Origin of the sequence: Synechococcus sp. Cruz-7E5, from assembly GCF_024345995.1 — a bacterium.
Taxonomy (GTDB): domain Bacteria; phylum Cyanobacteriota; class Cyanobacteriia; order PCC-6307; family Cyanobiaceae; genus Regnicoccus_A.
This window is the reverse complement of the sequence record NZ_JAGQCE010000007.1, coordinates 54,399-109,505: the sequence shown is the minus strand read 5'-3', so window position 1 is coordinate 109,505 and position 55,107 is coordinate 54,399. Positions and strand designations below refer to the sequence as shown.

Annotated in this window: 56 protein-coding genes and 1 pseudogene (1 of these 57 cut by a window edge); 35 read left to right on the top strand and 22 right to left on the bottom strand. The window is 64.2% G+C overall.

What is annotated here, in order from left to right; all coding sequences use genetic code 11:
• Together KBY77_RS09870 and KBY77_RS09865 are read left to right on the top strand one after the other, a co-directional pair.
• Positions 1-415, top strand: the 3' portion of a protein-coding gene (locus KBY77_RS09870) for a phosphoadenylyl-sulfate reductase (RefSeq protein WP_255103799.1). It extends 335 nt beyond the left edge of the window; the window shows 415 of its 750 coding nt (coding positions 336-750); its start codon lies beyond the left edge, outside the window; it ends in the stop codon at positions 413-415.
• A 3-nt stretch (positions 416-418) separates the two neighbouring features.
• The gene (locus KBY77_RS09865) at positions 419-1,219 is read left to right on the top strand and encodes a type III pantothenate kinase (protein WP_255103797.1); all 801 of its coding nucleotides are present in this window, start codon (positions 419-421) and stop codon (positions 1,217-1,219) included.
• Here KBY77_RS09865 and bcp read toward each other — a convergent pair.
• Complete coding sequence (bcp, locus tag KBY77_RS09860; protein WP_255103795.1) at positions 1,167-1,634, bottom strand: thioredoxin-dependent thiol peroxidase; 468 nt, start codon at positions 1,632-1,634, stop codon at positions 1,167-1,169. The two genes, KBY77_RS09865 and bcp, sit on opposite strands and share 53 nt — an antisense overlap.
• Before the next feature lie 64 nt (positions 1,635-1,698).
• Here bcp and KBY77_RS09855 point away from each other — a divergent pair, with 64 nt between their 5' ends.
• Positions 1,699-2,211 (top strand): hypothetical protein, encoded by a 513-nt coding sequence (locus tag KBY77_RS09855; RefSeq protein WP_255103793.1) that lies wholly within the window; start codon positions 1,699-1,701, stop codon positions 2,209-2,211.
• A gap of 84 nt (positions 2,212-2,295) precedes the next feature.
• A complete protein-coding gene (locus KBY77_RS09850; RefSeq protein WP_255103791.1) occupies positions 2,296-2,991 on the top strand; it encodes an alpha/beta hydrolase in 696 nt (231 codons plus the stop codon).
• 62 nt (positions 2,992-3,053) lie between these two features.
• Here the strand turns inward: KBY77_RS09850 and KBY77_RS09845 are convergent, their stop codons facing one another.
• Both KBY77_RS09845 and KBY77_RS09840 read right to left on the bottom strand, forming a co-directional pair.
• Positions 3,054-5,318, bottom strand: coding sequence for an AAA family ATPase (locus KBY77_RS09845; RefSeq protein ID WP_255103788.1), 2,265 nt, complete (start codon positions 5,316-5,318; stop codon positions 3,054-3,056).
• A 16-nt stretch (positions 5,319-5,334) separates the two neighbouring features.
• Entirely contained in the window at positions 5,335-5,964 is a 630-nt protein-coding gene (locus KBY77_RS09840; RefSeq protein ID WP_255103786.1) for an HdeD family acid-resistance protein, read from the bottom strand.
• A 145-nt stretch (positions 5,965-6,109) separates the two neighbouring features.
• On the opposite strand from KBY77_RS09840, the gene KBY77_RS09835 reads away from it, so the two are divergent.
• Entirely contained in the window at positions 6,110-6,280 is a 171-nt protein-coding gene (locus KBY77_RS09835) for a hypothetical protein (protein ID WP_255103783.1), read from the top strand.
• An 80-nt stretch (positions 6,281-6,360) separates the two neighbouring features.
• On the opposite strand, the gene gltS is transcribed toward KBY77_RS09835, so the two are convergent.
• Positions 6,361-7,554, bottom strand: coding sequence for a sodium/glutamate symporter (gene gltS, locus KBY77_RS09830; RefSeq protein WP_255103781.1), 1,194 nt, complete (start codon positions 7,552-7,554; stop codon positions 6,361-6,363).
• 534 nt (positions 7,555-8,088) lie between these two features.
• On the opposite strand from gltS, the gene KBY77_RS09825 reads away from it, so the two are divergent.
• From KBY77_RS09825 to KBY77_RS09795, 7 genes are read left to right on the top strand one after another with little or no spacing between them, the layout of a single operon-like run.
• A complete protein-coding gene (locus KBY77_RS09825; RefSeq protein ID WP_255103779.1) occupies positions 8,089-8,469 on the top strand; it encodes an NADH-quinone oxidoreductase subunit K in 381 nt (126 codons plus the stop codon).
• A gap of 10 nt (positions 8,470-8,479) precedes the next feature.
• Positions 8,480-10,000, top strand: coding sequence for a proton-conducting transporter membrane subunit (locus tag KBY77_RS09820; RefSeq protein WP_255103777.1), 1,521 nt, complete (start codon positions 8,480-8,482; stop codon positions 9,998-10,000).
• Positions 9,997-10,437 (top strand): sodium:proton antiporter, encoded by a 441-nt coding sequence (locus KBY77_RS09815; protein WP_255103775.1) that lies wholly within the window; start codon positions 9,997-9,999, stop codon positions 10,435-10,437. The genes KBY77_RS09820 and KBY77_RS09815 overlap by 4 nt, the downstream gene beginning before the upstream one ends.
• Complete coding sequence (locus KBY77_RS09810) at positions 10,434-10,682, top strand: hypothetical protein (RefSeq protein WP_255103773.1); 249 nt, start codon at positions 10,434-10,436, stop codon at positions 10,680-10,682. Before KBY77_RS09815 ends, KBY77_RS09810 begins: the two co-directional genes overlap by 4 nt.
• Before the next feature lie 35 nt (positions 10,683-10,717).
• On the top strand, positions 10,718-10,960 hold the full coding sequence (locus KBY77_RS09805; protein WP_399212638.1) for a monovalent cation/H(+) antiporter subunit G: 243 nt from the start codon (positions 10,718-10,720) through the stop codon (positions 10,958-10,960).
• Positions 10,957-11,487 (top strand): hydrogenase subunit MbhD domain-containing protein, encoded by a 531-nt coding sequence (locus KBY77_RS09800; RefSeq protein ID WP_255103767.1) that lies wholly within the window; start codon positions 10,957-10,959, stop codon positions 11,485-11,487. Before KBY77_RS09805 ends, KBY77_RS09800 begins: the two co-directional genes overlap by 4 nt.
• Positions 11,484-12,143 (top strand): Na(+)/H(+) antiporter subunit B, encoded by a 660-nt coding sequence (locus tag KBY77_RS09795; RefSeq protein ID WP_255103764.1) that lies wholly within the window; start codon positions 11,484-11,486, stop codon positions 12,141-12,143. Before KBY77_RS09800 ends, KBY77_RS09795 begins: the two co-directional genes overlap by 4 nt.
• A gap of 25 nt (positions 12,144-12,168) precedes the next feature.
• On the opposite strand, the gene KBY77_RS09790 is transcribed toward KBY77_RS09795, so the two are convergent.
• From KBY77_RS09790 to KBY77_RS16785, 4 genes and pseudogenes are all read right to left on the bottom strand, one after another.
• Complete coding sequence (locus KBY77_RS09790) at positions 12,169-14,964, bottom strand: HAD-IC family P-type ATPase (protein WP_255103761.1); 2,796 nt, start codon at positions 14,962-14,964, stop codon at positions 12,169-12,171.
• 415 nt (positions 14,965-15,379) lie between these two features.
• Complete coding sequence (locus tag KBY77_RS09785) at positions 15,380-15,886, bottom strand: inorganic phosphate transporter (protein WP_255103759.1); 507 nt, start codon at positions 15,884-15,886, stop codon at positions 15,380-15,382.
• Positions 15,859-16,179 carry a hypothetical protein gene (locus tag KBY77_RS09780; RefSeq protein WP_255103756.1) on the bottom strand — a complete coding sequence of 107 codons (321 nt, stop codon included), beginning with the start codon at positions 16,177-16,179 and terminating at the stop codon, positions 15,859-15,861. The genes KBY77_RS09785 and KBY77_RS09780 overlap by 28 nt, the downstream gene beginning before the upstream one ends.
• A gap of 35 nt (positions 16,180-16,214) precedes the next feature.
• Positions 16,215-16,405, bottom strand: a pseudogene (locus KBY77_RS16785) (hypothetical protein); the annotation flags it as partial.
• 98 nt (positions 16,406-16,503) lie between these two features.
• Here KBY77_RS16785 and KBY77_RS09775 point away from each other — a divergent pair.
• From KBY77_RS09775 to KBY77_RS09750, 6 genes are all read left to right on the top strand, one after another.
• Complete coding sequence (locus tag KBY77_RS09775) at positions 16,504-17,595, top strand: efflux RND transporter periplasmic adaptor subunit (RefSeq protein WP_255103754.1); 1,092 nt, start codon at positions 16,504-16,506, stop codon at positions 17,593-17,595.
• An 11-nt stretch (positions 17,596-17,606) separates the two neighbouring features.
• A complete protein-coding gene (locus KBY77_RS09770) occupies positions 17,607-20,921 on the top strand; it encodes an efflux RND transporter permease subunit (RefSeq protein WP_255103752.1) in 3,315 nt (1,104 codons plus the stop codon).
• Positions 20,921-21,202: a hypothetical protein gene (locus tag KBY77_RS09765; RefSeq protein ID WP_255103750.1), complete on the top strand. Its 282-nt coding sequence runs from the start codon at positions 20,921-20,923 to the stop codon at positions 21,200-21,202. Before KBY77_RS09770 ends, KBY77_RS09765 begins: the two co-directional genes overlap by 1 nt.
• Before the next feature lie 96 nt (positions 21,203-21,298).
• The gene (locus KBY77_RS09760) at positions 21,299-22,420 is read left to right on the top strand and encodes an efflux RND transporter periplasmic adaptor subunit (protein ID WP_255103748.1); all 1,122 of its coding nucleotides are present in this window, start codon (positions 21,299-21,301) and stop codon (positions 22,418-22,420) included.
• The gene (locus KBY77_RS09755) at positions 22,417-25,692 is read left to right on the top strand and encodes an efflux RND transporter permease subunit (RefSeq protein ID WP_255103745.1); all 3,276 of its coding nucleotides are present in this window, start codon (positions 22,417-22,419) and stop codon (positions 25,690-25,692) included. The genes KBY77_RS09760 and KBY77_RS09755 overlap by 4 nt, the downstream gene beginning before the upstream one ends.
• A gap of 1 nt (position 25,693) precedes the next feature.
• Positions 25,694-25,984: a hypothetical protein gene (locus tag KBY77_RS09750; protein WP_255103743.1), complete on the top strand. Its 291-nt coding sequence runs from the start codon at positions 25,694-25,696 to the stop codon at positions 25,982-25,984.
• 15 nt (positions 25,985-25,999) lie between these two features.
• On the opposite strand, the gene KBY77_RS09745 is transcribed toward KBY77_RS09750, so the two are convergent.
• Positions 26,000-27,655 (bottom strand): alpha-D-glucose phosphate-specific phosphoglucomutase, encoded by a 1,656-nt coding sequence (locus KBY77_RS09745; RefSeq protein ID WP_255103855.1) that lies wholly within the window; start codon positions 27,653-27,655, stop codon positions 26,000-26,002.
• A gap of 142 nt (positions 27,656-27,797) precedes the next feature.
• Between KBY77_RS09745 and KBY77_RS09740 the strand changes: the two genes are divergently transcribed.
• On the top strand, positions 27,798-28,172 hold the full coding sequence (locus tag KBY77_RS09740; RefSeq protein WP_255103739.1) for a hypothetical protein: 375 nt from the start codon (positions 27,798-27,800) through the stop codon (positions 28,170-28,172).
• Between the two features lie 32 nt (positions 28,173-28,204).
• On the opposite strand, the gene KBY77_RS09735 is transcribed toward KBY77_RS09740, so the two are convergent.
• From KBY77_RS09735 to KBY77_RS09705, 7 genes are all read right to left on the bottom strand, one after another.
• On the bottom strand, positions 28,205-28,690 hold the full coding sequence (locus KBY77_RS09735) for a hypothetical protein (RefSeq protein WP_255103738.1): 486 nt from the start codon (positions 28,688-28,690) through the stop codon (positions 28,205-28,207).
• A gap of 39 nt (positions 28,691-28,729) precedes the next feature.
• On the bottom strand, positions 28,730-29,947 hold the full coding sequence (locus KBY77_RS09730; protein ID WP_255103736.1) for an FAD-dependent oxidoreductase: 1,218 nt from the start codon (positions 29,945-29,947) through the stop codon (positions 28,730-28,732).
• Positions 29,944-31,395, bottom strand: coding sequence for a phosphatidylserine/phosphatidylglycerophosphate/cardiolipin synthase family protein (locus KBY77_RS09725; RefSeq protein ID WP_255103853.1), 1,452 nt, complete (start codon positions 31,393-31,395; stop codon positions 29,944-29,946). The genes KBY77_RS09730 and KBY77_RS09725 overlap by 4 nt, the downstream gene beginning before the upstream one ends.
• A 66-nt stretch (positions 31,396-31,461) precedes the next feature.
• Positions 31,462-31,635, bottom strand: coding sequence for a hypothetical protein (locus tag KBY77_RS09720; RefSeq protein WP_094556404.1), 174 nt, complete (start codon positions 31,633-31,635; stop codon positions 31,462-31,464).
• Positions 31,635-32,747, bottom strand: coding sequence for a DUF4912 domain-containing protein (locus tag KBY77_RS09715; protein ID WP_255103734.1), 1,113 nt, complete (start codon positions 32,745-32,747; stop codon positions 31,635-31,637). Before KBY77_RS09715 ends, KBY77_RS09720 begins: the two co-directional genes overlap by 1 nt.
• 200 nt (positions 32,748-32,947) lie before the next feature.
• Positions 32,948-33,709 carry a phycobilisome rod-core linker polypeptide gene (locus KBY77_RS09710; protein ID WP_255103732.1) on the bottom strand — a complete coding sequence of 254 codons (762 nt, stop codon included), beginning with the start codon at positions 33,707-33,709 and terminating at the stop codon, positions 32,948-32,950.
• Positions 33,710-33,823: 114 nt separating this feature from the next.
• A complete protein-coding gene (locus KBY77_RS09705) occupies positions 33,824-34,450 on the bottom strand; it encodes a phycobiliprotein lyase (protein ID WP_255103730.1) in 627 nt (208 codons plus the stop codon).
• 55 nt (positions 34,451-34,505) lie between these two features.
• Between KBY77_RS09705 and KBY77_RS09700 the strand changes: the two genes are divergently transcribed.
• The gene (locus tag KBY77_RS09700; RefSeq protein ID WP_255103729.1) at positions 34,506-35,405 is read left to right on the top strand and encodes a DMT family transporter; all 900 of its coding nucleotides are present in this window, start codon (positions 34,506-34,508) and stop codon (positions 35,403-35,405) included.
• Here the strand turns inward: KBY77_RS09700 and KBY77_RS09695 are convergent.
• Together KBY77_RS09695 and sufR are read right to left on the bottom strand one after the other, a co-directional pair.
• Positions 35,371-35,760, bottom strand: a complete 390-nt coding sequence (locus KBY77_RS09695; RefSeq protein ID WP_255103727.1) for a hypothetical protein — start codon at positions 35,758-35,760, stop codon at positions 35,371-35,373. The two genes, KBY77_RS09700 and KBY77_RS09695, sit on opposite strands and share 35 nt — an antisense overlap.
• The gene (gene sufR / locus KBY77_RS09690) at positions 35,753-36,421 is read right to left on the bottom strand and encodes an iron-sulfur cluster biosynthesis transcriptional regulator SufR (protein WP_255103725.1); all 669 of its coding nucleotides are present in this window, start codon (positions 36,419-36,421) and stop codon (positions 35,753-35,755) included. Before sufR ends, KBY77_RS09695 begins: the two co-directional genes overlap by 8 nt.
• A gap of 306 nt (positions 36,422-36,727) precedes the next feature.
• Between sufR and KBY77_RS09685 the strand changes: the two genes are divergently transcribed.
• From KBY77_RS09685 to KBY77_RS09660, 6 genes are all read left to right on the top strand, one after another.
• Entirely contained in the window at positions 36,728-37,099 is a 372-nt protein-coding gene (locus KBY77_RS09685) for a ferredoxin-thioredoxin reductase catalytic domain-containing protein (protein ID WP_255103722.1), read from the top strand.
• Positions 37,100-37,104: 5 nt separating this feature from the next.
• Complete coding sequence (gene sufB, locus KBY77_RS09680; RefSeq protein WP_255103720.1) at positions 37,105-38,547, top strand: Fe-S cluster assembly protein SufB; 1,443 nt, start codon at positions 37,105-37,107, stop codon at positions 38,545-38,547.
• 79 nt (positions 38,548-38,626) lie between these two features.
• On the top strand, positions 38,627-39,415 hold the full coding sequence (sufC, locus tag KBY77_RS09675; protein ID WP_255103851.1) for a Fe-S cluster assembly ATPase SufC: 789 nt from the start codon (positions 38,627-38,629) through the stop codon (positions 39,413-39,415).
• Between the two features lie 11 nt (positions 39,416-39,426).
• On the top strand, positions 39,427-40,668 hold the full coding sequence (locus KBY77_RS09670; RefSeq protein WP_255103718.1) for a SufD family Fe-S cluster assembly protein: 1,242 nt from the start codon (positions 39,427-39,429) through the stop codon (positions 40,666-40,668).
• Positions 40,669-40,736: 68 nt separating this feature from the next.
• Entirely contained in the window at positions 40,737-42,017 is a 1,281-nt protein-coding gene (locus KBY77_RS09665) for a SufS family cysteine desulfurase (protein ID WP_255103848.1), read from the top strand.
• Between the two features lie 15 nt (positions 42,018-42,032).
• Entirely contained in the window at positions 42,033-42,428 is a 396-nt protein-coding gene (locus tag KBY77_RS09660; RefSeq protein ID WP_255103716.1) for a L,D-transpeptidase, read from the top strand.
• A 6-nt stretch (positions 42,429-42,434) separates the two neighbouring features.
• Here the strand turns inward: KBY77_RS09660 and KBY77_RS09655 are convergent, their stop codons facing one another.
• A complete protein-coding gene (locus KBY77_RS09655; RefSeq protein ID WP_255103714.1) occupies positions 42,435-42,848 on the bottom strand; it encodes a hypothetical protein in 414 nt (137 codons plus the stop codon).
• Positions 42,849-42,865: 17 nt separating this feature from the next.
• The gene (locus KBY77_RS09650) at positions 42,866-43,576 is read right to left on the bottom strand and encodes a trans-aconitate 2-methyltransferase (protein ID WP_255103713.1); all 711 of its coding nucleotides are present in this window, start codon (positions 43,574-43,576) and stop codon (positions 42,866-42,868) included.
• Between KBY77_RS09650 and KBY77_RS09645 the strand changes: the two genes are divergently transcribed.
• The 4 genes from KBY77_RS09645 (at position 43,575) to KBY77_RS16780 (ending at position 46,058) form a co-directional block, all read left to right on the top strand.
• Positions 43,575-44,504, top strand: coding sequence for an integron integrase (locus tag KBY77_RS09645; RefSeq protein WP_255103711.1), 930 nt, complete (start codon positions 43,575-43,577; stop codon positions 44,502-44,504). The two genes, KBY77_RS09650 and KBY77_RS09645, sit on opposite strands and share 2 nt — an antisense overlap.
• A gap of 240 nt (positions 44,505-44,744) precedes the next feature.
• Entirely contained in the window at positions 44,745-45,446 is a 702-nt protein-coding gene (locus KBY77_RS09640) for an endonuclease NucS domain-containing protein (RefSeq protein ID WP_255103708.1), read from the top strand.
• A gap of 124 nt (positions 45,447-45,570) precedes the next feature.
• The gene (locus tag KBY77_RS09635; protein ID WP_255103706.1) at positions 45,571-45,837 is read left to right on the top strand and encodes a type II toxin-antitoxin system HicB family antitoxin; all 267 of its coding nucleotides are present in this window, start codon (positions 45,571-45,573) and stop codon (positions 45,835-45,837) included.
• Complete coding sequence (locus KBY77_RS16780) at positions 45,834-46,058, top strand: type II toxin-antitoxin system HicA family toxin (protein WP_399212613.1); 225 nt, start codon at positions 45,834-45,836, stop codon at positions 46,056-46,058. Before KBY77_RS09635 ends, KBY77_RS16780 begins: the two co-directional genes overlap by 4 nt.
• 505 nt (positions 46,059-46,563) lie before the next feature.
• Here the strand turns inward: KBY77_RS16780 and rppB are convergent.
• The gene (rppB, locus tag KBY77_RS09630) at positions 46,564-47,940 is read right to left on the bottom strand and encodes a two-component system sensor histidine kinase RppB (protein ID WP_255103704.1); all 1,377 of its coding nucleotides are present in this window, start codon (positions 47,938-47,940) and stop codon (positions 46,564-46,566) included.
• Positions 47,941-47,951: 11 nt separating this feature from the next.
• Positions 47,952-48,656, bottom strand: a complete 705-nt coding sequence (rppA, locus tag KBY77_RS09625) for a two-component system response regulator RppA (protein WP_255103702.1) — start codon at positions 48,654-48,656, stop codon at positions 47,952-47,954.
• 123 nt (positions 48,657-48,779) lie between these two features.
• On the opposite strand from rppA, the gene KBY77_RS09620 reads away from it, so the two are divergent.
• The 5 genes from KBY77_RS09620 to KBY77_RS09605 all read left to right on the top strand — a co-directional run bounded on the left by KBY77_RS09620 (position 48,780) and on the right by KBY77_RS09605 (position 55,077).
• The gene (locus KBY77_RS09620) at positions 48,780-49,373 is read left to right on the top strand and encodes a hypothetical protein (RefSeq protein ID WP_255103700.1); all 594 of its coding nucleotides are present in this window, start codon (positions 48,780-48,782) and stop codon (positions 49,371-49,373) included.
• A gap of 42 nt (positions 49,374-49,415) precedes the next feature.
• Positions 49,416-52,535, top strand: coding sequence for an efflux RND transporter permease subunit (locus KBY77_RS09615; RefSeq protein WP_255103698.1), 3,120 nt, complete (start codon positions 49,416-49,418; stop codon positions 52,533-52,535).
• A gap of 4 nt (positions 52,536-52,539) precedes the next feature.
• Complete coding sequence (locus KBY77_RS09610) at positions 52,540-53,658, top strand: DMT family transporter (RefSeq protein WP_255103696.1); 1,119 nt, start codon at positions 52,540-52,542, stop codon at positions 53,656-53,658.
• A gap of 665 nt (positions 53,659-54,323) precedes the next feature.
• Positions 54,324-54,587 carry a type II toxin-antitoxin system RelE/ParE family toxin gene (locus KBY77_RS16775; RefSeq protein ID WP_399212608.1) on the top strand — a complete coding sequence of 88 codons (264 nt, stop codon included), beginning with the start codon at positions 54,324-54,326 and terminating at the stop codon, positions 54,585-54,587.
• A gap of 121 nt (positions 54,588-54,708) precedes the next feature.
• On the top strand, positions 54,709-55,077 hold the full coding sequence (locus KBY77_RS09605) for a cupin domain-containing protein (RefSeq protein WP_255103694.1): 369 nt from the start codon (positions 54,709-54,711) through the stop codon (positions 55,075-55,077).
• The last annotated feature ends 30 nt before the right edge of the window (positions 55,078-55,107 follow it).

Below are 55,107 nucleotides of genomic sequence, written 5' to 3'. Positions count from 1 at the left end.
GGAGGCTCTCTACGGTCGCCTATGGGAAACCGGTCGGGTGGAGGACCTGCAGACCTACCACCGGTTACGCAAGGTGGAACCCCTTGATCGACTCTTCCAGGAGCTGGGGGTTCACTGCTGGGCCAGTGGGGTGCGCGGTGGCCAGACCGATCATCGCGGCGGCATGGCCCCGCTTGGTGAGGTGCGTGGGCGCTGGTCGCTTCGACCCTTGCTCTCCTGGGGCCCGCGCCAGGTCTTCTATTACATGGAGAACCATGCCTTGCCCCAGCACCCGCTGTTTGAGCAGGGTTACTCCAGCGTGGGCGACTGGCACTCCAGTCGCCCTGACGATGGTGACGGCCGCTCCAGCCGCTTCGGAGGGCTGAAGCAGGAATGCGGCATTCATCTGCCGGGAGTGATGGGGGAGGGCATCTGAGCGGTGGGTGCCGGCGATCTCTGGTTGTTGATCGGCAACAGCCGTTGGCACTGGGCTGAGGCCTTGGCCGAGACCGCCGCAGAACCTGGGACGGCTGCACTGCACTTCAGCCATGGCCCGCCCCCCCCTGATCTGGCCGTGGTGCCGTGGAACCGGCTGCGGGCCTGGGCAGCCGTCGGCCCACTGCCCATTCAGGGGCAGGAAGGCAGCCGTCGGCTCGAGCAACTGGAGAGCCGACGCCTGCGGCTCGAGCGGGTGCCCCTGCAGCAGATCCCTCCCTGGTTGGGCATCGATCGAGCTCTGGTGGGCTGGCAGGCCTGGCGGTGCCAGGTCCAGCGGGGGGGAGGGGCCGTGCTGGTGGCCGATGCGGGCACGGCCCTCAGCCTCACCCGGGTCGGGGCGACGGGCAACTTCGCGGGAGGGCGGCTTCAGCCTGGAGTGAGCACCCAGATCAGCTCTCTGGGGCGGACGACGGCGCTGCTGCCGCTGCTGGTACCAGGGCCTGACGGGTTGGGACCTCTCGTCGAGGTGATGGACCCCTGGCCGACCGAAACGGAGCAGGCGATGCGGGTGGGGTGCCTGCTGGGATTGGCGGCGGCTGTGGCCCAGGCCTGGCGCGACTTGCAGCGGCTGGAGCCCACCTCGCTCTGGCTCACCGGGGGGGACGCCCCGGGGCTCGCCCCGCTGCTGCGGCAGGAGCAGGTTCCTTTCGAGCTGGCACCGGAGCTGGCGATGAAGGCAATGGTGGCCCTCAGCTCAGACCCAGATCCGAGAGGATCTGTTGGGCCATCTCCTCTGCCTTGACCTTCCAATAGATGCGCTCCAGCTTCCCTTCAGGGTCGACCACGAAGGTGTGGCGCATCATCCCCATGAATTCGCGGCCCATGAACTTCTTGAGCCCGTAGCTGTCGTAGGCCGCGGCCACCTCACAGGGCTCTGGATCACTGAGCAGGGTGAAGGGCAGCTGATACTTGGCGATGAACTTGGTGTGGCTGCCGGCTGCGTCCTTGCTGATGCCCAGCACCTTGATGCCGTGCCGCTCGAAGCTGGCCCACTGGTCGCGAAAACCACAGGCTTCCTTGGTGCAGCCCGGTGTGTCGTCCTTTGGATAGAAGTAGAGAACCACCCGCTGTCCACGCAGGTCGGCCAGCGACACGGATGTGCCGTTCTGGTCGGGAAGGGTGAATGCGGGGGCCGAGTCTCCGATCTGCAGCGTCATGGGTCGACGATTTCGAGAATTGAACTTAGGTCGCCGGTAGGGTCGGACGATCTCCCGAAGCCCGATGGCCCTCGCTCTTCGCCTCGGCGTCTCCACCCTGCTGGCGCTGATTGGTGTCGCCGGTCTGGTCCAGCTGACCCTGCAGCCGCCCCTGGCCAGCCGCCCGGGGACATCAGCGTCCGTTGTGTTGGCCGATCTCGAGGCCCAGGAGGCCCTGCTGGATCAGCGTCAGCAGGCGGCCCTGCTGCTGAACCGCTTCGTTGGCGCCCAGATCACCCGTTACTTCTGGGGGGGCTTCAGCGGCTATCTCGATGTGCTGGGCCTTGAAGTCCCCCAGGATATGAAGGCCGATCTGAAGGTGGAGGACCAGAGCGCCCAGCTGAGGCTCACCCCGCGAACGGGCAAGGAGACCTATGTGGCGCGGGTGGAGGCCATCGAAAGCGTGCCGCGAGGGGTGGTCTGCCGCGGAGAGGGCAAGCCGGGAGCTTTTCCCTTTACTTCCGACCGTCTCGGTTGCCCGCCGGGATGGCGCCCGCTCGGCAGCCTCAGGCGCCTTCGCCCCACCCCTGAGGGGTAGGCAGGAGTGGGCCAGCCGAAGGTCTGTCTTCATTGGCACAGCAAGTTGTTGGCAAGTGCAACTCACCTGTCTAGGTTGATGGAGATGTGTCTTCGCTATCCCGTGCTGAAGCGTCTTGCCGCCGGTCTCCTTGCTGGAGCCGCTTTCTCAGCCACAGCTCTGCCCGCTTCGGCAGCTGTGGACAACGACCTTCCTGTGCGCTGGAACACCGGCGGTGCCGTGTGGTCCACCAACCTGGATGCGTTCAAAACGTTCATCGAAGACGGTGATGTGGTCGATCGCGGTCTCGCCGGCGGAATTTCCCGCTCTGGCTGGACGGCCAGCGAACTCCGCACCGGTCTTGCCAAGAGCTACAGCGTCGATGTGGTGGGTGTGACCCGCTTCCTGTACTCCGATGCTGGCGTCAAGTTCCTCAAGAACCAGACCCGCAGCTACTTCCCCTACTGGTCGATGTCGACCTACGCCGTTCAGGGCCTGCGTGGCGCGATCATCGCCGACGCCGCCGATGGCTCCATCTCCTCGGCCGGCATCATGGCTGCCCTGCCCACCGACTTCCGTCTGGCTGACACCTGCGGCACCTACGACGGCAAGCAGAACATCTGTGCCGAAGGCAAGTGCCAGGGTGAAGCCCAGTGCACCTCCCTGCTGTCCTGGTATGTCTTCCTGCCGGCCTGCATCCAGGCAAACCAGATGACGGATCCCGTGGCTCAGGTGCGCACCGCCCCCGCGCCTACCTTCACCCCCATCCCTGAGGCCGAGCCCATTCGCGGCCTCTGGTGACAATCACTTCCTGGTTCCGGCCAGGAATTGTTGATCTCAACCCCGGCAAAGCCGGGGTTTTTTCATGGGCTGGCCCTGGCTGGCCCCGTCCGCTGAGATTTCAAGCGGTGGGCGATCAGGCGTTGGTGGCCCAGTCGCTGGGGCAGCAACACCCTGATCTGACTTCGGAACCCAGCTTCCATCCTGGCGATTTCCGCACCGTTGATCACGGCCTCAAGCCGGCTTCGGTAGGCCGCACCCGGGCCGAACCACCTCTGGCAGGTGATCTCGCTCAGCTCCAGGGTCAGCGATTCCTGCCAGCTCTCGAGCTCCACCTGCCAGTTCAGCGCCTCCAGAGCTGCCGTCAACTCGGCTGAGCCTGGCACTGGCGTGAGCCAGGCTTCTTCTTCGCGGCTGACCCGCTGCAGCAGTTCAGGCAAGGTCGCGTCGGCCAGGGCAGCACCTGAGCCCCCAGGCCTGCTCAGCAGTTCCGCCAGCGCCCCGGCGGGACCAAGCAACGGCCAACTCAGCAGCAGGCGCCACTGCGCCCTGGGGCTGGCCAGCCGATCCAGCTCCTCCAGCCACTGATGCCAAACCGCAGGCGGCTGTCCCTGGAAGGGCGAACGCCCCACCAGCCACTCGAAGCGCTCGCCTGGTTCCATCACTTCGCTCAGGCTCTCTGGTCTTGTGGGCTCCAGCAGCAGCAGCCGGGGGCTGCGCAGGCTGTCGAGCAGCTGGCTCTGGGCCTGCAGGCGCTGTTGATCCGCTGCGGTATCAACGCTGATCAGCACGCCCCCCTCCGGACAGTTCTCCAGGGGATCCAGGGCCCAGAGCAGGGAGCGAGCCCCCAGGATCAGGGTTCGGTCCTGCCGCTTCCAGACGGCTCCCTGCCAGAAACGCTGGCGCAGCTGATCGAGCCGCTCCCCCTCCGCTGCTGCCTGGCGTTGCAGCCAGCGCTCCAGCTCCGCGTCGCCCGGGCCGCTGCTGAGCAGAGGGCCGGAGTCAACGGTGCTCTCGGCCGCGGCAGCCAGCTGGGCGGCACGGCGCCGCTGCAGCCGGCTCTGCAGGCCTCCCTCCCAACCGAGCTGACCCGGCAACCAGAACACCTCCCCCTGCAGGGCGGCCGGAAGGTAGGTCTGGGCCACCCAATGCTCGGCGTAGGCATGGGGGTAGCGATAGCCCACCCCATCGCCGAAGGCCGTCCCATCGCGGTTGGCGTCGCGCAGGTGGGAGGGCACCTCCTGGCGGTTGGTGGCCCGCACACTCTTCAGGGCGTCAAAGAACCCCAGCAGGCTGTTGCTCTTTTCGGCACCGGCCAGGTAGAGGGCTGCCTGGGCCAGGGGATAGAGCCCTTCCGGCAAGCCCACCCGCTCGAAGGCCGACGCGCAGGCCTCCACCACCACGATCGCCTGGGGGTCGGCCAGACCGATGTCTTCCCCGGCGGAGATCAGCATGCGCCGGAAGATGAAGCGCGGGTTCTCACCGGCCTCCACCATCCGCGCCAGCCAGAACAGGGCGGCGTCGGGGTCGGATCCCCGCAGCGACTTGATGAAGGCGCTGATCGTGTCGAAATGGGCATCCCCCTGCTTGTCGTAGAGCACGGCCCGCTGCTGGATCGATTGTTCGGCGATCTCCAGGTCGATCCGGACCACTCCGGTGTCATCGGCGGCGCTGCTCTCCACCGCCAGCTCCAGGGCGTTGAGCAGGCTGCGGGCGTCACCGCCCGCCACATCGAGCAGGTGATCAGCGGCCTCGGGGCTCAGCTCCACCGACCGGCCGCCATAGCCGCGCTCTCTGTCGGTGAGGGCCCGATCCAGCAGCACCCGCAGATCACGGGGCTCAAGCGATTGCAGGCGGAACAGCCGCGAGCGGCTCACCAGGGCCTTGTTCACCTCGAAGTAGGGGTTTTCTGTGGTGGCTCCGATCAGAGTCACGGTGCCGTTCTCCACCCAGGGCAGCAGGGCGTCCTGCTGGGCCACGTTGAAGCGATGCACCTCATCGATGAACAGCAGGGTGCGCAGGCCGTGGCGCTCCAGCCGCTGGCGGGCCGCCTCCACCTCCACGCGCAGGTCCTTGACCCCGGCCAGCACCGCATTGAGGCTGGTGAAATGGGCTCGGGTGCTGCTGGCGATGATCCGCGCCAGGGTGGTCTTGCCCACTCCTGGCGGGCCGTGCAGGATCAGGTTGCCCACCCGATCGGCGCGGATGGCCCGCCGCAGCAGCCTCCCCGGGCCGAGGATCTCCTCCTGCCCGACGAATTCCTCAAGGTTGCGTGGCCGCAGACGGTCGGCCAGGGGTGCGAGCGCCTGACGGTTGATCTCTCCCTGATGGCTGAACAGGTCACTCACCGTCGCGCGCCCAGGCTCACTCCACCCGTGGATGGAAGCGGGAGCTGAAGGCCAGCAGGTCAAACCCGCTGAACAGGAAGCTGATACCCACCAGCAGACCGATCACCGAGAGCAGGCTGGCCGGGCTCATCGTCAGGATCAGCAAGCCAAGAGCGAGGGTGACGATGCCGTTGGCCAGCCCCCATCCCCAGCCCCTGGTGGTGCGGTGGGTGAGGGAGACGATCGCCATCACGCCCCCCTCCACAAGGAACACCAGGCCGAGTGCTGTGGCCAGCGCCTTCACCTGCAGGGCGGCAGGAACCACCCCGGATTTGAATTGCAGCAGCATCCAGATGCCGGTGACCAGGAAGAGGGTGGACACCACCAGCCTCCAGAAGCAGTGCCAGCGGCCGAGGCGTCGGGCCCTGGAGAGGTTGTCGATCCAGCCCATGAGGCCCCCCACCAGGAAGGCGATCGCCACCATCACGGTGACGGAGGCTGAAGCCACCACAGGAAAGCTGAGGGCCAGAAGCCCCAGCACGATCATGATGATTCCCTCGGCCTGGGTGAGGCCCTGGAGCCGGCCCGCTTCGGCCGCTGTGCGATCCAGGGGAAGGCACGAGGAATCCTCCGCGTCGGGAGAGTTGAAGGTGGCGCCGGAAGGCATAAGACCCTGGACACATCCTTGGCAACGTAGGCAAGGGAAAAGTTGCCGTGCCTTCCCCGTCATGGTCTGAGATTGACGCGCTGGGTGGCTTGGTAGCGAATCAAGGCCCCGTACGTGCCGGCTTCTTGGCAGTGTCTGCTACTCCATGGTCATCGTTGGTGCCATTGATGGCTTTCGGGTGATGGAGGCATTGCTGCTGATCACCGTGTTCACGGGCCTGGTGGGTCTGCTGCTGCGCCGCAGCCTCTTCCTCAAGGTGATGGGGACTGGGGCTGGGCGGCGCCAACAACCTAGAGCGAACCTGAGATCTGCGTGATCGCCCCACGGGTGGAGAGCGACGCCGATGGCCGGGGGTGGCTGAGCCGCTGAAGGCAGCGCCGGATGGCGGCGGCAGGCTCAGAGGCGGCGCAGAAAGAAGGGGATCAGCACGGCGTTGAACAGATCGATGAGGAACGCCGACACCAGCGGCAGCACGATGAAGGCCTTGTACGAAGGCCCGAATCGTTGGGTCACCGCCGTCATGTTGGCCATGGCGGTGGGGGTGGAGCCCAGCGAGATGCCGCCGAAGCCCGCGGCGATCACAGCGGCGTCGTAGGTGCCACCGAGCAGCGGAAACACCAAGAAAAGATTGATCACCAGGGCCAGCAGGAACTGGGCGATCAGGATCAGCAGCAGGGGCCCCGCCAGATCCACCAGCGTCCAGAACTGCAAGGCCATCAGGGACATCGCCAGGAACGCCCCGAGTGAGATCTCGGCGATCAGGTCCAGGGCCGGTGTTCTGGAGGGCCAGCGGAACCCTGCCTTCGGCCCTTGCCTGGGCAGCAGGTTGCTGAGCAGGATGCCCACGATCAGGCAGGGCACGAACAATGGCAGGAACAGCCCGAGGTCGCGCATCAGCTTCTGCAGAATCGAGCCGAGGATGATGCAGATGTTGATCGCCAGCACCGCTCCCAGAAAATCGAGGTGACCCATCACCTCCCCGCCGCCCCTCGGGCTTGCCTGCACGGGCGTCTCCTCGGAGCCGGGAGTTGCCAGACGGTGGCGGCGGATCAGGTATTGGGCGATGGGTCCTCCAGTGGCACTGGCGATGATCAGGCCGAAGGTGGCGGCCGCAATGCCGAGCTCCAGGGCGTTGGCCACGCCGTGTCCGGAGGCGAACTTCGGAGCCCAGGCGATGGTGGTGCCATGGCCGCCGATCAACGACACCGTGCCGACCAGCAGTCCGGTGGCGGCCGGCAATCCACTCCAGCGGGCCAGGCCGATTCCCAGCAGGTTCTGCGCCACCATCAGCACGATGCTCAGCACCAGCAGGACCACCAGGGAGCGGCCACCACGGCGCAGGTCGGCGAAGCTGGCATTCATGCCCACCGTGGTGAAGAAGTAAACGAGCAGCACATCACGGGCCCGCATGCCGAAGTTGATCTCAAATCCGAAGGCGAAATGCAGCAGGGTGATCAGCAGAGCCACCAGCAGGCCGCCACTTACGGGCTCCGGAATGGTGAATTCCCGTAGGAATCGGAAGCGACTGTTGAGATTCTTACCGAGGAAAAGAACGAGAATCCCCAGGGTCACCGTAAGGAACGACTGCACCTCAATCGTTCCATCCACAACGTTCATCTTCGGTGAGCTGGGTGGAAACGAACCTGTTGGCAGGGAGCTTACTCCACGCGATCAGAAGCAACGGTTGGCGCGAAGCAGCGCGGCCCACACGCTGAGGCTGGCGGAATGGTCCGTTTGCGGCGAACGCAGGGTGAGCCAGTGCAGGGCAGGCGTGACGCTGAAGATATCGCGCAGACGGATCCGAGTGGCCAGTTCTAAGGCGAGGCCGGAGTCCGCACCGCCATCTGATGGCTGGTGAACGCGAACCGGTCGTGGCCCCAGCCGGCGCTGATCGAGGGGATCCAACCTTCCGTTGAAGGCTGCCCATAGCCGGCCATTGACCAGGAGCCGCTCTGCCGATCTTGGGAGCGGGCGGCGAGTTGGCTGGCCAGGGGGGTCAGCGCTTCATCCGTCCCATTTCGGTGGGACAAGGTTGTGAAGGAGAGACCCTGGCAGTGAGGTGCGCTGCTCAGTGCGGAAGAAGTCCTCGATAGATTGAGGATCTTCCGCAATGACTGGGAATTCATGGCCATCGTTGATGCCATCGATGGCTTTGTGGTGATGGAGGCGCTGATGCTGCTCACCGTGTTCACGGGCCTGCTGGGTCTGCTGCTGCGCCGCAGCCTCTTCCTCAAGGTGATGGGAATGGATGTGATGGGCACCGGGGTGATCTCCTTCTTCGTGCTCGTTTCTGCCCGCGGCGGCTTTCGCACCCCGATTCTCGACGGCAGTGTGGTGTTTCCCGGCGACAACGACTGGGCCGATCCGATCCCCCAGGCCGTGATCCTCACCGCTGTGGTGATAGGCCTCTCGATTCAGGCGCTGCTGCTGGTGGCGATCACCCGTCTGGCCAGCGTGGATCCCAGCCTTGAAGCGGGCCGGCTCGATCAGTTGGGCCGCGACTGAGGGGCCCAAAATGTCTCCCCTTTCCCTGATGTCCTGGAACCCGAGTGGTTCGGACCTGACTATCGCGTGGCTGCTGCTGCCCTTCCTGGCGGCGTTCCTGGCGGCCTTGGTTCCGCGGCTGGGGCGACCCCTGATCCTCTTGGTGGTGGCCACCACGCTGGCGATGGCCCTGGCGGCCTGGCAGGGCTGGCTGCCGTCGGATCTGCTCCTGCTCGGGCCGTTCGGGGTACGCCTGCAACTCGATCAGCTCGCCTCGCCGTTGCTCCTGCTGACGGCCCTGGTGAGCGCGGCAGTGCTGCTGGAGGGCTGGGGCCGCGCTCCGGACAAGCCCTTTCTGCTGTTGCTGCTGCTGCTGCAGGGCGGGATCGATTCGGCAATCGTGGCCAGTGATCTGATCAGCATCTATGTGGCTCAGGAGGTGGTGGGGATCAGCACCTTTCTGCTGCTGGTGCAGGGCAATCGCCCCCCCCAGCTCTGGATCGGTCTGCGTTATCTGCTGATCGGCAACAGCGTGATGCTTCTGTACCTGCTCGGTGCGGCGCTCGTGTACCGCGAACAGAGCAGCTTCGCGCTGCAGGGACTGGAGCAGAGCAGTGGCATGGCCCTGGCGCTGCTGCTGGTGGCCCTCTTCACCAAGGCCGAAGTGTTCATCTCCGGGCTGTGGCTGCCCCGCACCAACGCCGTGTCCCCGGCCGCCGTCTCCGCCTTGATCTCTGGCGGAGTGGTGTGCGCCGGTCTCGCTCCCCTGCTGCGCATCGCGGCGGCGGTGGAGAGTGTGGGCCCCCTGCTGCGCTGGATCGGTCTTGCCAGTGCCCTGCTGGGCCTGGTCTTTGCCCTGGCCGAACGCCGGGTGGAGCGGCTGCTGGCCTGGAGCACCATCTCCCAGATGGGCATGGTGCTGCTAGTGCCGGCCGTGGGTGGGTTCTATGCCCTGGCCCACGGTCTGGCCAAGGCGGCGTTGTTCCTGGTCAGTGCGCGGCTGCCCGTGGTTTCGCTCGACGGCTGGCGCGCCCAGGCGTTGCCATGGCGGCACGGGGCTCCACTGCTGCTGGCCTCGCTTTCGATCGCCGGGGCCCCCCCCCTGCTCGGTTTTCTGGCCAAGGAGCAGCTGAGCGTGGCCCTCGCTGGCCCGAAAGCCGGGCTGCAAGCTGCGGACTTGCTGCCCATAGCCCTGCTTCTCCTCTCGGTGGGTACGGCAGCCGTCTATGCCCGCCTCTGGCTCCTGCCCGGCAATGCCGACGAGGCGGAGGAGGGGCAACCCGCCTCGCCGGGGGCACTGCTGCTGGTGACGGCGCTGCTGCTGCTGAATGTCACCCCCTGGGCCCTGGAGGCCTGGAAAGCCCTGATCGGCCAGGGTATGACCGATGCCCTGCTCAAGTCGGCTGGCCTGCTGCTCGCCGGAGCGGGCCTGCAGCGGCTGTGGCCCACAGGCAACGATGGGTACCGTCTGCCCGATCTGGAGGGCTTCGATGATCTGCTCGGCGGCGCCGTTCTGGTCGGGGCTGCGCTGGTGCTGCTGCTGAGCCGATGACACCTTTTCTCACCATTGCGTTCCGTCTGCTGCTGTGGTGCCTGCTGACCGCCGATCTACGACCTGTGAACCTGGCGATCGGCCTGATCGTGGCTCTCCTGCTGCCCAGCCATCGCGGCCCTGGGCTGACCCCGCGGCAGCTGGCGGTAGCAGTGGGCCGCACCCTGCGGGTGATTCCCCAGGGCTACGCCGAAGCCTTCCGCATGATGCGGGTCCGCCACGGGCAGGAGCGGCTGGTGGAGACTCCGGCCAGCGAGCCGGTGGGGCGGGGCCGGGCGCGGGGCCTCCACGGACTGTTGGTGTTCCTGGAAATCTTCCGGATCAACTTCACACCCCTGACGCTCGTGCTGGGAATGAGCGGTGATGGTCGCCGTTACCGCCTGCATCGGCTCGAACCCAACCAGCAGCCTGTCGCTCCGGAGCCCCTGGAACCATGACCGCCCTTATGTACTGCATGGTGTTGGCGCTGCTGATTCCGATCGCCGTGGCTGGCCGCAGCAACGATGTCTGGCATTTGCTGGCCGGCCTTACCAGCCTCTCCACCAAAGTTGCGGTGTTGATGCTGGTGGTATCGGTGGTGCGCGACGACTGGATGATTGGCCTGGTGGGCGTCATCATCCTCAGTGTGGGCAACGCCGGGCTCATGCTGCTGGCCAACCTGCTCTGGGGAAGCGAGCCTTGAACGTGCTCAGTCTGCTGCTGATCGGTCTGGGCCTGATGTTCTGGTTCTGGGGAAGCTGGCCCCTGCTCGGGCTGGCCAGCTACCTGAGCAAGCTGCACAACCTCTCGGTGGCCGACAACATGGGCTCGGCGCTGGTTCTGGTGGGTCTGCTGCTCAAACTGCCGCGGGAATGGCCTCTGTTGACCATTGCGCTGCTGATGCTCGTGATCTGGAACACCATCATGGGCTACGTCCTGGCGGCCTGCTCCCAGCCGCGACCGCGACGCGGCTCCCAGTGAACGACCTTTACTTGTTGCTGCCGGTCACGGCACTGCTGCCGTTGACGGCCATGATGCTGGTGAGCCGAGCCGACCCGTACCAGGTGTTGATCCTGCGGGGGGTGCTGGGGGTGGTGGCCGCCCTTGTCTACGTCCTGCTGGGGGCGGCGGACGTGGCCCTCACCGAGGCGATGGTGGGCACCCTGCTGTCCACCACCCTCTACGCCGTGGCGCTGCGCTCCTCAATGGTGCTGCGTCTAGCTGTGCCAACTGATGAACCTGTGGAAGATGCGGCGGCGGAACTGCTGGCCAGCTGGCTGAAGCAGGCCCGGTTGCGCCTTCAGCTGGTGCCCTTGGCTGCGAAGGGGACCTCAAAGCCAGGGATGGCCGGTGATCTGCACGGTGAGCTGATCGGCAGCCGAAGGCTGCGGCTGCGCAATGACCAGCTCCGGCAACAGTTGCTGGCCCTGGAGGGGGCCAGCCGCTGGAAGCACTGGGGCGGGGAGATCGGCCCGATCGATGCGCTCAGCAACGAGACCGACCCTTGAAGCCCCTCTACCTGATCGCTGGGTTCATCCTCTGCCTGGCTCCCCTGCTCGCCGTCAGGGCCACCCCAGTCGACTCGGCCCAAGTGATCAGGCTGCTGGTGAGTCAGAGCGGCATCCCGAACACGGTCTCCGCCGTGATCCTGCAGGCCCGCCTCTACGACACCATCGGCGAGGTGGTGGTGTTCACCCTGGCTTCGCTGGGGGTGCGCTGGCTGCTCAGCGACACGCGCCCGGAGCGGCAGATCGAGGCCTTGAGCGATACGGCTTCGGTGGTGCTCTGCCGACTCGGCGCAACTGTGGCCGCCATGGTGGCGGTGGAGCTGGCGCTGCGGGGCCATCTCACCCCCGGAGGGGGCTTCGCGGCCGGTGTGGCGGGCGGCACGGCCTTCGGCCTGGTGGTGATCAGCGGCTCGGCAAGGCTGGCGGATCGGTTCTACAGGAAAGTCCACGCCGATCTGTGGGAAAAGCTGGCGGTGCTGGCCTTCATCGCCCTTGCCTTGCTCAGCTTGGAGGACATCGTGCCAGCGAGTGGCGGGTTCGGCACGGTGGAGAGCGGCGGCTGGATCCCGCTGCTCAACGTGCTGATGGCCATCAAGGTGACCCTGGGATCCTGGACGATGGTGCAGCTGTTCGTGCGCTATCGGGGCCTGCTCTGAGGGGCTAGGGCCAGCTTTGTGCGGCTCAGCCAGCTCCCGAGAAGGTGCGCTGGGGAGGGACCCAGTTGACAGGCCAGCGGTTGGCGAGCAGGGACACCAGCAGCATCGGCGTGGCCAGACCGAAACAAGCGAGCCATTGGTTTGCATTCATCGGCGTGGTCTCGAACAGCAGATTCATCACGCGCCACTGACTGAACATCACCTGCAGCAGGAAGGCGGCAAGGATGCCGAAGCCGATGCGTGAGAAGTTCCCCAGAACCACCTTGCGTCCCCGCAGCCGTGCGACCAGTGAGGCCCAGAACTGGCTGAGGCTGAACAGATAGATCACCAGGCCTGTGACCAGTGTCTGGATGGCCATCGTGCGGGCCAGGATCAGATCGCCGTTGGTATCGCGGATCCAGGCGAAGACGCCGAAGATGAAGATCAGGTTGAGCGTGGATATCAAAGCGATCCTTACGAGCAGGGGTCGCGACAGCAGGGGCTGCTGGGGAGAGCGGGGCGGGCGCTCCATCAGGTCGTAGGGCTTGGGCTCGAACGCGATGGGAATCGTCATCGTGATCGAGATGATCATGTTGATCCAGAGCACCTGAAGCGGCTGAATCGGCAGGGACTGGCCGCGTCCAACCATGACGCTCAGAAAGACGCTTGCAGCCAGACCACCGTTGACCGGCAACAGGAAAGCCAGCGCCTTCATCAGGTTTTGGAACACATTCCTGCCTTCCTCCACGGCCGCTTCGATCGAAGCGAAGTTGTCGTCGGTGAGCACCATATCCGCCGCTTCTTTCGCCACTTCCGTGCCAGTGATCCCCATGGCGATGCCGATATCTGCCTGTTTCAAGGCGGGGGCATCATTCACACCATCACCGGTCATGGCAACGACGTGACCGCGGGACTGCAGGGCCTGAACCAGGCGCAGCTTCTGCTCAGGAACGACCCGGGCAAAGACGCTTCCCTCAAGTGCGGCATTGACGAAGTCGTTCTTTTCGAGGTCTGAGAGCTCTTGGCCGCTATAGGCCGCGGTTATCTCCTGCCGACTGAGCTTCATGCGATCGGCGATTGCCTCAGCGGTGACCTTGTGATCTCCGGTGATCATTTTCACATCGACGCCGGCGCTGTGGAAGGCCCGGATGGATTGGATGGCTTCGGAGCGCGGCGGGTCAATCATTCCCTGCAGGCCCAGGAAGACGAGGCCCGAGGCCAGATCATCGTGATCGATCGTGTTGCCTGCATGGGGTTTCTGGGCGAAAGCAAGTACCCGCAGGCCCTTCGAAGCCATGCGGTCGGCCTGCTGTTGGAGCCGCTCCTTGTTGATCGGATGGACGCCTCCTTCCTGATCAAGGAAGGAATCACTGCGCTTGAGCAGGGATTCGACGGATCCCTTCATCCAGATGAAGCGACCAGCATCCTCAGGGAACTGATTCAAGGTGGCCATATATTGATACTCGGACTCGAAGGGGATGCTGTCGAGGCGCGGATGCGATTCTGTGAGCTGGGCGCGATCCAGGCCTACCTTGCGACCGGAGACCAGCAGAGCGCCTTCCGTTGGATCGCCCACGATGCTCCAGGTCTTGTCTTCATGGGCCAGAACAGAATCGTTGCAGAGCACACCAGCTAGCAAACAGTCTCGAACGGCCAGCGGCATCATGGGGATCTCGATCAGTTCATCTTCGGAATCGAGCAGATCCCCCTTGGGGGCATAACCATCACCGGTGAATTGATAATGATGACCGCCGGCATAAAGGGCCTGCACCGTCATCTGATTTTCGGTGAGGGTTCCGGTCTTGTCGGAACAGATGATTGTGGCACTTCCGAGTGTTTCCACTGCCGGAAGATTTCGGACGATGGCGTGGCGCTCCGCCATTCGTGAAACACCGATCGCCAGAGTGATGGTGACCACGGCTGGCAACCCTTCAGGAATCGCGCTCACGGCAAGGGCGACGGCGGCCTGAAACATATCGAAAGGGGTGTTCCCCCAGGCCAGGCCGACAAGGAAGGTAAAGATGGCAATTATCAGGATCGCCCTGAGCAACAGGTTGCTGAAGCGTTCAAATTTACGGGTAAGCGGTGTCGTCAGGGCGCTGCTTTCATCCATCAATGTGGATATTCGACCGGTCTCCGTCCTCTGTCCCGTTTCAACGACGATTCCTTCAGCCTGACCAAAGGTGACGAAGCTGCCTGCATAGGCCATGTTGATGCGATCAGCCAGGGGCATTTCCGGACCTAAGGCCTGGCAATCGGCATCTTTTTCCACGGCTACGGACTCACCCGTGAGGCCTGATTCATTGATCTGCAGGCTGCGACTTGTTACAAGACGAATGTCGGCCGGCACTTTGTCACCAGAAGCCAGCAGCACCACATCTCCTGGCACCAGTTCTACAGAGGAAAGCTTCTGCATCTCTCCATTGCGGCGCACCATAGCCTCAGTAGTGACCGAAGAGGCCAAGGCCTTGATGGCAGATTCCGCCTTCGATTCCTGCGTGAAGGCGATCAGCGCATTCAGAACCGCAACACCGGTGATCACCCCCGCCTCAATCCAAGAGCCCATGAAGGCCTTCACGGCACCAGCAATGAGCAGGATGTAAAGAAGAGGATTCTTGAACTGAAGCAGAAACATCCATAAAGGAGAGCGGCCCTGCTTGGCTTTGAGCTCATTCTTTCCAAAACGCTCCTGTTGCCGTGTTGCCTGAGTACTGGAGAGGCCCTGCTCTGGATCGACATCGATACGAGCAAGCACCTTGGAGAGATCAAGGCTGTGCCAGGGGATTGCCTGCGAAGATCCCTGCGGGGCTGCTGGATCAATGGCGCTGCTTGACGTGATCATGACTGGAGAAAACGTGTGAGTAAAACGGGAAGGATTACAGGAATCAACTCAGCGAGAAATCAAATCAGCGGGAAATAAAAAGCCCAGCTTGCAACTATCAAACTAACCTGAATTCACGAAAGCAGTCTGTCTCTGGCAACACCTGACCTGATGGCTCTTTGAATCTCGAAGATTGCGCCATCCGGCACTAGGCATCGACCTGGCTCTCCAGAGTGCAATCGAACTCCCATTCATAACTGAAAAGCTGATCTGCAAGGTTTAAGAAGGCCAACAGTAATTGGGGTTTTGACTAGACGAGCGCACCTTCTCAAATTGTTTGGGATCCCACATTATTGAAAAACGTGGCGGCCTGGGCAATCAAGTGATCGGTCAGCTCAGCTGTGGGATCCGTTGGACGGCCAGCCAGGCTGGGCACTCAGCCTGGGGAGGTAACTGCTGCAATCTCCGAAAAATAGACCTCCTGGCCGAACACGTTCTGCACCACGAGTAGCAGCACGAAACCGATCACCGCCGCGATCAGGGGCGTGGTTATCCAGCCCGAAGCGATCCCCACAAGCACGCCCCAGCGGATCTGGTGCACCCCCTTAAAGCCCTGCAGCTGACCAATTCCCAGCACCGAGCCGATCACCGCCTGCGTCCTAGACACCGGCAGCAGCGGAATCGTGGGCAGAACCCAGCCCGCCAGCAGGCTTTCGAGGGCGGTGGAGGAGAAGATGAAAAGCACCAGCGAATGGGACACCACGACCACGAAAGCGGCCAGCGGCGAGAGGGGCATCAGTCCGTCGCCCACGGTCATCATCACCCGGCGGAAATAGGTGTAGGCACCCACCGCCACGGCAATCCCACCGATCAGAAACAACTGCTCCACCGACGAGACGCTGAAGCGTCCCAGGCTCAGATCGCGAAACGGCGAGGCCTCCACGAAAAGCCCATCACATTGCCGATGCCGTTGGCGCCGATGGCGTAGGAGCCGAAGATGCCCGCCAGGAGCAGGCCGCTGCGGGTGTTGCGATCAAATGAGAGCAGATTGGGCCGGGTGAGGCGGATCCACTCCACCAGAATCTTGTAGAGAAGCATCGCGAAGATCGCAAAGCCTGAGCGGATCTGCGCCAGGTTGAGATTGATGCGCGGCAGAAAAACGAGGTCGGCCTGCTGCATCAGGGCGAGGATCCCGGCTTCATCGCCTGCGATCGGCGGAAGGACGGAGTTGGTCATGGCGATGGTGTGGTGTCGGTTCAAAAGGCAACGCGGACGCTGGGCAGGTCGTGCAGGATCAGGTTGCCCGCCCGATCGGCGTGGATCGCCCGCCGCAGCAGCCTCCTGGGGCCGAGAATCTCCTCCTGACCCACGAATTCCTCGAGGCTGCGGGGCGCAGACGATCGGCCAGGGGGGCAAGCGCCTGGCGGTTGATCTCCCCCTGATGGCTGAACAGATCGCTCAAGACGCGCGTGGCGGGATGAGGACAATCCTGGGATCAACCCTCAGGACCTGCAGCAGGAGGCACGGGCCTGCAGAATCGGACAACTCTTGTCACCGTGCGTGAAGCGTTCCTGTCTGGTGATCCCGGCCGCAATCGGTCTGCTGGCGGTTGGTCTCAGTAGCTGCGGCGATCCCCCCAAGCCGCCGCCCAGACAGGTTCAGGTCAAGACCGAACCGGTCGCCCTGGCCCGCTTCAGCGACGACGTCGACACGATCAGCACCCTAGAGGCTCTCAGCGTGGTGCAGTTGGCGGCCCAGGCCGGCGGCCGCATCGAGCGCTTGCTGGTGCGTCAGGGCGATGTGGTGCGACAGGGTCAGCTGCTGATGGTGCTCGATCAGGTTCAGGTACGAGCCGATGTGGCCAGTCTGCGCGCGCAGGCGGAGAAGGACGAGCTCAATTACAAGCGCTTTGAGTTCCTTGTGCGCCAAGGGGCCGCCAGTGCCCTGCAGCGCGATCAGTTCCGCGCCCAGTACGTTCAGTCGCGGGAGGCCCTGCGGGCCAGGGAGGCCGATCTGTCCTTCCGCGACCTGCGCTCCCCCACGGATGGGGTGATCAGCGATCTGCAGGTGAAGGTGGGCGATGTGATCAGTGCCGGGGATCCCTTCACCAAGGTGGTGCGCAATGACCGCCTCACCGCCCGCATCGACGTACCCGGCGTGCTGACCGCCCGGGTGCGGCCCGGCCTGCCGGTCACCCTGCAGGAGCCTCAGTCCCCGAAGGTGCTGGCCCGCGGCGTGGTCAGCTCCGTGGATCCGGTCGTGAATGCCGGCACCCAGGCCCTGCTGTTGAAGGCCGAATTCGATAATCCCACCGGCGCTCTTCGCAGCGGCCTGCGCTTACGCACCCGGGTCCAGCTCGATGCGGCTGATCTGCCGTCGGTTCCCTTCGCCGCCGTCACCCAGACGGCTGGCCAGAGCTTCGTGTTCGCCCTCGGCACCCTGCAGGATCTGGAGAAGAATCCGGGCAAGGCCTCCCTGGATCAGTTGCGCCAGTTGCCGCCGGGGAGCAGCTTCGCACTGCAGCGCCCGGTGCAACTCGGACCCCTGCAGAACAACCGCTATGCGGTCCTTCGCGGTGTGACACCCGGTGAACGGGTGATCACGACCAATCTGCTCACCCTGCGTCACGGCACCCCCGTGACGGCGAACTAGGGAATCGCCAGATGTCACCTTCTAACAACTTCATCGTTCGGCCGGTGCTCACCGTGGTGTGCAGCCTGCTGATCGTGTTTGCCGGGCTGATCGCAATTCCGTTGCTGCCGGTCGAGAACCTGCCGGACATCGCCCCGCCCACCGTGCAGGTCACCTCCCGCTACAACGGCGCCGATGCCCTCAGCGTCGAGCAGGGGGTCACCGCCGTGCTGGAGCAGCAGATCAACGGCGTCCAGAACATGGAGTTCATCAGCTCCAACAGTTCCGCCGACGGCACCAGCGCGATCACGGTGTCCTTCGCTAGCGGTACCGACGGCGACATCAACCAGGTCAACGTTCAGAACCGGGTGGCCCTGGCCCAGCCCCAACTGCCCGAAGAAGTGCGCCAGTCGGGGGTGGTGGTCAACCAGGCCTCCAACTCGATCCTGCTGGTGGCCAACTTCGTCAGCGAAGACCCTGCCAACACTTTCAGCATCGAGACGATCAGCGGCCTGCTCGATCAAGGGCTTACCGATGCCCTCCGCCGGGTGCGGGGAGTGGGCAGCATCGCCTATTTCGGCAACCGCCAACTGGCGATCCGCCTCTGGCTTGACCCCGACCGGCTGGCCGCCAACAATCTCACCTCCGCCGACGTGGTGACGGCCCTCAGCTCCCAGAACCGCCTGGTGCCAGCCGGCCGGGTGGGTGGGGCGCCGGCACCCGATGGCCAGCAGTTCACCTTCACCGTGCAGCTGCAGGGACGGCTGCGCACCAACGAGGAATTCGGGCGCATGATCCTGCGCACCACCCCAGATGGGGGCCTGATCCGTCTGAGCGACGTGGGCCGGGTCGAACTGGGCGGTGAAAGCTTCGATGTGGGGGCCACTGACCTGCGCGGGGTGCCGTCGGTGGGCCTGGCGGTGTATCAGCTCACCGGCAGCAACGCCCTGGAGGTGTCCAATGGCGTGAAGGAGGTGATCGAAACCTTCGTGGCCACCCTGCCGCCGGGGATTCGAAAGGAGATCATCTACGACAACACCGACTTCATCAACGCCTCGATCGAGGGGGTGACCGGCGCCCTTCGGGATGCCGTGCTGCTTGTAGTGCTGATCCTGTTCCTGTTCCTGCAGGACTGGAAGGCAACCATGGTGCCGGGGATCGCCATTCCGGTGGCCCTGGTGGGCACCTTCGCCTTCGTGTTGGCATTCGGCTTTTCTCTCAATCAGCTCACCTTGTTCGGGTTGGTGCTGGCCGCCGGCCTGGTGGTGGATGACGCCATCACCGTGATCGAGGACACCTCAACGAAAAAGAAGGAGGGCCTCTCGGCCGTGGCGGCCGCCATGGCCACCATGAACGAGCTGTTCGGAGCGGTGATCGCCACCTCCCTGGTGTTGTTCGCGGTGTTCCTGCCGGTGCTGTTCTTCCCTGGCGCCACGGGCACGATCTACAAGCAGTTCGCCGCCACGATCCTCTTTGCGGTGACGATCTCCACCTTCAACGCGCTTACGTTTTCGCCGATGCTCTCGGCCCTCCTGCTGGCCAGGGAGAGCCCACCCCCCGGCCGACGCACCTATGCCATCGCCGGTGCGGTGATCGGCGCCATCTACGGGTTGCTGCTCAGCGGTGGCTTTGCGAACCCCATCCCATTGGCGCTGTTCGGCTTGCTGGGCCTGGCCCTGGGCTGGTTCACCCCGCCGATCTTCAGGGGGTTCAACCGCTTCTATGCCGGGTTCGAGCGGCGCTACGACGGTGCTCTGGCCTGGGTTCTGGGGCGTCGCAAGCTGGTGATGGCCCTGTTGGTGGGGGGTGTGGTGCTCACCGGCGTCGCCTTCAACGCCATCCCTTCGGGCTTCGTGCCGGTGGAGGATCAGGGCTACGCCATCGGCTTCGTGCAAGCTCCCGACGGCACCTCGGTGCAGAAGACCAGCCGCGTCAATGCCCAGGTTGCTGAAATCCTGCGGACTGAAAAGGACATCACCTCGGCGGCGATCTTCAGCGGCGCCAGCCTCGATGGCAACGCCCCCAACCGGGGCCTCTTCTTCTTCGGCACCAAGAACTGGGACGACCGCGGCGATGCGGACCAGTCGGTGAACGCGATCGTGGAGCGCTTGAACCGCAAGCTCTCGGTGATCGACGGCGCCCGGGTGTTCGTGGTGGAGCCCCCCTCGATCCCCGGCTATGGCGCCTCCGGCGGTTTCGAGTTCCAGCTTCTGGACCAGAGCGGTGGGGCCCTCAACCTGCCCCAGTTCGCCGGGGTGGCTGGCCAGCTGATCGGCAAGGCCAACCAGGCACAGCCGGACGGACGGCCCCTGTTCAGCCGTGTGTTCACCCAGTTCAGCGCTGAGTCACCCCAACTGGCCGTCACGGTGGACCGGGACAGGCTCGCCACCCTGGGCCTCGACTACGGCCAGGCGATGCGCACCTTCAGCTTCTACTTCGGTGGGGTCTATGTGAACGACACCTTCCAGGAGGGCCGGGTGCGGCGGGTGTTTGTGCAGGCGGACGCCCCCTTCCGTGCCACCCCAGAGCGGCTCCAGGCCATCTTCGTGACCAATGCGAAGGGTGAGTCGGTGCCGCTGGCGGAGGTGATCACGGTGGAGCCCATCACCGGCCCCTCGATCATTCCCCGCTTCAATCTCTTCCGCGCCATCCGGGTGGAGGGCTCCGCGGCGCAGGGGCGCAGTTCGGGCCAGGCGATCAAGGGCATCCTGGGGCTGTTCAAGGGCCTGGATGTGCCCGGCATCGGCTACGACTGGACCGGCATCGCTCGGGAGGAGGTGAGTGCCGGGGCCCTGGCGGTGGTGATTTTCGCCCTCGGCATCATGGTGGTGTATCTGGTGCTGGCAGCCCAGTACGAGAGCTACAGCGATCCCCTGATCATCCTGATGACGGTGCCCACCGCCATGCTCGGGGCGCTGATCTTCCTGGGCGCACGCGGCTACGAGCTCAACATCTACGCCCAGGTGGGGCTTGTGATGCTGATCGGCCTGGCGGCGAAGAATGGAATCCTGATCGTGGATCTCGCCAACCAGCGCATGGCCGCCGGCGCCAGCGCCCTGGATGCGGCCCGGGACGCGGCACGTTCCCGCCTGCGGCCAATCATTATGACCGCCGTCTCATCGTTGTTCGGCTTCTTGCCGCTGGTGTTTGCGAGTGGGGCTGGTGCCCGTGGCCAGTCCTCCCTGGGTACAGTGGTGTTCGGTGGCTTATTGGTGGCCACGGTGCTGTCGCTGCTGGTGGTGCCGGTGTTCTATGTGGTGGTGAAGCAGCTGGTGCCGCCTCCCACGCCTCCACTGCCGGGGGATGGGGAGGGAGTCCTGATTGAGGGCGAGGGGGCTTCCCCCTGATGGCCCCCCAGGCCCCACTGCGGGGGAGCCGGATCCTGCTGGCCGGGGTGATCGGCAGCGGTCTGGGGGCTGCCGTGGCACTGATGCTGCATGTGGTGGTGACCCACACGCCGGTGGAGGTTAGTCCGCGCACGTTTGCTATCTTCTTCAGTATCTTCTGCGCCTTCGGGGCCTTTGCAGGCCTCACCCTTGAGACGGTGCGCCAGTTGCAGGCCACCAACCCGGATCCGGCCTACCACCCGCGCACGCTACGGGGCGGATCTGAGCGCGATCGACCCTGACGGGTGGCCATCACCCGCAGATGGAAGCCTGTCGATGCAGTGGGCCATCCTCTTGGTGGCCATTCATGGCATGGCCGTTATGGTTGGCAACATTGGATGGGTTCTTTGCGGTTGCCAGCCAACCCCGTCGCCATCGCAGCCGTGGCGATTCTGCTACCCATAGTCGGATGCGGTCGCCCGCATCCGACTGCCGCCCTTCCCCCCGAGGTACGGCTCGTCAGTCCCCGGTCTCTGCCGTTCCTTGATTCGGCTGATTATCAGAGCACCCTCGAGGCCATCCGCGATGTGAAGCTCGCTGCCGAAATCGACGGGCGCATCGTGGCGATGCCGATGCAGGAAGGTCAGCGCGTCAAGCGTGGTCAACTGTTGTTTCGGCTCGATCAGGTGCAGCAGCAGGCTTCCACGGATGCTGCGGCTTCGGAAGCGCGCAAGGATGTCCTCAACGCCGAGCGCTACATCTTCCTGAATGATCAGGGAGCGGTCTCCACGAAGGAACGCGATTTCTACATCACCCAGGCCCTGCAGAGCCGCGACCAGCTGCGCTCCAGCCAGGCCACCCTTGGTTACAAGAACGTGCTGGCGCCGATTCCCGGTGAGGTTGGCAGCATCAACGCCAAGCTCGGCGACGTGGTGCGCGCTGGCGGTGTGGTCACCAGCGTGATCGACAACTCGATCCTGTGGGTGCGCCTGGATGTGGCCGGCGAAGACGCCTACCGGGTGCGCCAGGGTCTGCCGGTGCTGCTGCGGGTGCCGGGGCGCTCCGAGCTGGTGGCCAGGGGTGCAGTGAGTTTCGTCGCCCCCTCGCTCGACAAGGAACGCCAGACCCTGCTGGTCAAGGCCACCTTCGCCAATGCGCAGGGCTCCCTGCGCAACAACCAGCGGGTGAATGCCACCCTGGTGTTCGACCAGGCCAGTTCCCTTGCCATCCCAGCCCAGGCGGTGCTTCTACAGGCCGGCAAGACATTCGTTTTCCTGGCCCTGAGCCCCCAGGAGGCCCGCCAGCGCCTGGGGCGGGAGATCGAGCCGCCGCCACCGGCTGGTTCCCTGGTGGCCGTGCAGGTGCCCGTGACCCTGGGAACGCTCCAGGCCGATGTCTACCCGGTTGAAGCGGGACTGCAGACCAGCGATGCGGTGATTCTCGGCAACCTGGCCCAGCTGCGCAGTGGCCTGGCGGTACGCAGGGCCACCGGCGCCTCGCTTCCCCAGACTCGTCCATGAGCCTGTCGGATACATTCATCCGCCGCCCCGTGCTCAGCACGGTGTGCAGTGTGCTGATCCTGCTGGCGGGAGTGATCAGCCTGCCTCTGCTGCCGATCGAGAATCTCCCCAACATCGCCCCGCCCACGATCCAGGTGAACGCCAGCCTGCCGGGCGCCGATGCACTCACGGTGGAGAGTGCCGTGACCGGCCCGCTCGAGGAGCAGATCAACGGTGCCCCGGGGATGGACTACATCACCTCCACCAGCACCGGTGAGGGCAGCAGTCAGATCAATGTCTATTTCAAGCCTGGCACCAATCCTGATATCGACCAGGTAAATGTGCTCAACCGGGTGCAGACGGCCACTCCCCAGTTGCCTCCCCAGGTGAATGCCCAGGGTGTGACGGTTCAACAGACATCAGGCAGTTATCTGCTTGTTTATAATGTCACCTCCAGCGAAGGACAGTTCGATCGCAACTATCTGAACGGACTGGTGCAGCTCAATTTGCTCTATCCGCTCACCCGCGCCGATGGAGTCGGTCAGGTGAACATCTTCGGGGCAAGTGATCCAGCCTTCAGGCTCTGGGTGGATCCACTGAGGCTCTCCCGCTTCAACCTCTCCATCACCGATGTGGTGAACGCGTTGAAGTCGCAGAATGTGGTGGTGATCGCTGGCAGCATCGGTGGCCCGCCATCTCTGCCAAATAATCGCAGCACATTCCCGATTCTGGTTAATGGTAATCTTGAAACAGTGGCGGAATTTGAGCAACTCATTCTGGCGAAAGGATCCGATGGAGGGCTGATTCGCCTCGGGGATGTGGGCCGGGCTGAGTATGCGTTTCAGAATTTCAATCAGGCGGCCGTGAACGCCATCAGTGGCCACCCCTCCGTCGGCTTCGGCGTGATCCAGCTGCCGGGAAGCAACGCCATCACCACCGCTAAAGCGGTCGATCAGGTGCTCAGCCAGTTCCGTGACACCCTGCCGCCAGGTGTGGTTCTCGAGAAGGTGTTCGACCAGACCGACTTCATCAATGCGTCGATCGAAGGGGCCCTCGATGCCCTGCGCGATGCCGTGGTGCTGGTGCTGCTGATCATCTTCCTGTTTCTGCAGGACTGGAAGGCCACGGCCGTGCCTGCCCTGGCACTGCCGATCGCGTTGCTTGGAGCGATGGTGTTCGTGAAGGCCTTCGGCTTCTCGATCAATGAGCTCACATTGCTCGGAATCATCCTGGCCACGGGCCTGGTGGTGGACGACGCGATCGTTGTGGTCGAGGCCGTTTCTGCGCGGATCGAAGCGGGTGATCCGCCTTTTGTGGCCGCCTCCAATGCCATGAAGGAGCTCACCGGGGCGATCCTGGCCACGGCGCTGGTGCTGCTGGCTGTTTTCGTGCCGGTGGCCTTCTTCCCGGGAGCAACTGGGGTGATCTACCGCCAGTTCGCGCTCACGATCGTGTTTTCGATCATCGTTTCCACGTTCAACGCCATCACCGGCAAGCCGTTGCAATCGGCGCTGCTGCTGGGGGGCGGCAAGACCGAGCCCAGGGGCTGGCGCTGGACCGCAATCGGCGGGGCGTTCGGCGCCCTTTACGGCACCCTGGCCGGTGGCTGGGTACTGGCCCTGCTGCTCGGGGTGCTGGGTGCGGTGGTGGGCAGCTTCCTGATGCCCATCTTCACGGCGTTCAACAAGGCCTTCGAGCAGGTGGCCCGCGGCTATGCCGCCCTGCTCCAACAGGTGATTCGCCTCAGGCGACTGGTGCTGGTGGCGCTGCTGGGAGGGGTTCTGCTCACCGGTGCGGCCTTCGTGCTCATTCCTACCGGCTTCGTGCCCACTGAAGACCAGGGCTATGGGCTGGGAATCATTCAGTTGCCGGCGCAGGCTTCGATCGAGGCCACCATGGAGGTGGCGGATCAGGCCCGAAAGGTCATTGCCAAGGAAACCGATGTGGTGTCTGGGGAGCTGGTGGGTGGAGCCGGCTTCAACGGCGGCTCGCTCAATCAGGGCCTCTTCTTTTTCGGCCTCAAGCCGATCGAGGAGCGCACCAGGCCCGAGCAGTCCGCCGACGCGATCATCAAGCGGATGAACAAGGCCTTCGCCACGATCCCCGGTGCGATCGTGCTGGCCCAGGCACCAGCCGCCGTGCCGGGCTTCGGCGCCCAGGGGGGGCTTTCCTTCCAGTTCAACGACCTCAGCAATGGCGGCTACAGCCCCACTGAACTGTCCGGCCTGGCGCGGGAGCTGATCTCCAAAGCCCGGAGCACCGGCATCTTCGGCAACCTCTACACCCAGTTCGTGAGTGATGCCCCGGTCTGGCGACTGGATGTGGACCGCGACCGGATGGCCTCGCTCGACATCGATTACAGCGCCGCGATGGAGGCTCTGGGTACCCTCACCGGCGGCAGCTTCGTGAATCAGACCTACGAGCAGCAGCAGTACCGCCAGGTGGTTGTGCAGGCCGATGCCAGCCATCGCGGCATGATCCAGGACCTGAACAATCTCAACATCAGTAACCGCGCCGGCGCGCTGGTGCCGCTCTCCAATGTGGTGAAGGCCCGCCTGGACAGCGCTCCGCCGATCATCAGCCACTTCGACCTATACCGCTCCGTGCTGATCCAGGGGGTGGAAGCTGCCGGCAAGAGCAGCGGCCAGGCGATCGACACCATCGCCGCGGTGTTCCGTCGCTTCAATTTCGCCAACATCGGCTCCGCCTGGTCGGCCCTGACCCGCTCGGAGGTTCAGGCCGGCGCCCTGGCCATCCTGGTGTTTGCGCTCGGGATCGTGGTGGTGTATCTGGTGCTCTCCGCCCAGTACGGCAGCTACATCGATCCCCTGATCATTCTGATGACGGTGCCCCTGGCGATGCTTGGGGCGCTGATGTTCCTGGTGTTGCGCGGTCAGGTGAACAACGTGTATGCCCAGGTGGGCCTGGTGACCCTGATCGGCCTTGCGGCCAAGAACGGCATCCTGATCGTGGATCTGGCCAACCAGCGCATGGAGCAGGGAATGACCGCCACCGAAGCGGCGATGGCGGCAGCCTGCTCCCGTCTGCGGCCGATCCTGATGACGGCGATGGCGGCCCTGGCAGGTTTCTTCCCCCTGCTGGTGGCCAGCGGTGCCGGCGCGCTCAGTCAGCAGTCCCTCGGGGCGGTGATCTTCGGAGGGCTGCTGGTGGCCACCGGGCTGAGTCTGTTCGTGGTGCCCTCGTTCTATGTGCTGATGAAGCAGGCTGAGGCGGCCTGGTTCCCCGCCAGTCAGGAGACCGAACCGGTGCTGCCGGCGGGTCCGTCCAGCTGAGATGCCCCTCCCCAGGCCCGCCGACTATCAACCGAGGCGCCAGTTGCGGGTCGACCGCCGTCGCATCGTGCTGGCGGGGGTGATCAATCTGGCTGCAGCATTGGTGCTGCTGACTTTGGCCCACCGGGTGTCGCGAACGCCCGGTGAATTGCTGCCACCGATTCATCCTCGCTTCTGGGTGGCGGTGGCGGGGATGGCAGCGTTTTGCGGCGTCTGGGGCGAGAGCCTGCGTCAGATCAGCCTCACCCGCCGCGGCGAGCCCGGTGCCCCTCTTGATGAGCGGAGCGACTGAGGCAGGGGCGACAGCTCAAGTGATCACGGTGGGCCGCTCCATGCCGGTGCGGCTGCGGATCTCGGCCAGTTGGTCGGCGGCTGTGATCAGATCGGCGAGGGCCTGCTGGGGATCCTGATCCAGGTTGCCGCCGGACCCCACGTAACTCTCCAGGTAGAGGCGCAGGGTGGCCCCCTGGGTGCCCGTGCCGGAGAGGCGGAAAACCACCCGGCTGCCGTCGTCGAGCAGCAGGCGCAGGCCCTGGCCGCTGGTGAGGGAGCCGTCCACCGGGTCGACGTAGCTGAAGTCGTCGGCGGTGGCGATGCTGCGGCCGGCAAAGCCTGTGCCCACCAGGGCAGGCAGCAGCCCCTTCAGGCGGTCGTAGAGGCCATGGGCCCTGTCGCTGGCGATCGCTTCGTAGTCGTGGCGGGAATAGTAGTGGCGGCCGTAGCGGCTCCAGTGGCTGGTCATCACCTCGGCCACCGAGCAGCGGCGTTTGGCCAGGATCTGCAGCCAGAACAGCACCGCCCAGAGACCATCTTTCTCGCGGATGTGGTCACTGCCGGTGCCGAAGCTTTCCTCACCGCAGAGGGTGATCCGGCCGGCATCAAGCAGGTTGCCGAAGAACTTCCAGCCCGTGGGCGTTTCGAAACAGGGAATGGCCAGCTCCCTGGCCACCACATCCACCGCGGCGCTGGTGGGCATCGAGCGGGCCACTCCAGCGAGCCCGCCGGCGTAGCCGGGGGCCAGGGTGGCATTGGCGGTGAGCACCGCCAGGCTGTCGCTGGGGTTCACGAAGCAGCGCTGGCCCAGGATCATGTTGCGGTCCCCGTCGCCGTCGCAGGCGGCCCCGAAGCGGAAGGCGTCTGAGCCCATCAGCAGCTCGGCCAGCTCATGGGCATAGGTGAGGTTGGGGTCGGGGTGGCCCCCGCCGAAATCCTCCAGGGGAATGCCGTTGCGCACCGTGCCGGCCGGTGCCCCCAGCAGCCCCTCCAGCAGGCGGCTGGCGTAGGGACCGGTGACGGCATGCATGGCATCGAAGGCGATCGGGAAGTCGCCCCGCAGCATCTGGCTGATCGCGTCGAAATCGAACAGGCCCTGCAGCAGTGACACGTAGTCGTCGACTCCGTCGATCACCTCGATGCGCAGCCCGCCCAGGGCGTAGGTCCCCGGCGCTTCCAGGGATGGCGTCTCGCCGTCGATGATCCGGTAGCCCTCCAGCTGGGTGGTGGCGCTGTAGATGGCATCGGTGATCGATTCAGGGGCCGGCCCGCCATTGGCGCCGTTCACCTTGACGCCGAAATCGCCCTCGGGGCCGCCGGGGTTGTGGCTGGCCGAGAGGATGATGGCGCCGATGGCCTGGTGCTTGCGGATCAGGTTCGAGGCGGCGGGGGTGGAGAGGATCCCGCCGGTCGTGGTGATCAGTCGGGCTACCCCATGGGCGGCGGCCATGCGTGTGATCACATCGATGGCGCGGCGATTGCCGTAGCGGCCGTCGCCGCCAAGGATCAGCGTGCCCCCCGCCACTCCGGGCACCACCCGGAGCACCGCCTCCACGAAGCTCTCCAGGTAGTGGGGCTGCTCGAACTGTCGGCTGCTCTTGCGCAGGCCGGAAGTGCCGGGTTTCTGGTCGCTGAAGGGGGCGCTCAGAAGCACCTGACGAACCGCTGGTGATGGAGAAGAGGTGGCCATGGCAGCGGCCGGAACATCGGAGGAGGCGCTGCTGGTCATTGGTGCCAACCTGGGAATAGCCAGGCTAGCCCTGGACCCAGGCCCCACCTGCCAGGTCACTGCCCACTGGCTAGCTTGCGCTCATTGCATGATCTCCACGCCGATGGTTTTCCCCTCGTCTCGGTCGAGCAGGTTCCAGGGGCTGCTGCTGTCCCTGGTGGCCCTCAGCATTGCTCCCGCCCAGGCCGGAGTGATGGGCGCTGCTCCCGCCAAGCCGATGGCCCAGGCAATCAGCGTGACCCGGGATGCGGCCACGGCCGTTCTCGAGAAATCGGGTACCTCAAGCTGCCTCACCGGCAAGCTCACCAATGCCCTGCTCAGCCTCTCCTCCAGTTGTGAGGCTGTGGGCGATCGCTCCCCCATCTGTCAGTTGGCCAATCAGGCGGCGGTGACCACCGGCTGGTCGATGGATTTCATGGAACGCACCTCTCAGGAGTTGCTGAAGCTCTCGGATACGCCAGTGGCCATAACCCCCTGAACTCTGACCGGCCACCGGGCTTGCACCGCCACTCAGCGGCCGCCTGATCCAAATCCGAAGCCAGAGCCGGATGGTCGAGCGCCACCCGAGCCCCCTGGCGCACCGCTGGCTGCGGATCCAGGCCCACCTGGGCCGGACCCGTCCTTGGCCACGGGCTTGCTCACCGGCCGGCAGCTGCTGACCACCCGGTCCGCAGCGGCATCGATGCCGTCCCGCCGGGTGAGGCTGTTGCTGGGGTCTGTCACGGCGATCTGCACCACTCCCCAGAGGGCGTCCTTGCAGAAGCCCGAGAGAAGGGGGTGATCCATCAGTGGATCCGCCAGCTTGCGGGCCCGATCACAGGTGGCGGCACTGTTCTCCCTGCCGCAGTCGAGGGCGGCCAGTTGCACCCGGCGCAGGGTCTCACTGCTCGGGTAGATGGCAAGGCTGTCGTTGGCCTCGGCCGGACTCCAGCCGAGGCTGGGCGCAGCGAGCATCACGGCGCTCAACAGCGTGGCGGCAAGGCTTGATCGGGCCATCGATGCACGGCAGCAACTACGTCTCATCATGGCGGCGGCTCACACCGTGAGCTGAACCGTGGCCAGGCCTTGCCGCAGGGGAATCTGGCGCTGCCGCCAGAAGTGTCCGATTCGCTCCCCCAGCCATGGAGCCAGCTGCACCAGAGCACGGCGCAGCAGGGGCGATCGACGCAGCAGCTGGGCCTGGCGGGCCTCTTGCTGCTGCAGGGTCTGGGCTCGCTGGATCTCCGGCAAGCGCTCAGCCTGGATCTGCTCCAGGCTGGCATCGATGGCTGCGGTATCGCCCGCCATCAGGGGAGCGAGGAGCTGGTTGGCGGCCACGACCGCGTCGCGCAGGGCCATGTTGATCCCCTGTGCCCGGATCGGACTCATCGGGTGGGCGGCATCGCCCAGCAGCAGCAGGCCTGGGCGGTGCCAGCGGCGGCAGCAGCCCACCTGAACCGAGAGCTTCAGCGGTGCGCTGATCGCTGGGGCCACCTGGCGCAGGTGATCGGCCAGCCAGTCGGGGGCCATGGCCGCAAAAGCTTCGCCCCAGGCCTGGGGGCTGCGCTCGATCCGCTCACCTGGGCTGAGCACCCATCCCAGCTGCAGCTCCCCAGGCAGGGCGCCATGGAAAAGGCTGCAGGCAGCTCCGTCTTCACCCAGCAGCATGGTGAAGGCGTTGTCGCTCTCGAAGCGGGGGTGGCTGGGAAGGCGGAACCAGAGCAGGTCGATGGGGCTGCTCTGGCGCTCGAGCTTCAGGCCCGAGCGCTGCCGTACCAGCGAGGAGCGGCCGTCGCTGGCTACCACCAGGGATGCCGCAAGCCGGCTTCCATCACTGAGCACGACCCCGGCGACGCGGCCCTCGGCCTCGATCAGATCCACCACCGAAAGCCCCTGGCTCCATTGGAAGCCGCTGGCCCGGCTGGCACGCTCCAGCAGGGCCTCCAGCAGCGCCGGCTGGGAGATCAACGTGCAGGGTCGATGGCTCTCCAGCGGTTCCTCGACCCTGAACAGCTCCCGGCCGTGCAGATGGAACGACCAGGCGCTCAGGGAACGCTGGGGCAGGCGGGCCAGTACGGGGCCGCAACCCATGGCCTCCAGAGCCGCCAGGCCCGATGGCATCAGCCCCTCGCCACGGAACTGGCGTTGGAAATCCCGCGCTGCTTCCACCAGGGTCACCTTCACCCCCCGCTCAGCCAGCAGCATCGCCAGCGACGTTCCCGCGGGGCCAGCCCCCACGATCACGACGGGCTGGGAGTCTGGGGCTGTGGTCATGGCTGCTGCGCTGTGGCGGCCAGGGGCCGCGGTGTGCCTTGGCCGCAGGTCTGGCGGATCCGCTCCAGCTTGCGCCGCAGCCGGGATGTGATTCCCAGCTCCGCCCCCTGCCACATCCGGTCCTGCTCACGGATGAAGTGGGCCGCCAGCTGGGGCGACTCCAGGATCATCAGGGTTTCATCGTTGCCGTGGGCGGCGGATGGACTCCAGTTGAACGAACCGGTGATCACCGTCTTTCGATCCACCACGGCGAATTTGTGGTGCAGCTTGTCGCCGCGGGCCAGGCGTGGCGTACCCACTCCGGTGATCGGTTGCTGCCAGGGGCTGTTGCCCTGTTCCAGTTTGCAGAAGCGATCCGGCATCGAGACCCCCAGCAGATCGAGCACCTCTGAAAAGCTGCGGTTGGCGAAGCCGGGATCAGCCAGCAGCCGGATCGCCACCCCCCGCTGCCGCAGTTCGGCGAGGCGGTTGGCCAGTCCCTGGGCTGAAAACACGAACAGGTTCAGATCGAGCTGTCGCTCGGCCCGGACCAGGCGCTGATCGAGCAGCAGAAGGCCATGGTTGGGATCCTTGCGGCGGTGGGGAGCGAAGAGCACCTCGACCCGGGTGGGCCCCACCATCACCGTCTGCACCGGCCCTCCCTCCTTGGCGATGCCGAACCTGCTGTCAGGAAGGCCGCCGGGGCCATCCCCCCACATCCGGTTGAATTCCTTGTTGAACAGCCCAGCGAGTTCCCGGCTGTCGAAGCGCAGCAGGTGGTTGACGTTGCCCCGGGTGCGGCGGTCGTCGGGATCGCCGTGGACGCAGGAGGGGGTGAAATTGGTGGAGCCTGTCACCACCCAACGCTGGTCCACCACCATGAATTTGTGGTGCATCAGACCGCTGCCCGCACTGCCGTCGGCGGTGTCGTCGATCATGGGAATGCCGCCCCGTTGCAGGATGCGGACGGCATCGCCCCGGTCGCGCTCGCTGGCGCTCAGGTGTCCGTCGCGGTCGGTGTCGGCCAGGGCCATCAGGTGGCGGTGGCGCCCGAGCTGGTGAGAACTCAGTCCCGCTGGCAGCTGCTCACTGAAGGGAGTGCTGTAGGTGTTCTCAAGGATCACGAGTACGCGCAACCCCTGGCGTTTGCGTTCCACCAAGGCTTCGGCAACTCTGGGCAGGGAGAGTTCCTGCACGGCCACCAGGATTTCGCTCTCGGCCCGCTCGATCGTCTCGAGCAGGAACTGCTCGAGGTTGTCGCCGCTGCGGCGCTCGCCGCTGATCGGACTGCGGTAGTGGCGGTCGGCGCGATGGTTGAAGGTCACCTCCACCCCCGCCGGCAAGGGCAGATCTGCCGGGGGTGAGCCCAGGATGCGGGCGGTGGCTGAGCAACCGCCAAGACCGAGCGCGGAAAGGCAGGAGATCAGGGCGACCGCCCGGGCCTGGTTGGCGGGTTGGACGTCTGACAAGGGGCTCACGGACAGCGCGTTGCGACTGCCCTGAGCATTCCCCGCTATGGGGGAGTTGGGCTGGCCTCAGTGGTGGCCTGGCATCTCAGCGGTGCGCAGCATCACAACGAACCAGAGGGTGCTCACCAGTACGGCCATGCCCACGGCCGTGCCGATACCCACTTTGACCATCAGCACTGGCACCAGGAAAGGCAGGGCGAGAGTGCCGGCCAGGGGGGTGAGTGCGACGAAGGTGCGCATCAGAACCACTCCGCCACGGCCTGGTCGGAGGGATTGCTGTTGTCTTCAGGGGTGGTGCGCTCGAACTTGAGGGTGATGCTGCGCTTCTGCTCGCCATCGGCGGCCACTGCCTGGATGGGATAGAGCTGCTGGCCGTCGCGGAACGGCACCTGCACGCGGAAGGTGCCGTCGGGAGAGAGAGGCACGGCTTCATCGCCGATCGTGAGTTTGGCGGTCGGATCGGTGGCGCCGTAGACGATCAGCTCGGCATCGGCCACAAGCCAGAAGGAACGCTGACGGGGCGCAACACCACCGATGCCTGATTCGTTACGGCCACTGGCCCAAAGGCCGATGCCCGAATCGTGGAGACTGCGCAGGCCTGCAGCAGAGTCAGAGTCTTCGAGCTCATGGAAGGCTTCGGAACCGCGGCCGAAATGCTTCCAGCGCACCGTGGCGGTTTGATACAGGCGCTCATGCAGGCCGCTGTCGACTCCTCCGGCCGCGTGGAGACCGCTCTGGGGATAGGAGCTGGCCAGGGTTGTGTCGCTGGGTGCCGCTTCCAGAGAGAAAGGGACGAACTGATCGAGGATCTGCTCGCTTGGATGCAGGGAAGGTACCCGGGCTATGGCTGAGAAACCCAGGGAGAGCCAGCCACCACCGTGCTTGCGGTACCCCAGCTCAACGCGGTAATCGCGGTCGCTCAGTGGAACGGGCAGGTACCACTCTGTGGCATGGCTATCGACGGGAACTTCCTGGAGCGTGTGGGGGTGAGCGGCGCCCGAGGGCAGTCCGGTCACGTCGGCGACACGAAGGCAGAGCTGGCCAGCACCAGCCTCGATGGCCTTGATGCGCTCGGTTTCGGCGATCTCCCAGAAGACATAGGCCCACTGGGGGTCCCTGGGCAGAAACACAACCTTGGTTTCAACCTCGGGCCGTGGAGCTGGAGTGAAGCCTGCCTCCAGGATCTCCAGGCTTGGCGTGGAGGCACCTGGTGCCATCACCGTTTCGCTGCGAGATCGTTCCCCTTCGCCCTTGGAGCTCTGGATCTCGTTGAGCAGCTCCTCTTTGGTTTTGCGGCTGTAGAGGCTCACACCGAGGTCACTGGCGATCTGGCGGAGCTGACGCAGGGTCATGCGAGCCAAGGACGAGAGAGCCTGAGTCACCGTTTCTCCGGATTTCGTTTGGGATCAGTTTGGGCTGAATCCCGCCGATCTCGGCCATCCAGCCGCCCTCCGTCAGCAACAGCTGACTGGGCCTCCGCTGGATGGCCATGAAAAAACGGCGGGGTGAGCCGCCGTTGCTGAGGGAGTTTGGGGCTTGCAGACCGCTGAACTCAGCGGCCCACACTGCGATAGGGGACCTTGGAGAGGTAATCCATGCTGGTGTTGCCTGATGATGCGGCTCCGGTGCGCATGGCAGGCATCGAACGCACCCAGGGAAGGTAGTCCTCGGGGAAGCCACCGCGACGCTGACGTGCTCTTGTGGGCAGAGACTTGACGGTACCGGTGTAAACAATCTGGGGGAATCCCAGGATGCTTCGGTAGTAGGCCTCGTAGCGCGGCGAGGTGATGTTGAAGGGGGTTTCGCCCACTTCACGGGAGCCCACCACCCGGTTGCGGTGGTAAGGCACGGTGTCGTAGCCAAAGTTCTCGAGATACTCGTCGCTGTCGAGGATCTGATCTACGGCGCCGGCCACGCCCTTGGTCATGATCACAGCCGACCAGGCGATTTCTTCGGCTTTTCCATACACCTGGCGGCCCAGCAGTTTCTCCACAAGGTGGCGGGCCACCCGATAGTTGCTGTTCAGGTTGTAGAAGCTGCGGGTGAAGGTATCCGAGAGGCACAGAGCCCGGATGAAATCACGCACAGAGATCTGGCCGTCGCGCAGCTGCGATTCCAGAATCGTGTCTCGGTCGACCTTGAAGGCGTGGAAGAAAATCTGACGGTAGGCCGATTCGATCACAACGTTCTGGGCGTTGCGATCAAAGGCCTTGTCAAGCGAGACGCCTTTCGGATCCTCGTCGGAGCCCACGCGGAAAGCCTTGACTCGAGAGTTCTGGCTGGTGGGTGCGTACTTCAGAAGCGGGATCGCCACGCGAACATCGTCATCCGTCGCTGTGGATCGTAGAAGTCAGCCCCGATCGAACCCCGCCAGGGGCGGCAGGGCTCACAGTCCGTAATGTTTGAGAGGCATGCAGGGGCACGTTCCTCACCAGCCGAAGGCTGAAACCAGTGGCCTGCGGGGGGGCTCCGATACGACTGTGGCGCCATCGTCTGAGTCGTTGGTTTCCCCTTCGCCGTCGATAGGCAGGCAGCGGCTTTCCATGCAGAAAGAGGCCGTGTTGGAGAGCCCCTCCACCGTGCTGGTGCGCAGGCGCAGATTTGGGTTGGGAAACCAGAAGCGCTCCAGGCTGCTCATCGTTTCGTAGGCCGTGGTGAGCAACAGGCCGTCGCGCTCATCCATGCGGAAGTGCCCAGCCACCGGAGCGGTCTCCGCGTAGCCCCGGTCGCGTAAGAGCAATCCCGCGCGCCCTGAGGCGTCGGTGGGGATCAGGCCGAACACCGACTCCCCCTGGTGCGCTTCACCAGCCTTGTCCCAGGCCATCGAGCCGTTCCAGCGCACCTGGCAGCCCCCCACCAGCCCTGCCGGGTCCTGGCCGTGCAGTTCGGCAATCGCCTGGAGGCGCGGGTCGCTGGCCTCCACCTCCGTGACCTCGATCAGAGACCCGCCGGCCTCGGCGCGCCTGTGCAACAGGTGGTGGCTGGTGCGCTGGGAGCGCCAGCGGCCGCAGCTCAGCCTGAAGAAACTGAGGGCATCGGAGATCGGAACGCTCACGGGGGCAGCACGGCTGTAGCGATGATCGCAACTCCCTCACCCCAGCCGTTGCCCGGTGGCCACAACGGGAGTCGTGGCGGCCCTGGCCGCAGCCCTCTGCTGGGCGCTCTCCAGCAGCCTCTGGCGGCGGTTGCCCACCTCCTTGAGCGCCGCCCAGCTCAACCTGGTCAAGAACCTGATTGCGGTGGGACTCCAGTTGCCGGTTCTGCTGCTGGGGGGGTGGCTGGTCTCCCCCCTGGCGCTGATGCTGCTCCTGGCCAGCGGCGTGGTCGGCATCGCTATGGGGGACAGCCTCTACTTCGCGGCCCTGCGCCGGCTGGGTACGCGCCGCACCCTCACCCTCGAGGCGGGTGGTCCGGCGCTGTCACTGCTGGGCGGGGCCCTGTTTCTGGCCGAGTGGCCCCGCTGGCCCCAGGGGTTTGGGGTGGCCCTGATCTGCCTGTCGGTGGCGCTGGTGGCCCGTCAGCCGTCCCCGTCCGGGGGGCCTGACGTCGTGCCCTTGCCCCCGGGGGGGCAGCGACTGGGCCTGGTGCTGGCCCTGGCAGCCCTGGTCTGCGGCAGCGCCGGTGCCCTGCTCTCAAGAGCGGCCCTGCGTGATTCGGATCTGCCGCCGCTGCAGTCGGCCACCCTGCGCCTGGCGGCGGCGGCCATCGTGATGGTGCCGTTGCTGCGGCGGCTGCCTCCCCCGGGCATGCGCCCGCGGACGCTGCGGCTGCGCTGGCCCCTGGTGCTGCTCGCCACTTTGCTGGGCACCAGTGCCGGCATCGTGCTGCAACAGACGGCTCTCCAGCACCTGCCGGCCGGCCTGGCCGTGGCCCTGCTGGCCACCGCTCCGGTGCTGGCCCTGCCCCTGGCGGGCCTGGAGGGTGACCGGCCAGGCCTCAGTGGCTTGCTGGCGGCTGTGCTGGCCCTGGCCGGGGTCAGCCTGGTGGTTGGACTGGGGTGGCGAGGCTGAGCCGGCTTCTGGCTGCCGCCTCCGCCCAGGCGATCAGGTCACCGATCTCGAGGGCGAGGGGTTCGCAGTCGAGCCTGATCGCCAGCTCCTGCAACTGCAGAGCGGCGCATTCGAGCTGGTTGAGAAACACCTGCTGAAAGTCGGGATCGGCCACCAGGGCGCCCTGGCTTGCGACCCAGGCGAGCAGGGCGGGGCGGGAAGGCAGGGGGCCGCAGCGGCTGCCGGCGGCCTCCTGCAGGGTGCGCAGGCAGTGGGCCAGCAGGCGCAGGTGGTGGCGCTCGAGACTGGGGAGCAGGGTGGCCTCGATGGCGGCCAGGTCGTCGCTGGCGAGGGGGCCGGCCTGGGACTCAGCCATCCTGGGAGAGCTGGGAAGATCCCCCGTTGTCAGGGGTGATGCGGAAGCCGCAGGAATGGCCCGCTTCGAGACGCCAGTGCACCCGCTCCACGCTGCAGTCGGGGAAGGTGTGGCGCATCTGTTGCAGTTCCTGATCGCACAGCACCGGGAACTGTTCAGCCAGGCGGGAAACGGAGCAGTGGAATTCGCTCATGCACCAGGACAGCCCGTCGGGCTCGGGGTGGCAGTCGCTCACGTAGCCCTCGCTGCAGCGCAGCTCCACCAGCCGCTCCAGCCGCTCCGGCAGGGAGCCAGTGCCGATCTGCCGCCGGTAGTCGAGCGCTTTGGCAATGGCCTGCTGGCGCAGGAGGGTCTGCACGGTGTCGGCAGGAAGGCTGTCGGCGAGGGAGGTGAGCAGACCCAGGGCAAAGTGCTCGCTGCCGTTGGGGAACTGGTCGTGCCCTGCAGGGGTGAGGTGCCAGTGATTGCTTGGGCGCCCGGGGCCTTCGCCGCTGGGGCTGCTGGCCACCAGGCCATCGTCTTCAAGGCTGCGCAGATGGCGGCGCATCACCTGCACCGACACACCCAGAAGCTCGGCGAGCTGAGCTGCCGTGGCCTCTCCCTGGCGCAGCAGGAGGGCAAGGGCTGCTTCTCGGGTTGGTGTCTGGGTGGAAGCGCTCATCGGACACTCAGCCCGGCTCGTCTGGTCGCGAACCTTCTCCACACATTGCCACGCTATTTCAGGTGTTGTGGAAACGGGCAGTTCAGAATGGCGCCAGCCCCCATCGCCAGCTCGGCTGCCCTAGGGTTGTCGGTAACGAAACGTTTGTGTTTCGTAATTCAATCGTGCCGCCAGCCCGGTGCGATGACCCTCCTGGGGAATTCCGCCAGCCTCCCGCAGCCGTGCTGCTGCCGGGTTCTGTCTCAATCCTCCCGCCGCCTGGGGCTTCCGCTCCGGCCTCGGTGACTCCCTCGTTGTTCTGAATTCATGTCCGACGCCCCCTCCGCCACGGCCGCCCCCAGCAGCGAGAGCCTGGAGTTGATCCGGCGTTTCGCTGAGGCTTTCGCCAAGCGGACCGACACCTATTTCTGCAGTGACCCCGGGGTGACGGCGGTGGTGCTCGAAGGGCTGGCCCGCCACAAGGAGCAGCTGGGGGCGGCTCTCTGTCCCTGTCGCCACTACGAGGACAAGCAGGCCGAGGCGGAGCAGGCGTTCTGGAATTGTCCCTGCGTGCCGATGAGGGAGCGCAAGGAATGCCACTGCATGCTCTTTCTGACTGAAGACAACCCCTTCCGTGGCGAGCAGCAGAGCATCAGTCTCGAGGAGATCAAGACCCATACCGAACCCCCTGCCGCCTGAATGCCATGAGCAGCTCCACCAGCGTCGGCGATCTTGTCAGCCAACCCTACAAATACGGGTTTGTCACCGACATTGAAACTGACAAGATCGATAAGGGTCTCAGCGAAGATGTCGTACGGCTGATCTCTTCCAAGAAGGGTGAACCGCAGTTTTTGCTCGATTTTCGTCTGCGGGCTTATCAGCAGTGGCTGCGCATGGAGGAGCCCGACTGGGCGGCCCTGGGGCATCCGGCGATCGATTATCAAGAGATGATCTATTACGCCGCACCCCGCCAGCAGGAGAAGAAGGCAAGTCTGGATGAGGTGGATCCCAAACTGCTGGAAACCTTCGACAAGCTAGGCATTCCTCTCAGCGAACAGAAGCGGTTGAGCAATGTGGCTGTCGATGCTGTCTTCGACAGCGTTTCTATCGCCACCACCTATCGCGAGAAGCTTGCAGAGCACGGCGTCATCTTCTGCTCGATCAGTGAGGCTGTCAAGGATCACCCCGAGCTGATCGAGCGTTACCTCGGCACTGTGGTGCCGAGCAACGACAACTTCTTCGCGGCCCTCAATTCCGCCGTGTTCAGTGACGGTTCCTTCGTGTTCATCCCGAAGGGTGTGGAGTGCCCGATGGAGCTTTCCACTTACTTCCGCATCAACTCCGGCGATACCGGTCAGTTCGAGCGCACCTTGATCGTGGCTGAGGAAGGCGCTTCCGTGAGCTATCTGGAAGGCTGCACCGCCCCGATGTTCGATACCAACCAGCTGCATGCTGCGGTGGTGGAGCTGGTGGCCCTCGACGATGCCTCGATCAAGTATTCCACCGTCCAGAACTGGTATGCAGGTGATGAGAATGGTGTGGGAGGTATTTACAATTTCGTGACCAAGCGCGGTCATTGTCGCGGTGATCGCAGTCATATCAGCTGGACCCAGGTGGAAACCGGTTCGGCGATCACCTGGAAATATCCCAGTTGTGTCCTCCAGGGGGCTCATTCGGTGGGTGAGTTCTATTCCGTGGCACTCACCAACAACCGCCAGCAGGCCGACACCGGCACCAAGATGATCCACGTTGGCCCCCACACCCGCTCCACGATCGTGAGCAAGGGCATCAGCGCTGGCCATTCCTCCAACAGCTACCGAGGTCTGGTTCAGATTGGTCCCAAGGCTCGGGGTGCGCGTAATTACAGCCAGTGCGATTCGATGCTGATCGGCGATCAGGCGGCCGCCAACACCTACCCCTACATCCGCTCACAACAACCCGAAGCCAGCGTGGAGCATGAGGCCAGCACCTGCCGCATCTCCGCCGATCAGCTCTTCTACCTTCAGAGCCGGGGCATCGGCTTCGAGGAAGCCGTGTCGATGATGGTGAGCGGCTTCTGCCGGGATGTGTTCAACCAGCTGCCGATGGAATTCGCGGCTGAGGCCGACAAGCTCCTTGCCCTCAAGCTGGAGGGTTCGGTGGGCTGAACACCCCGGCCTTGTCCAGCACAGTTTGTTCTCCCGGAGCGTGGCTCCTTCCCCTGTCGTTTCCCTTGTTTCATCAGCTGTGATTCGCCCCGACGCCGATACCCTCCTCGAGATCGTTGACCTGCAGGCCCGAGTAGAGGACAAGCCGATCCTGAAGGGCGTCAATCTCACGATCAAAGCCGGAGAGATCCATGCGGTGATGGGCCGCAACGGCAGCGGCAAGAGCACCCTCTCCAAGGTGCTGGCCGGCCACCCTGCTTACACCGTCACCGGCGGCAGCGTGCGCTATCGCGGCGCCGACCTGCTCGACCTCGAACCGGAGCAGCGAGCCCGGCTGGGGCTGTTCCTGGGGTTTCAGTACCCCGTGGAGATCCCGGGGGTGAGCAATCTCGAATTTCTGCGGGTGTCCACCAATGCTCGCCGCATGGAGAAAGGCGAGGAGGAGCTCGACACTTTCGCCTTTGAGGACCTGGTGCGTGAGCGACTGCAGGTGGTGCAGATGGATCCGGCTTTTCTCGAACGCAGCGTCAACGAGGGCTTCTCCGGCGGTGAGAAGAAGCGCAACGAGATCCTGCAAATGGCTCTGCTCGATCCGCTGGTGGCGATCCTCGATGAAACCGATTCCGGCCTCGACATCGACGCCCTGCGGATCGTGGCTGGCGGTGTGAATCACCTGGCCAGCCCCGAAAACGCCACTTTGCTGATCACCCACTACCAGCGTCTGCTGGATGTGATCACACCTGACTACGTCCATGTGATGGCGGGCGGCCGGATCCTGCGCACTGGCGGCAAGGAGCTGGCGCTGGAGCTTGAAGATCGCGGCTATGACTGGGTCGATCAGGAGCTGGCCGTGCTGGAGGTGGCCTGATGGTGGCTGCGATGTCCAACTCCGCGGCTGTGGCCGCCTCCACCTGGGTGACCACTTTCCTGGAGCGTTTGCCTGCCCCTGCCGGTGAGCTCGAAGCGGTGCAATGGCGCGGCCGGGAAGCCCTCTCCCGCCAGCCGCTGCCTTCCCGCCGCCAGGAAGACTGGCGCTTCACCGACCTCGCCCCGCTCACGGCTCTGGCCCCGGTCCTCGCTCCCTCCAGCGCCCAGGTCGGCTGGCCCGAGCCTGCGGCAGATGTGTTCCGCCTCTGGCTTGATGCCCCAGATGATCTCCTGAACGGCCAGAGCCTGCCAGCCGGCCTTTCGATTCTGAGCTCTGATGAGGTGCAGCAGGCTCTGGGTCACACCCTGGCCGCCTGCAACTGTGAGCAGCACTGGCCCGTGGAGTTGAACCAGGCCAGCGCCACCCGGGTGCTGGCGCTGCGGGTGAGTGGTGCGGTGGTCCCAACCCTGGAGCTGGTGAGCCAGGCCGCCGAAGACGGTGTGATGCGCCCCGTCCGGGTGTTGCTGCTGCTGGAGGAGAAGGCCAGCCTGAAGGTGCTGCAGATCCAGCTCGGCTCAGGTTGCAGCCTTTCGAGCCTGGTGATGGAAGCCCATCTGGGCCGCGAATCCACGCTGCGTCATGGCCTGCTGGCCCTGGGAGAGGGTCAGGCCTGTTTCCTGGGCCACCTGGCGGTGGAGCAGGAGCCCCGCAGTCAGCTTGAGTCGGTGTGGGCCAGCCATGGCTGGGCGCTCTCGCGCTTCGAGCCCCGGGTGGTGCAGGTGGATGGCGAAGCCACCACCAGCCTCAAAGCCCTGCAGCTGGCCGACGGCCAACAGCTGGTCGACACCCACAGCCGCGTCGAATTCCGCGGCCCCGAGGGCCAGCTGGATCAGCTTCACAAAGCCATTGCCGATGACCGCGGCCGCAGCGTGTTCAACGGAGCGGTGAGGGTTCCCCGGGCCGCCCAGCGCACCAATGCCTCCCAGCTCAGCCGCAACCTGCTGCTCTCCAACCAGGCCCGGATCGACACCAAGCCGGAGCTGGAGATCGTGGCCGACGACGTGCGCTGCGCCCATGGCGCCACCGTGAGCCGGCTCCAGACCGACGAACTGTTCTATCTGCAGAGTCGGGGTCTCTCGGCGTCGGTGGCTGCCGGACTGCTCAAGCGCGGCTTCTGCGAGGAGGTGCTGCGGGCCTTGCCTGCCGCTGCGGCTGCCTGGAGGCCACTGCAGCGAATGCTGGGGGAGGACTGATCACGATGCCTTCCACCACCTCCGCTCCTGTGACCACGCCCGCCGAGCAGGTGGTCGACGGCCGTCAGATGAAGCCTGGCCATCAGGCTGGACCTGCAGCCGGCCCCGAGGATCTGGCCGCTCTCACCCGCGCTGATTTCCCGCTGCTGGCGGATCAGGCCTGCCTTGGTCAGCCCCTGATCTACCTCGATCACGCTGCCACCAGCCAGAAGCCCCGGGCGGTGCTCGATGCGCTGCAGCGCTACTACCGCCATGACAACGCCAACGTGCATCGCGGCGCCCACCAGCTCAGTGCACGAGCCACTGATGCCTTCGAGGGAGCCCGCGACAAGACCGCCCGCTTCGTAGGCGCCGCCACGCCCCGGGAGATCGTCTTCACCCGCAATGCCACTGAGGCGATCAACCTGGTGGCTCGCAGCTGGGGCGATGCCTTCCTGCGCCCGGGCGATGAGATCGTGCTCACGGTGATGGAGCATCACAGCAACCTGGTGCCCTGGCAGCAGCTGGCTGCGCGCACGGGGGCCCGATTGCGCCACGCCGGCCTCACCGCTGGCGGTGAACTGGATCTGGAGGATCTGCGCAATCAGATCAATGAGCGCACCCGATTGGTGAGCGTGGTGCAGATCAGCAACACCCTCGGCTGCCACAACCCGATCGGCGCGATCGCCGAGCTCACCCATGCAGCCGGAGCTCTGCTGCTGGTGGATGCCTGCCAGAGCCTGCCCCATCTGCCGGTGAATGTTCAGACCCTGGGCGCTGATTTTCTGGTGGGTTCTTCCCACAAGCTCTGCGGCCCCACGGGCATGGGCTTCCTCTGGGCGCGGGAGTCGCTGCTGGAGGCGATGCCGCCTTTCCTCGGCGGTGGCGAAATGATTCAGGACGTGTACCTGGATCACAGCACCTGGGCTGAGCTGCCCCACAAGTTCGAGGCGGGCACACCGGCGATCGGTGAGGCCGTGGGCATGGGTGCCGCCATCGATTATCTCAATGCCATCGGGCTTGATCGCATCCATGCCTGGGAGCAGCGGCTCACCGCCCATCTGTTCGAGCGGCTGCAGAGGATCGAAGGCCTGCGGGTGCTGGGCCCCACCCCCCAGCAGCAACCCCACCGTGGCGCCCTGGCCGCCTTCGTGGTGGAGGGATTGCACGCCAATGACATCTCAGCCTTGCTGGATGCCAGCGGCATCTGCATCCGCAGCGGCCATCACTGCACCCAGCCCCTGCATCGCCACTACGGAATCAGTGGTTCAGCCCGCGCCAGCCTCAGTTTCACCACCACCCTCGCGGAGATCGATCGCTTCGCTGAAGAGCTGGCCAGCAGCGTTGCCTTCCTCAGGGAGCACAGCTGAGGGGCTGGCCCATTGATGCTGGAAATCGTGGCGGCGCTGCTGGTCGATCTCTCCGAGCAGAAGCTCTATGCCTACGACGACCGGCAACGGTTGCTCTATGCCGCCTTGGTCTCGACGGGCATACCTGGTATGTCAACTCCCACGGGACGGTTTCAGATCGGCAGCAAGTACAGCGAAACGACGCTGGTGGGGGCCGATTACCGCATCCCCGCCGTGCCGAACGTGATGTGTCTCAGCGGTGGCGGCCTCGCCCCCGATCGCCTCTGCCTCCACCCTGCCCCCTGGCAGGAGAGGGCCGGTCAGTGCTTCGGTGTGGCCCGCAGCCACGGCTGCATCCGCACCACGAGTGCCACGGCCCGCTGGCTGTTTCCGCGCACGGCTTTGGGCACACCGGTTGAGATCCGGCCCTGAACGGATTCAGCGTTGGGGCGGGCAGCGCTTGCGGACGAATGGCTTGTCCTGGTCTGGCCCCCCGGCATGGGTGACGTCGGTGAGGGTGGACTGGTCGGCGGAGAGGAGGAACCGGCGCAGATCCAGCCAGGTCTGGCCTTCCCCGGCCAGTGCGGTGATCAGGGCCAGCTCCGAGGTCCCGCTGGTGACCACCGCAACGGCGGGGCCGCCACTTTCGTAGAACGTGACTGTGCCTGCCTGCAGCAGCAGGCGTGTTTCCATGTTGATCGGAGAGCCGCAGGGGTGGCGGCTGTCCTGCCATTCCCCCCGGAAGCGTTCGGGGATGACACGCTGCAGCTCGGCGGCGGTCGAGTTGGAGCCGCTGCTGAAGCTGACGCCAGCGGCGACCAGGCCCAGCAAGAGAAGAAGGCTTCGGCGCATCGTCTCTGGCATCTCCCTCAACGTACCGGGGTGAGCATGGCCAGGGCTTCAGCGTGGTGGGCTCCCTGCCAGAGCCACTGCCACCGCCAGCCGCACGCCTCGGCGCTGCGCTGGATGGCCCCACGATCGGCCGGGTCGTCGAACTGGCTGAGGTGGTCGATCACCTGTTGCTGTTGCTCGGGTTCGAGTGGGTTCCAGCCGCTGCGGATCCGCTCCACGTAGCGCGCCACGTAGGCCTCGCGCGCTTCCACCGGCTCGCGGAAAACATCAGCCCAGAGCAGGACTCCGTCCGGCGCCAGATGACGGCGGCAGAGCTCCAGAAACCTCGACTTGTTCACGTCGTTGAGGTGGTGAAGGGCGAAGGCGGAATGGAGCAGATCGACCGGTTCGGGTTCGGGCTCCGCTTCGGCCCAGGCCAGCAGATCCTGCTCACGCCACTGGCAGGCGTAGGAGACGGGGCCAAGCGCCGCCGCCGCCCGCGGCAGCACCGGGGCGGAGAGATCGAGGCCCAGGTAGGAGCCGAGCGGCAGGTGGCGCAGCAGCGGCGCCAGCAGGCCGAGGTCGCCGCAGCCCAGATCCACCATGTGGGGCGGTGACGATCCCTGGGGCCGCTGGGCCAGCCAGCCCTCGATCGCCGCGGTGGTGGCCGCTGAGAGCGCCTGATGCTCCATCAGGTCGTGGTCGACCACCCGGCGGTAGGTGCTCCATTGACGGTCGAAGAAGTCCATGCCTGAGGCTGGGCAGCCGGTGCGGCCTGCCGCCGATCCTGCGGTGAGCGTAGGCGCCCTGGCGTGGGAACTCTTCACGCATGTTGCCCAACCCCTGCTCGTGGTTCCTGAAGCCCGCTCCCCCGGATTGATCCAGCGCTACCGGGAGGACCTGCAGGTGAGTGCCTCAACCCAGAATCAGGCCCTGAGTGCGCTGCTGTTTCTGTTCCGGGAGCTGTTGGAGCGGGATCTGGAACTCGACGGTGTGGTGCGGGCACGGACGCGCAAGCGGCTGCCGGTGGTGCTCAGTGAGGGGGAGGTGAAAGCCGTCCGTCAGCGCCTTGAGGGCGTGCCGGCGTTGGTCGTGGGGTTGCTGTATGGCAGTGGTCTGCGGCTCATGGAGGCGCTGAGGTTGAGGGTCAAGGATTTGGACTTCGATCGTCGCGAACTGGTGGTTCGTGATGGCAAGGGAGGAAAGGATCGGCTCACGATGCTTCCCCAGAGCCAGATGGCTGCGCTGCGGCAGCATCTGCTTGAGGTGCGAAGTCTTCATCAGGGGGATCTGGCGGCCGGATGGGGCCGGGTGCTCATGCCATACGCTCTGGCACGGAAGTATCCCAACGCAGATCGGGAGTGGGCCTGGCAGTGGGTGTTTCCCCAGCAGAAGCGCTGGCTGGATCCCAGAACAGGGGCTCAGGGGAGACACCATCTTGACCCCACCGTGGTGCAGCGGGCCGTGAAGCAGGCGGTGGCTGATGCTGGAGTGAGCAAAGCTGCCAGCTGCCATACGTTTCGCCATTCCTTTGCCACGCACCTTCTGGAACGGGGTCAGGACATCCGTACGATCCAGGAATTGTTGGGTCATCAGGATGTGAGCACCACCATGATCTACACCCATGTGCTCAACCGTGGACCACTGGGCGTGAGCAGCCCCGCAGACTTTGTGTAGCAAACCGAACATGTGGTTCTCTGACCAGAGAACCACATGCGGGTTCTCCATACAGATCAAGAGGACCTAGGCTGCTTCAGGTTTTTCAAGGATTCGCATCCACTTGATGGCCTGGGTTCACAGAAGCAACGGCGTGAGCGGGGTTGGTTCTCAGAACCGTCCAATGACAAGTTGGGCTTACAGTAAGGAAAAACCGTGGCCGCATTAAATGACAAACCTGTTCGGCTGTTAATGCACGACATGATCTCCTCCATGGGACTATCTCCAGGGGAAGCCATCTCTAGGGAACAGGCGGTGCAATGGTTTGCCAAGAATTATCCAAATGTCAAGCAGGCTACTGTAGCCGCACATTTGACAAGGCTTTCAATAAATGCACCTTCAAGAGTTCACTATAGCGCTAGAGCAGATGGATCAGATGATAAATTCTTCAAGATTGACGGCTCTCATTTTCGCCTTTATGAGCCTGGTCGAGATCCAACACCCATATCTGACCTATCTCCAGTTCCAGACGATTCTCCAGCCGAATCCCCAGGGGCCTCAAGCGAGTTTGCCTATGAACATGATCTCAGAGACTACCTTGCGCGAAGTTTGCACATTCTTGAACCCTCCCTCCGGCTTTACTCAGATGAAGGGATAACGGGGGTCGAATTCCCTGTAGGTGGGCGCTTAATAGATATCCTAGCGGTTGACAGCAACGGCGACTATGTTGTCATTGAGTTAAAAGTATCCAAGGGATATGACCGAGTGGTAGGTCAAATACTACGTTATATTGGATGGATAAAGAAGAATCAAGCTGATCCCCAGCAGAGAGTGCGAGGGATTATAGTCGCAAAAGAAATCAGCGATGATCTCAAGCTCGCTTGCTCAGAGCTTCCGGATATTCAGTTGTATGAATACAGCCTATCTGTACAAGTCAACAAAGTTGCATTAGATGCTACCTGAAGCCCAACAACGCGATTCACCTGACCCACCACCGAGAGGTCGCCTTAACTCACAAGGAGCCTCTAGTCCCAACTCTCTGTGGCCAGGTGATCGCGGGCGTTGGACCGACCGGTAAACGCGGGACATGAACCAGTCTGCGGCTAAGCAGCTACAATGGGTTGAGGAGGTGACTTCAATGTCTAGACAGTTTGATGTAGTAGTCGAAAAAGATTCAGAAGGCTTCTTTGTGGCGACCGTCCCTGCTCTTCCCGGTTGCCATACGCAAGCTAAATCTTTGGATCAATTAATGGAGCGAATCAAGGAAGCCATTGAGCTTTGCCTGGAAGTTGCGGGCACTCATCCTGAGTCGCTTGATTTTGTAGGAGTACAACGGGTTACCGTTGAAGTGTGACGAGATATTCTGCGATTTCAGGAAAGACTCTCATCGCAGCCTTGAAGAGAATTGGTTTTGAAGAAATCAGGGTAAGAGGGAGCCACCATTTCCTTAAGCACCTGGATGGAAGAACGACAGTTGTTCCCGTTCATTCGAATGAAACGTTGGGGCCTGGCCTCTTGGCAAGCATCGTTCGTGATGTCAAGCTCTCAAGAACTGAATTGCAAGACCTTCTATGACGAACTCAACGGCTGTCCAACATCAAGATTCAGCGGCCGGAGCCAAAGATGGCTGAAGAATGATTGGGCTTCCCTCCGCTGATCTTGGGCGTTCGAGGGATGTGAGTCATGCCATGAAATCCAAAAAGGAAACTCTGCCTTTCCTTGGCTCTGCTGCCAACATGCCTTTGGCCAGGCAGTAAGGCGGGTCACCCAATGGCTCGATACTCTTTATAATCTGAGACCTTGGGCTCATCCAGAATAGAACATCTAATCTGCGGTACCCATGGCGTTGCAATTCCCGTTCATGGAAGCATCTCCGACTTCTGTCCCCTGTGAAACAGGATAATGAGCCTGAAAGATAGGGTAAAAAGTGGTCTCTATGCCTCTCTGCAGGTATTGCGCCCAATCACTTATTGAAAGAGATGCATCATTCCATGGCTTCATAGAGATCTGTACCACGCCAATGTGATCGGGTTTCCATCTCTTTGGGAGGAGGCAGGGTCTTCTCAGCCATCCACGGACCTCAGCCAGCCAGTGGGAGCTTCACGGAAAAGACACTGCCGGAGCCAACCTTGGAGTCCACCGAGATCTGTCCGTGATGGCGGCGCACGATCGCGGCCACGATTGAGAGACCAAGGCCGGTGCCGCCCTGACGGCGGGAACGACCGGGATCACTGCGAAAGAAGCGATCGAAGATACGTTCTTGATCCGCCGGGGTAATGCCGATACCGCTGTCCTGTACCTGCAACCACCCATAGGTTCCCTCGCGACTGAGTCTCAGCAACACCTCTCCGCCTGGGGGCGTGTATTGGATCGCGTTCAGGAGCAGGTTGGACACGAGCCGATAGAGCTCCGATTCCACTCCCAACACATGGAGATCCACTTCACCACCCAGCAGACGCAGCTGCACTTGTGCTGTCGCCGCCGCCTCGCTGGTCTCCTCCTGCAGATCGTGCGCGATCTCAGCCAAGGAGCAGGGCTGCACTGCCGCTGCGGCCTCGTGACCATCGAGCCGGGCCAACAGCAGCAGGTCAGCGATCAAACGGCTCAGCCGTAGACCCTGCCCGTGGACCGCCGCCAGCATCTGCTCCCTGGCAACGGCGTCAGCCGGAGGCTGCGCCCTGTGGGCTTCCACAACGGCCAGCAGGTTGGCCAGAGGTGCGCGCAGTTCGTGGGCTGCATCGGCGGTGAACTGCTCCTGCTGCCGGTACGCCGCCAGCAGTGGCCGCATCGCCAGACCAGACAGCCACCAGCTGGCCAGGCCCGCCACCAGCAGGGCGAGCACCACAATCGTCTGGGTTGCCCACCAGAGCCGTTCCCGTTCCGCGTCCAGTCCGCGCAGGCTGCGCCCGATCTCCAGATAGCCCCAATCCAGCTCCAGTGCATTCGCGCCTGAATGATTTGGTGTGTGGGAACGGTGCAGGTGGATCGAATACTGGAGAAAGCGATCGCCCCCTGGCCCCTCCTCCACCGACCAGGCGGGGTCGAGGCGTTCAGCCTTGGCTCGGGGCGAACGACTTGGCGATCCCGGGGAATGGGCGATCAGAACGCCACGGGGATCCAGCAGGCGCAGGTAGAACCGCTCCGGGTCCGTGACGCTCACTGCATGGCGCGAGATCAGTGAGGGGGGTGACGGACAGGGATCGCTTACCAGACAAAGGCCGGGAAGCACCGCAGCCAGCTGGGGAGAGGGCCTGGCTTCTTCCGGCAACAACGGCTTGAGACTGTCATGCAAGGTGCCGGCCAGGGTTTCCACCTCGCGCTCGAGGGCGGACCAGTTGGCACGCATCAGCAGGCCAAACATGCCAAGGCCCGCGCCATAGAGAATCACCCCGATCACCCCCAGGTAGACAGCCGCCAGTCGCAGGCGGCTGCGGGGGATGGGTCCAGGCTTGGCCATGGTGAGCCTTCCTATGGCTCCGGATCGGGATCGAAGCGATAGCCCTTGGAGGGCACGGTCTCGATCGGAGATGCCAGCCCGTGGCTGGCGATCTTGCGCCTCAGCAGACGCACCTGGGCCGCGACCACATTGCTGATCGGATCCTCATCCAGCGACCAGAGCTGGGTCCGCAGCCGTGATCCCGAGATGATCTCCTGCGGATGCTCCATGAAGTAGGCCATCAGCTGGAGTTCCTTGGCGGACAACGTGATCCTGCTGGTTTCATCTCCCTGCTGCACGGTGAGACAGCCCTCGGCCGGATCCAGCACATAGGGCCCGCAGCTGAGCTGCAGCTCGCGGTAGTTGGGCTGACGCCGCTGCAGCGCCCGGATCCGCGCCAGCAGTTCCTCCATGGCGAAGGGCTTGCTCAGGTAGTCGTCGGCGCCGGCATCAAGGCCCTGCACCCGGTGGCTGGTGTCGGCCAGGGCCGTGAGCATCAGCACCGGCAGGGTGAGGCCTGCCCCGCGCACCCGACGGCAGAGTTCAGGTCCTGAAAGACCCGGCAGCATCCAATCGACGATCAGCAGGTTGTAGGTGGCCAGCTCGCTGCGGATCAAGCTCCAGGCCCCCAGGCCCTCCGCCACGTGATCAACGACATGCTGCTTAGCCCTGAGCACCGCCTGGATCGCAGCGGCCAGCTCCTCTTCGTCCTCGACCAACAGGATGCGCTGGGGCATAGGCCTGGGCAATGGGACAGAGATCGGGGCTGATCCTAGGCAGCACAAACGGTTTCACCTGTTTTTCATCCCCCTTGCGGCATCCTCGGCGGGTCCTTGTCCTGCCCTCGCGGCAGCAGCAGCATGCGCGCCCTTCTTCTGGCCACCAGCCTCAGCCTCGGAACCATGACCCTCGGCATCCTGGCCCTCGGCAGTATCCAACCAGCAATGGCCCATGTGGGCCATGGCGATGAGTTTCAGCAGCAGGGGAATGTGCGCCAGGTGAAGGCCAGCGCCGAGATCGATTCCATGCTGGGTATCACCACCGCCCCTGCCACGGAAGTCGGCGGTGTGATTTCGATTCCGGTCGCTGCGGTGGTGGATGCCGATGGCAAGCCCCTGGCGTTCGTGAAAAGCGGCACCACCTACGACCCGGTGTTCCTCCAGACCGGCGCCAGCAAGGGCGATCAGATCGAAATCACCGACGGCAGCATCTCGCCGGGAGACAACGTGGTGACCCAGGGGGCCCTCTCGCTCTACGCGGAATCGAAGAAGAGCCAGAGCGCCGTGGCCGCCAGTGGGGAACCCCCCGCTGCTGCTTCTGATGCCCCAGCCAACCCAGCCGCGGCCGCGCCCTCGACCGCCGCAGGCCTCAACCCCCTGGTGATTGGGGCCGGTGCTGCGGTGGTGGTGGTGGGCGGTGTGGTCGTGGCCTCCCGCCTTGGGAAGAAGAACTGACACCCGAAGCCTGCGCTTTCTACCGCCACTCAACCCATTCCCATGTTTGAAAGCCTGCTCAACCAGACGCTGCGCACATCGATCGCCAGACGTTGGCTGGTGGTTGTGGCCGCCATCCTGATCACGCTCTGGGGCCTTTCGATCCTCAGCCGCATGCCCCTGGATGTCTTCCCCCAGTTCGCCCCTCCCCAGGTAGATGTGCAGACCACCGCCGATGGCCTGGCACCGGAAGAGGTGGAGCAGCGCATCACCGTGCCGATCGAATCGGCCGTCAACGGACTGCCGGGAGTGGAAACCGTGCGCTCCTCCTCGAAGGTGGGGCTCTCGATGGTTCAGGTGGTGTTTGATCAGAACGCCGACATCAACCGGGCCCGCCAATCGGTGGCGGAACGCCTGCAACAGATTGAGGCGGAGCTGCCCGCCAATGCCAGCGCCCCGGCCATCTCGCCGCTGGTGTCGCCGCTGGGCACGATCCTGCAGTACGCATTCACATTGAAGGGTGGCGGTCCCACCACGCCGATGGAGCTGCGGCGAATCGTCGCCACCACCTTCAACCACCAGATCCTGGCGGTGCCCGGTGTCTCCCAGGTGACCCTCTACGGCGGTGAGGAGGCCCAGCAGCAGATTCAGATCGATCCCAAGCAACTGCAGGCACGTAATGTTTCGCTGCAGGCCGTGGCTGAGGCGGCTGCAGCAGCAAGCTCCAATGCACCCGGCGGTTTTTTGATCGCGGGCGGGCAGGAGAAGCTGATCCGCGCCAGCGGCCAGGCCAGCAGTCCCGAGGATCTCGCCGATTCCGTGGTGACAGGCAGCAATGGCCAATCGCTCCGGCTCGGTGATGTCGCCGAAGTTCAGCTGGCCAGCGCCCTCAAGCGCGGCGATGGCAGCTTCAACGGCAAGCCGGCCGTGGTGCTGATGATCAACAAGCAGCCCGATATCGACACGCCAAGGGTGACCCGCGAGGTGGAAGAGCGAATCGCCGCCCTCAGCAAGACCCTGCCGAGCGATATTCAGGTGCAGCGCACCTTCCGGCAGGCCAGTTTCATTGATACGGCGATCAAGAACGTCAGTGGTTCTCTGATCGAAGGCATCGCGATCGTCTCGGTGGTGATGGTGCTGTTCCTGATGAACTGGCGCACCGCCGTGATCACCCTCAGCGCCATCCCCCTGTCGCTGCTGATCGGCCTGATGCTGATGCGCGCCTTTGGGCTGGAGATCAACACCATGACCCTCGGTGGCCTGGTGGTGGCGATCGGCTCTGTGGTCGACGATTCGATCGTGGACATGGAGAACTGCTACAGCGGGCTGCGCCGCAACCAGGTGTCCAACCAGCCAAAGAATCCCCTGCAGGTGGTGTACGAAACCTCGGTGGAGGTGCGCCAGCCGGTGATTCTCTCCACCGTCATCATAGCGGTGGTGTTCGCGCCGATCTTCAGCCTCACCGGAGTGGAAGGGCGGATCTTCGCGCCGATGGGCCTGGCCTATCTGCTTTCGATCGCCGCCTCCACCCTGGTGGCACTCACCCTCTCGCCAGCGCTCTGCGGGATTCTGCTGGCGAACACACGGCTCCCCGCCGAGAACACCTGGATCGCCAACTGGGCCGAGAGGGCCTATCGGCCAATGCTGGAGATGGCGCTGATCTCACCCAAGCGGGTGCTGGCCGTGGCCCTGGCCGTGGTGGTGCTGGCCTGCGCCATCCTCCCCAGCCTCGGGCGGGTGTTCCTGCCGGAGTTCCGCGAGAAATCCCTGGTGAACTCGATGGTGCTCTACCCCGGGGTCTCCCTTGAGATGACCAACCGCGCCGGTTTGGCCTTGTCCAATACCCTCAAGGCCAGTCCACTGTTTGAGTGGGTGCAGGTGCGTACCGGCCGGGCCCCGGGAGATGCCGATGGGGCAGGCGTCAACTTGGCCCATGTGGATGTGGAGTTGAGCGATGCGGCGATGCAGGATCGCCCTGCCGCCATCGCCGCACTCCGTGAAGCCTTCCTGAAGCTGCCCGGCGTGGCACCCAACATCGGCGGCTTCATCTCCCACCGCATGGATGAGGTTCTCTCGGGGGTGCGCAGCGCCATCGCGATCAAGATCTACGGGCCCGACCTGGCGGAGCTGCGCAGGATCGGCGAGCAGGTGCGTGATGCGATCGAGCCGATCGAGGGAGTCGTGGATCTGCAGCTCGAACCCCAGTTGCCCATCCAGCAGGTGCAGATCGCTTTCGATCGCAAGGCCGCCACCGCCAACGGACTGACGATGCAGCAACTCGCTGATGCGGTGGAGATCGCCCTCAACGGCAAGACGGTGGGCCAGGTGGTGAGCAACGGCACCGATCGGACCGATGTGGTGGTGATGCTGCCAGAGCAATCCCGTAACAGCCTCGATGCCCTACGGGCTATTCCGATCACTACCCCCGCGGGCACCATGCTGCCGCTTGGATCCCTTGCCCGGATTGACAACGGACTGGGCGCCAATGTGGTGAACCGGGAGGATGTATCCCGCTTGATCGTGGTGTCTGCCAACGTCAGTGGCCGGCCACTGGGCACTGTCGTCGGCGACATTCAAAAGACGATCGACAACAAGATCAAGCTGCCAAGCGGCTACTTGATCCGCTACGGCGGGCAGTTCGAATCAGAGGAGCGTGCCACCGCCAACCTGGTGCTCTACAGCTTGCTGGCCACGGTGGTAATTGCCGTGTTGATGTTCGTGTCCGTCAAATCTCTGCCGGCCACGATTGCCATCCTGATCAATCTGCCCCTGGCCCTTGTCGGTGGCCTGGTGGCCATCCTGCTCACCGGCGGTGTGCTTTCGGTGGCCTCCCTGATTGGGTTCATCACCCTGTTCGGGGTGGCAGTGCGCAACGGCCTGCTGCTGGTGGACAACTACAACCGCAGACACGCCGAAGGCATGGAGCTCAAGGAGGTGATCCGCGCCGGCAGCCTGCAGCGCCTCAACGCGATCCTGATGACGGCTCTCACCTCCGCCCTGGGCATGTTGCCGCTGGCGTTGGCCTTCGGGGCGGGCAACGAGATCCTGCAACCGCTGGCGATTGTGGTGCTCGGTGGCTTGATCACCTCCACCATCCTCACCCTGCTGGTGCTGCCGGCCCTCTACGCCCGCTTCGGCGGCTGGTTGCTGCCTCGCCTCAAGCCAGCCCTGCGCGAGGCTTGAGGCCATGGGGAGCGACCGTCCCACAGTGATCAGCACAAGCCCCCAGCGGCATGGGCTGATCGCTGGCCTGCTGGCCGCACTGTTCTTCGGCCTCAGCGCTCCGTTGATCAGCGTGGTGAGCGGAGCAGGTTCGCCGCTGATGATCGCGGCGCTCCTCTACAGCGGGGCCGCCTTCGCACTGCTGGTGGTGCGTGGGTTCCGTGGTCATCAGCAGCAGGAGTCACCGGTGCAGCGCCGTGACCTGCCACCGCTGCTGGGGCTCACCGTTCTGGGGGGGATGGTTGGTCCGATCTGCCTGGTCCAGGGTCTCACCCTGCTTTCGGCGGGCTCCGCCTCGCTGCTGCTGAACCTGGAAGCAGTGTTCACGCTGCTGATCGCGGTGCTGATCGGACGTGAGCACCTCAGCCGCAGGGGGTTGATCGCTGCCGTGCTGATCCTCTCCGGTGCCGTGCTGCTCACGGAGAGCTCTCTGCACGGAGCCACCCTGCAGGGCACCGTCCTGATCGCCGGCGCCTGCCTGGCCTGGGGGATCGACAACAACCTCAGCCAGCGCCTGAGCCTGCGCGACCCCCTGCAGATCGCCCTGCTCAAGGCGATTGGGGCCTCAGGCCCCATGCTCCTGCTGGCCCTAGCGGCCGGCCAGACGCTGCCAGCCTGGCCAGCTCTGTTGGCGGTGCTGGCCATCGGCAGTGGCGGCTATGGGCTCTCGATCTGGCTGGATCTGCTGGCGCTTCGTCACCTGGGGGCGGCCCGCGAAGCTCTCGTGTTTTCCACGGCACCCTTCGTGGGTCTGCTGTTCTCCCTGCTGGTGCTGCGTGAGGCCTTCACCAGCGGTATGGCGATGGCGTCAGCCGCCATGCTGCTCGGCGTCGCCCTGCTGATCAAGGAAGACCATTCCCACTGGCATCGGCACCAAGCGCTCCACCATGCCCACCGTCACCGCCACGACCCCGCCGGCGGTGACCCCCACCACAGCCACAACCACCCTGGCGATGACAACGGCCCAGCCAACCCACAACGGGCTTACTGGCATGCCCATGAGCATCAGCATCTCCCGATTGAGCACGAGCACGCCCACGTCAGTGATGTGCATCACCGGCATGGTCACAGCCAGGGACTTTGAGTCTCTTCGTGACGGCTGAAACTGCCAGCATCGAGGCTTGGTCAATGTCAGCTGTTGGGCACTATCATGCGGGAGAAGCTAACGCTCTCGGATGGAAGGAATCCAGCCGGTTGAACAATTACTGTAACACCCAATACCAGGAACCCTCGGATTCTGTGTTGGCACTAATCACAAGATGATCATGGTCTTAGGGCTGAAATCAAGCACCAGTGTGAGAATCGAAGCGGATGCGGTCTGAGTACTACTGGCGATGCTCAGGCCTGTAAACGATGCCCGTGGAGAGGCAACACCTGTCGAACAAGCCCCTGGAGTAGAAAGACCACAGTCAAGTCGGTTTCGATAGCGGTTGCGTCTTGCCTGCCACTCAGGGGCAGTGTTCGAAGGATCAGAAGAAAGCCGGTAGCGCCACCGTCTTGACGTCTTGACGTTAAAGCGCTTGGCTCAAGGAATGGATGAAACGAAGCGGGCTACCATCTACTTCGACGCGCATGTGCATCGTGCACTGCGACTGAGAGCCGCTGCATGTAACCGCTCAATTTCGGACATGGTCAATGAGGCAGTTCGCATGACATTGGTCGAAGATGCGGACGATTTGAAGGATGCTGAACAGAGGCAGGCTGAGTCAAGCTCTAGCTTCGAAGAGTTTGTCACAAGCCTAAGAGATTGTGGCCGACTATAGCCTCACGATTAAGCCATCGGCTGCTAAAGAACTTCAGGCAATACCTGATAAAGCGACTCTGGGTCGATTGATTGAGAAAGTCAAATCGCTAGCTGCCCAACCGCGGCCTTCAGGATCTGAAAAGCTCGCGGGCAGGCAGAACCTTTATCGTGTCCGTCAAGGCAACTATCGGGTAATCTACTCTGTCGATGATAAGTCGCGCGTTGTCGACGTTGTTAAGGTCGGCCACAGAGGAGATGTCCATCGATGAATGGACCTTCTAACATCAAGATACAGAAGGCGGGAGCCGAGGAAATCGGCAATGCCTATGTTTCTCGCCCGCTTCTGAACTTGAGCGTTAGGCCTCATACTCAATGCATCTAGGAGGCGCAATGCCGATCCACCACAACATGCTTGGCAAGACGCCCTCCTCTACCGAGCGCATTCTCTTCCCCATCGCAGACAAAGCCTTGGGAACCCAGGCGTCCCTGCTGTACGAGCACGTGCTGAACCCAGGGGTCGAGGTGCCGTTTCACCAGCACCCCTACGAGGAAGTCATCGTTTGCATTTCCGGAGTCGCCGAGTGCTCCCTGAACAGTGGACCCTGGCAGAGGTATGAACAAGGCAGCGTGCTGATCATTCCACCGAACACGCCGCACTCCCTAAGAAACCTTGGTTCCGGCCTGCTGCGGCAACTGGCCTTCATGCCTGCGCCCGTCAATCAAACGACATGGCTGGCTCCCAAGGGCAGCGTTGAGTGATCTGTTCGTGAGATGGGGCCAATGTAGCTC

Excerpts from the sequence above, each read along its gene's own strand:
- KBY77_RS09820 (WP_255103777.1), top strand. The coding sequence starts at position 8,480 with ATGTCTCCCCTTTCCCTGATGTCCTGGAACCCGAGTGGTTCGGACCTG.
- KBY77_RS09760 (WP_255103748.1), top strand. The coding sequence starts at position 21,299 with ATGGGTTCTTTGCGGTTGCCAGCCAACCCCGTCGCCATCGCAGCCGTG.
- KBY77_RS09815 (WP_255103775.1), top strand. The coding sequence starts at position 9,997 with ATGACACCTTTTCTCACCATTGCGTTCCGTCTGCTGCTGTGGTGCCTG.
- KBY77_RS09790 (WP_255103761.1), bottom strand. The coding sequence starts at position 14,964 with ATGATCACGTCAAGCAGCGCCATTGATCCAGCAGCCCCGCAGGGATCT.
- KBY77_RS09610 (WP_255103696.1), top strand. The coding sequence starts at position 52,540 with ATGGGGAGCGACCGTCCCACAGTGATCAGCACAAGCCCCCAGCGGCAT.
- KBY77_RS09665 (WP_255103848.1), top strand. The coding sequence starts at position 40,737 with ATGAAGCCTGGCCATCAGGCTGGACCTGCAGCCGGCCCCGAGGATCTG.
- KBY77_RS09615 (WP_255103698.1), top strand. The coding sequence starts at position 49,416 with ATGTTTGAAAGCCTGCTCAACCAGACGCTGCGCACATCGATCGCCAGA.
- KBY77_RS09840 (WP_255103786.1), bottom strand. The coding sequence starts at position 5,964 with ATGCCTTCCGGCGCCACCTTCAACTCTCCCGACGCGGAGGATTCCTCG.
- KBY77_RS09695 (WP_255103727.1), bottom strand. The coding sequence starts at position 35,760 with ATGGCTGAGTCCCAGGCCGGCCCCCTCGCCAGCGACGACCTGGCCGCC.
- KBY77_RS09735 (WP_255103738.1), bottom strand. The coding sequence starts at position 28,690 with ATGGCCCGATCAAGCCTTGCCGCCACGCTGTTGAGCGCCGTGATGCTC.
- KBY77_RS09650 (WP_255103713.1), bottom strand. The coding sequence starts at position 43,576 with ATGGACTTCTTCGACCGTCAATGGAGCACCTACCGCCGGGTGGTCGAC.
- KBY77_RS09825 (WP_255103779.1), top strand. The coding sequence starts at position 8,089 with ATGGCCATCGTTGATGCCATCGATGGCTTTGTGGTGATGGAGGCGCTG.
- KBY77_RS09715 (WP_255103734.1), bottom strand. The coding sequence starts at position 32,747 with ATGACCCTGCGTCAGCTCCGCCAGATCGCCAGTGACCTCGGTGTGAGC.
- KBY77_RS09730 (WP_255103736.1), bottom strand. The coding sequence starts at position 29,947 with ATGACCACAGCCCCAGACTCCCAGCCCGTCGTGATCGTGGGGGCTGGC.
- KBY77_RS09685 (WP_255103722.1), top strand. The coding sequence starts at position 36,728 with ATGTCCGACGCCCCCTCCGCCACGGCCGCCCCCAGCAGCGAGAGCCTG.
- KBY77_RS09765 (WP_255103750.1), top strand. The coding sequence starts at position 20,921 with ATGGCCCCCCAGGCCCCACTGCGGGGGAGCCGGATCCTGCTGGCCGGG.
- KBY77_RS09670 (WP_255103718.1), top strand. The coding sequence starts at position 39,427 with ATGTCCAACTCCGCGGCTGTGGCCGCCTCCACCTGGGTGACCACTTTC.
- KBY77_RS09755 (WP_255103745.1), top strand. The coding sequence starts at position 22,417 with ATGAGCCTGTCGGATACATTCATCCGCCGCCCCGTGCTCAGCACGGTG.
- KBY77_RS09660 (WP_255103716.1), top strand. The coding sequence starts at position 42,033 with ATGCTGGAAATCGTGGCGGCGCTGCTGGTCGATCTCTCCGAGCAGAAG.
- KBY77_RS09740 (WP_255103739.1), top strand. The coding sequence starts at position 27,798 with ATGGTTTTCCCCTCGTCTCGGTCGAGCAGGTTCCAGGGGCTGCTGCTG.
- sufR (WP_255103725.1), bottom strand. The coding sequence starts at position 36,421 with ATGAGCGCTTCCACCCAGACACCAACCCGAGAAGCAGCCCTTGCCCTC.
- KBY77_RS09655 (WP_255103714.1), bottom strand. The coding sequence starts at position 42,848 with ATGCGCCGAAGCCTTCTTCTCTTGCTGGGCCTGGTCGCCGCTGGCGTC.
- KBY77_RS09850 (WP_255103791.1), top strand. The coding sequence starts at position 2,296 with ATGTGTCTTCGCTATCCCGTGCTGAAGCGTCTTGCCGCCGGTCTCCTT.
- rppA (WP_255103702.1), bottom strand. The coding sequence starts at position 48,656 with ATGCCCCAGCGCATCCTGTTGGTCGAGGACGAAGAGGAGCTGGCCGCT.
- KBY77_RS09720 (WP_094556404.1), bottom strand. The coding sequence starts at position 31,635 with ATGCGCACCTTCGTCGCACTCACCCCCCTGGCCGGCACTCTCGCCCTG.
- KBY77_RS09605 (WP_255103694.1), top strand. The coding sequence starts at position 54,709 with ATGCCGATCCACCACAACATGCTTGGCAAGACGCCCTCCTCTACCGAG.
- KBY77_RS09810 (WP_255103773.1), top strand. The coding sequence starts at position 10,434 with ATGACCGCCCTTATGTACTGCATGGTGTTGGCGCTGCTGATTCCGATC.
- KBY77_RS09805 (WP_399212638.1), top strand. The coding sequence starts at position 10,718 with ATGTTCTGGTTCTGGGGAAGCTGGCCCCTGCTCGGGCTGGCCAGCTAC.
- KBY77_RS09635 (WP_255103706.1), top strand. The coding sequence starts at position 45,571 with ATGAACCAGTCTGCGGCTAAGCAGCTACAATGGGTTGAGGAGGTGACT.
- KBY77_RS09645 (WP_255103711.1), top strand. The coding sequence starts at position 43,575 with ATGCCTGAGGCTGGGCAGCCGGTGCGGCCTGCCGCCGATCCTGCGGTG.
- bcp (WP_255103795.1), bottom strand. The coding sequence starts at position 1,634 with ATGACGCTGCAGATCGGAGACTCGGCCCCCGCATTCACCCTTCCCGAC.
- KBY77_RS09745 (WP_255103855.1), bottom strand. The coding sequence starts at position 27,655 with ATGGCCACCTCTTCTCCATCACCAGCGGTTCGTCAGGTGCTTCTGAGC.
- KBY77_RS09780 (WP_255103756.1), bottom strand. The coding sequence starts at position 16,179 with ATGACCAACTCCGTCCTTCCGCCGATCGCAGGCGATGAAGCCGGGATC.
- KBY77_RS09835 (WP_255103783.1), top strand. The coding sequence starts at position 6,110 with ATGGTCATCGTTGGTGCCATTGATGGCTTTCGGGTGATGGAGGCATTG.
- KBY77_RS09855 (WP_255103793.1), top strand. The coding sequence starts at position 1,699 with ATGGCCCTCGCTCTTCGCCTCGGCGTCTCCACCCTGCTGGCGCTGATT.
- KBY77_RS09620 (WP_255103700.1), top strand. The coding sequence starts at position 48,780 with ATGCGCGCCCTTCTTCTGGCCACCAGCCTCAGCCTCGGAACCATGACC.
- KBY77_RS09750 (WP_255103743.1), top strand. The coding sequence starts at position 25,694 with ATGCCCCTCCCCAGGCCCGCCGACTATCAACCGAGGCGCCAGTTGCGG.
- rppB (WP_255103704.1), bottom strand. The coding sequence starts at position 47,940 with ATGGCCAAGCCTGGACCCATCCCCCGCAGCCGCCTGCGACTGGCGGCT.
- KBY77_RS09770 (WP_255103752.1), top strand. The coding sequence starts at position 17,607 with ATGTCACCTTCTAACAACTTCATCGTTCGGCCGGTGCTCACCGTGGTG.
- KBY77_RS09640 (WP_255103708.1), top strand. The coding sequence starts at position 44,745 with ATGATCTCCTCCATGGGACTATCTCCAGGGGAAGCCATCTCTAGGGAA.
- sufB (WP_255103720.1), top strand. The coding sequence starts at position 37,105 with ATGAGCAGCTCCACCAGCGTCGGCGATCTTGTCAGCCAACCCTACAAA.